20 protein-coding genes (2 of these 20 only partly in view) are annotated in these 57,671 nt (G+C 75.3%); 5 read left to right on the plus strand and 15 right to left on the minus strand.

The features are described from left to right. From ACZ4VF_RS02560 to ACZ4VF_RS02590, 7 genes are all read right to left on the minus strand, one after another. Window positions 1-316, minus strand: partial view of an SDR family NAD(P)-dependent oxidoreductase gene (locus ACZ4VF_RS02560; protein WP_467922670.1) — the 5' end (the start) only. Its footprint begins 15,584 nt before the window's first position; only the first 316 of its 15,900 coding nucleotides appear in the window; it begins with the start codon at window positions 314-316; the stop codon falls past the left edge of the window. A gap of 46 nt (window positions 317-362) precedes the next feature. Beyond that, entirely contained in the window at window positions 363-16,412 is a 16,050-nt protein-coding gene (locus tag ACZ4VF_RS02565; protein ID WP_467922671.1) for a type I polyketide synthase, read from the minus strand. A 34-nt stretch (window positions 16,413-16,446) separates the two neighbouring features. Next, window positions 16,447-33,489, minus strand: a complete 17,043-nt coding sequence (locus ACZ4VF_RS02570; RefSeq protein ID WP_467922672.1) for a type I polyketide synthase — start codon at window positions 33,487-33,489, stop codon at window positions 16,447-16,449. 515 nt (window positions 33,490-34,004) lie between these two features. After that, window positions 34,005-35,198 carry a cytochrome P450 gene (locus ACZ4VF_RS02575; protein WP_467922674.1) on the minus strand — a complete coding sequence of 398 codons (1,194 nt, stop codon included), beginning with the start codon at window positions 35,196-35,198 and terminating at the stop codon, window positions 34,005-34,007. Further along, on the minus strand, window positions 35,195-35,842 hold the full coding sequence (locus ACZ4VF_RS02580) for an FMN-dependent NADH-azoreductase (protein ID WP_467922675.1): 648 nt from the start codon (window positions 35,840-35,842) through the stop codon (window positions 35,195-35,197). The genes ACZ4VF_RS02575 and ACZ4VF_RS02580 overlap by 4 nt, the downstream gene beginning before the upstream one ends. A gap of 224 nt (window positions 35,843-36,066) precedes the next feature. Beyond that, a complete protein-coding gene (locus ACZ4VF_RS02585; RefSeq protein WP_467922676.1) occupies window positions 36,067-37,287 on the minus strand; it encodes a helix-turn-helix transcriptional regulator in 1,221 nt (406 codons plus the stop codon). An 897-nt stretch (window positions 37,288-38,184) separates the two neighbouring features. Beyond that, window positions 38,185-38,994 carry a LytR/AlgR family response regulator transcription factor gene (locus tag ACZ4VF_RS02590; RefSeq protein WP_467922677.1) on the minus strand — a complete coding sequence of 270 codons (810 nt, stop codon included), beginning with the start codon at window positions 38,992-38,994 and terminating at the stop codon, window positions 38,185-38,187. Window positions 38,995-39,138: 144 nt separating this feature from the next. On the opposite strand from ACZ4VF_RS02590, the gene ACZ4VF_RS02595 reads away from it, so the two are divergent. Then, window positions 39,139-40,182 (plus strand): bifunctional class I SAM-dependent methyltransferase/NUDIX hydrolase, encoded by a 1,044-nt coding sequence (locus ACZ4VF_RS02595; RefSeq protein ID WP_467922678.1) that lies wholly within the window; start codon window positions 39,139-39,141, stop codon window positions 40,180-40,182. Between the two features lie 4 nt (window positions 40,183-40,186). On the opposite strand, the gene ACZ4VF_RS02600 is transcribed toward ACZ4VF_RS02595, so the two are convergent. The 4 genes from ACZ4VF_RS02600 to ACZ4VF_RS02615 form a co-directional block, all read right to left on the minus strand. Then, on the minus strand, window positions 40,187-42,556 hold the full coding sequence (locus ACZ4VF_RS02600) for a glycoside hydrolase family 65 protein (protein ID WP_467922680.1): 2,370 nt from the start codon (window positions 42,554-42,556) through the stop codon (window positions 40,187-40,189). 2 nt (window positions 42,557-42,558) lie between these two features. After that, window positions 42,559-44,640 carry a xanthine dehydrogenase family protein molybdopterin-binding subunit gene (locus tag ACZ4VF_RS02605; RefSeq protein WP_467922681.1) on the minus strand — a complete coding sequence of 694 codons (2,082 nt, stop codon included), beginning with the start codon at window positions 44,638-44,640 and terminating at the stop codon, window positions 42,559-42,561. A 73-nt stretch (window positions 44,641-44,713) separates the two neighbouring features. Then, on the minus strand, window positions 44,714-45,709 hold the full coding sequence (locus tag ACZ4VF_RS02610) for an FAD binding domain-containing protein (protein ID WP_467922682.1): 996 nt from the start codon (window positions 45,707-45,709) through the stop codon (window positions 44,714-44,716). Then, window positions 45,710-46,237: a 2Fe-2S iron-sulfur cluster-binding protein gene (locus tag ACZ4VF_RS02615; RefSeq protein WP_467922683.1), complete on the minus strand. Its 528-nt coding sequence runs from the start codon at window positions 46,235-46,237 to the stop codon at window positions 45,710-45,712. Between the two features lie 236 nt (window positions 46,238-46,473). Between ACZ4VF_RS02615 and ACZ4VF_RS02620 the strand changes: the two genes are divergently transcribed. Continuing rightward, entirely contained in the window at window positions 46,474-48,648 is a 2,175-nt protein-coding gene (locus tag ACZ4VF_RS02620; protein WP_467922685.1) for a hypothetical protein, read from the plus strand. 105 nt (window positions 48,649-48,753) lie between these two features. On the opposite strand, the gene ACZ4VF_RS02625 is transcribed toward ACZ4VF_RS02620, so the two are convergent. Beyond that, window positions 48,754-50,646: an ABC transporter ATP-binding protein gene (locus ACZ4VF_RS02625; RefSeq protein ID WP_467923750.1), complete on the minus strand. Its 1,893-nt coding sequence runs from the start codon at window positions 50,644-50,646 to the stop codon at window positions 48,754-48,756. A 186-nt stretch (window positions 50,647-50,832) separates the two neighbouring features. On the opposite strand from ACZ4VF_RS02625, the gene ACZ4VF_RS02630 reads away from it, so the two are divergent. Beyond that, complete coding sequence (locus tag ACZ4VF_RS02630) at window positions 50,833-51,597, plus strand: crotonase/enoyl-CoA hydratase family protein (protein ID WP_467922686.1); 765 nt, start codon at window positions 50,833-50,835, stop codon at window positions 51,595-51,597. 27 nt (window positions 51,598-51,624) lie between these two features. Here ACZ4VF_RS02630 and ACZ4VF_RS02635 read toward each other — a convergent pair whose 3' ends face one another. The 3 genes from ACZ4VF_RS02635 to ACZ4VF_RS02645 are packed head-to-tail and all read right to left on the minus strand — an operon-like array spanning window position 51,625 to window position 55,678. Further along, window positions 51,625-52,851, minus strand: a complete 1,227-nt coding sequence (locus ACZ4VF_RS02635) for an NAD(P)/FAD-dependent oxidoreductase (protein WP_467922687.1) — start codon at window positions 52,849-52,851, stop codon at window positions 51,625-51,627. Continuing rightward, complete coding sequence (locus tag ACZ4VF_RS02640) at window positions 52,848-54,251, minus strand: FAD-dependent oxidoreductase (RefSeq protein WP_467922688.1); 1,404 nt, start codon at window positions 54,249-54,251, stop codon at window positions 52,848-52,850. The genes ACZ4VF_RS02635 and ACZ4VF_RS02640 overlap by 4 nt, the downstream gene beginning before the upstream one ends. After that, entirely contained in the window at window positions 54,248-55,678 is a 1,431-nt protein-coding gene (locus ACZ4VF_RS02645; protein WP_467922689.1) for an FGGY family carbohydrate kinase, read from the minus strand. Before ACZ4VF_RS02645 ends, ACZ4VF_RS02640 begins: the two co-directional genes overlap by 4 nt. 253 nt (window positions 55,679-55,931) lie before the next feature. Here ACZ4VF_RS02645 and ACZ4VF_RS02650 point away from each other — a divergent pair, with 253 nt between their 5' ends. Together ACZ4VF_RS02650 and ACZ4VF_RS02655 are read left to right on the plus strand one after the other, a co-directional pair. Next, window positions 55,932-56,918 (plus strand): hypothetical protein, encoded by a 987-nt coding sequence (locus ACZ4VF_RS02650; protein WP_467922690.1) that lies wholly within the window; start codon window positions 55,932-55,934, stop codon window positions 56,916-56,918. A gap of 93 nt (window positions 56,919-57,011) precedes the next feature. Beyond that, window positions 57,012-57,671, plus strand: the start of a protein-coding gene (locus tag ACZ4VF_RS02655; RefSeq protein ID WP_467922691.1) for an amino acid permease. It continues 873 nt past the right edge of the window; 660 of the gene's 1,533 nt are visible here — the first part of the coding sequence; the start codon lies at window positions 57,012-57,014; its stop codon lies off the right edge, out of view.

Raw genomic sequence — 57,671 nt, forward strand, 5'->3', positions numbered from 1 at the left:
ACTCGGCGTCGAACAGACCGGCGTCCCGCAGGAATCCGCCCTGGCGGGCGTAGGTGGTGCCCGTCTTGTCCGGGTCGTCGTCGAACAGGGCGTCCAGGTCCCAGCCGCGGTCGGCGGGGAAGTCGGACACGGCGTCCCGGCCCTCGGCGACCAGGCGCCACAGCTCCTCCGGCGTCGTCACGCCGCCGGGCAGCCGGCAGGCCATGCCGACGATCGCGACCGGCTCGTCCGCGCTCCGCCGGACCTGGCGGCGCAGGTCGTGCAGTTCGGTCGTGACGCGCTTGAGGTACTTGAGGAGTTCCTGCTCTGTGGCCATCTTCCATTCCTCACCGAGGGTTTGACGGTCCGCGACAACGTGACGGTCAGACGATTCCGAGTTCGTCGTTGATGAAGTCGAGGACTTCATCGGCGGAGGCGGACTCCAGTTGGTCCGCCACGGCGGACCCCCCGGGCTCCTCGACGGCTCCGTTGCACTTCGCGACCAGGCCCTGGAGGCGGAGCACGATGTCGGCCTTCTTGGACTCGTCGGAAAGCAGTCCGGCGATCAGTGACTCGATGTCCTCGATCTTCTCGTGCACCAGGGACAGGGTGTCGCCGGTGGTGCCCAGTTCCGCGTGGAGGTGGCGGGCCAGGGCGAGCGGGTTCGGGTAGTCGAACACGACGGTGGCGGCGAGTTTGAGTCCGGTGGTCTCACGGAGCCGGTTGCGCAGTTCGACGGAGGTGAGCGAGTCGAAGCCGGCGTCCTTGAACGCCGTCTCGGGGCCGACCTGCTCCGCCCCGGCGTGGCCGAGGACGGTCGCGACGTGGCCGCGGACGAGGTCCAGGAGCAGCGCTTCCCGCTCCTGCGGGGCGAGTCCGGCGAGCCGGCGGGTGAGTCCGCCGGTGCTGTCCCCGGCCGTGGCGCGGACCGGCTGGCGGCCGGTGCGGACCAGGCCGCGCAGCAGGGGCTGCACGGCGCGTCCGGCCGTGGCGTCGGCGCGCAGGGCCCGCAGGTCCAGCTTGATGGGGACCAGGAGGGGCTCCGCGGTGTCCAGGGCCGCGTCGAGGAGCGCCATGCCCTCGGCGGGGCCGATCGGTAGGACGCCGCCCCGGCTCATCCTGGCCTGGTCGGCGGCGCCCAGGTGCGCGGTCATGCCGTGGGTCTGCTCCCACAGGCCCCAGGCGAGGGAGGTGGCGGGCAGTCCGGCCGCCCGGCGCTGGTGGGCGATCGCGTCGAGGTAGGCGTTGGCGGCGGCGTAGTTGCCCTGGCCGGCCGAGCCGAACAGGCCCGAGGCGGAGGAGAAGACGGCGAACGCCGTCAGGTCCAGGCCGCGGGTCAGCTCGTCCAGGTGCCGTACCGCGCTCACCTTGGGGGCGAAGACACGGGCGAGGCGTTCGGGGGTGAGGGCGCTGATCACGCCGTCGTCCAGGACACCGGCCGTGTGGATCACACCGGTCAGGGGGTGCTCCGCCGGAACCGAGTCCAGCAGCTCCGCCACCGCCGTACGGTCGGAGACGTCCGCGGCGACCAGGGACACCGACTCGGCACCCGACTCCGCCAGCTCGTCCGCGAGTTCGGCGGCGCCCTCGGCGTCCGGGCCGCGCCGGCTCACCAGCAGCAGGTGGCGTACGCCGTGCCGCTCGACCAGGTGCCGGGCCACCAGCGCGCCCAGCGATCCGGTACCGCCGGTGACGAGGACCGTGCCCCCGGGCCGGAACGCCACCGCCGGTTCGCTTCCGGCCGCCCGCACCAGACGCGGCACCGACAACTCCGCGCCCCGCACCGCCACCTGCGGCTCGCCGGAGGCGAGGACCGGGGCGACGAGGTCGTCGGGGGGTGTGTCGGTGGCCGGGTCCAGGTCGAGCAGGACGATCCGGTCGGGGTTCTCGGCCTGGGCCGCGCGGACCAGGCCCCAGACCGCCGCGCCGGCCGCGTCGGTCACCGCGGCGGCTCCGCCCGCGGGCACCGCGCCCCGGGTCACCACCAGCAGCCGTGCGTCCTCGAACTCCGTGGCGGCGAGCCACGCCTGGAGGACCTCCAGGGCGGCGGTGGCCCGGGTGAGGGCCTCGGTGCCGTCACCGTCGTCGTCACCGGTGCCGGACAGCTCCAGGACGGCGGCCTGGGGCACCTCGTCCTTCAGCGCGGTCACCTCGGCGGCGGTGGTGACCCGCTGCCAGGTGAGCGCCGGCGCCGCGGCGGGTGCGGTCGATTCGGTCCAGGCGACGCCGAACAGGGCGTCGCGGCCCCGGTCCGCCGTCGCGGCGGCGTCGAGCTGTCCGACGTCCACCGGGCGGAAGGTCACCGAGTCGGCGGTGAGGACGAGTCCGGCGTTCTCGTCGGTCGCGGCGAGGGACAGGACGTCGGTGCCGCGCGGTGCGATCCGCACCCGCAGGGCCGAGGCGCCGGCGGCGTGCAGGACCAGGCCGTTCCACGCGAACGGCAGGACGTTGTGTCCGTCGTCGGGCTGGGCGAAGGCGTCGGTGTGCAGGGCGGCGTCCAGCAGGGCGGGGTGGAGGCCGAAGCGGGTCGCCTCGTCGCGCTGCTCGTCCGGCAGGGCGACCTCGGCGAAGATTTCCTCACCGCGCCGCCACACCGCGCGCAGGCCCTGGAACGCGGGGCCGTAGGCGTAGCCGTGGCTCGCCAGGTCGGCGTAGAAGGAGGCGGTGTCCAGGCCGACCGGTTCGGCGCCGGCCGGGGGCCAGACCGTGGTGTCGAAGGCGGGGGTGTCCGCGGCCGAGGGGGTCACGGTGCCGGTGGCGTGGCGGGTCCAGGCGTCGGTGCCGATCTCGCCGGCGGTGTCCTCGCGGGCCGAGTAGACCGCCACCGTCCGCGAACCGTCCTCGTCCGGCCCGCCCACAGCGACCTGCACCCGTACACCACCCTGCTCGGGAACGACCAAAGGCGCCTCGATCACGAGTTCCTCCAGCACCCCGCACCCGGCCTCGTCACCGGCCCGCACCGCCAGCTCGACCAGCCCGGTGCCGGGCACCAGAACCACCCCGCCGACGGCATGGTCCGCCAGCCACGGATGCGTACGCAGCGACAACCGGGACGTGCACAACAGACCCCCGGTCTCGGGCACCTCCACCACCGCACCCAGCAACGGATGATCCGCGGTGCTCTGCCCCAGAGCCACCGCGTCCGTGGCAGGAGCCGTCCGCAGCCAGTAGTGACGGTGCTCGAAGGCATACGTCGGCAGGTCCACCTGCGCTTCGGTCGCACCCTTCGGGAGCACGGCCGCCCAGTCCACCTTGGACCCACGGACGAAGAGATGAGCCACGGCCGACAGGAGGGTCTGCGCCTCGTCACGGTCGTCGCGCAGGGCGGGCACGCTCACCGCGTCCTCACCCGCCGACTCCGCGACGGCACCGCTCAAGGCGCCGCCGGGGCCGAGTTCCAGGAACACCGACCCGCCCGTGGCCCTGATCCCCTCCGCGAACCGGACGGGACGACGGACGTGATCCACCCAGTACCCCGGATCCGACAACTGGCCCGGCTCCGCCAGCCCACCCGTCACGTTCGACACCACCGGGATCGTCGGCTCGTGCCACGTCAGCCCGGACAGGGCCTGGGCGAAGTCCGACAGCATCGGCTCCATCAGCGCCGAGTGGAAGGCGTGCGACACGGTGAGCCGCTTCACCCGACGGCCCTGCTCCCGCAGCTTCTCCGCCACAGCCGTGACGGCTGCCTCCTCACCGGAGAGCACCACCGAACCGGGCGCGTTGACGGCGGCGAGGTCGACACCCGCACCGAGGTAGTCCTCGATCTCCGCCTCGGTCGCGGCCACCGCGACCATCGCACCGCCCGGTGCCAGGGCCTGCATCAGCCGGCCGCGCGCCGCGACCAGCGCCGCCGCGTCCTCCAACGACAGCACCCCGGCCACATGCGCCGCGACGACCTCACCGATGGAGTGCCCGGCCAGCACGTCCGGCCGCACACCCCAGGACTCCACCAGCCGGAACAACGCCGACTCCACCGCGAACAACCCGGCCTGCGTAAAGACCGTCTGGTTCAGCAGACCGCCGCCCGCGTTGCCGACGTCGCCGAAGACCACGTCCTTGACGGAGTGGTCCGCCCAGCCCGCGAGCCGGGCGTCCAGCGCGGCGCAGGCCTCGTCCAGGGCGCGGGCGAAGACCGGGTACCGGTCGTACAGCTCGCGGCCCATGCCGAGACGCTGCGAGCCCTGGCCGGGGAAGACGAACACCGTGCCGCCGGTGCTCTCGGAGCCGGTGACGACGAGCGGTGAGGACGCGCCCGCGGCCAGCGCCGCCAGTCCGGTCGCCGCCTCCTCGCGGGTGCCGGCGACGATCACGGCGCGTTCGGGCAGCACCGCCCGCCGGGCGACGAGCGCTCCGGCGACGGCCGCCGGGGAGGCGTCGGTCCTCTGGACGAACTCGGCGAGCCGTGCGGCCTGTGCGGCGAGGGCGCCGGTGCTCCGTGCGGAGACGAGCAGCGGCACCACGCCGTCGGCCGGGGCCACCGGCTCGGTGGCGGGCTCCTCGGGGGCCTCTTCCAGGATGACGTGGGCGTTGGTGCCGCTGACGCCGAAGGCGGAGACGCCGGCGCGGCGCGGGCGGCCGGTCTCGGGCCAGGCGCGGGCCTCGGTGAGCACCTCCACCGCGCCCGCCGACCAGTCCACCTCGGTCGACGGCTGGTCGACGTGGAGGGTCGGCGGCAGGACCGCGTGCCGCAGTGCCTCGACGGTCTTGATGACACCGGCGACACCGGCGGCGGCCTGGGCGTGTCCGATGTTGGACTTCACGGACCCGATCCAGAGCGGTTCCTCGCGGTCCTGGCCGTAGGTGGCGAGCAGGGCCTGCGCCTCGATCGGGTCGCCGAGGACGGTGCCCGTGCCGTGCGCCTCCACCGCGTCCACGTCCGCCGGGGTCAGCCCGGCGCCGGCCAGTGCCTTGCGGATGACCCGCTGCTGCGAGGGCCCGTTGGGGGCGGTGAGGCCGTTGGAGGCGCCGTCCTGGTTGACGGCGGAGCCACGCAGGACCGCGAGGACCCGGTGGCCCTTGCGGCGGGCCTCGGAGAGGCGTTCCAGGACGATGACGCCCGCGCCCTCGGCCCAGCCGGTGCCGTCGGCGGACGAGGAGAAGGCCTTGCACCGGCCGTCCGGGGAGAGTGCCTGCTGGCGGGAGAACTCCACGAAGGTGTACGGGTTGGCGAGCACGGTGGCGCCGCCGGCCAGGGCCATCGAGCACTCGCCGCCCCGCAGCGCCTGCGCGGCGAGGTGGATGGCGACGAGGGAGGAGGAGCAGGCCGTGTCCACGGTCACCGCGGGGCCCTCCAGGCCGAAGACGTACGACACCCGGCCGGAGGCCACACTGCCCGCGGAGCCGGTGGCGGTGAACCCGGCGAGTTCCGGCGGGAGTTCGCCGCCGAAGCCGTAGCCCTGGGTCATCACGCCGGAGAAGACGCCGACGTCCGTGCCCTTCAGCGACAGGGGATCGATACCGGCCCGCTCCAGCGCCTCCCAGGACGTTTCGAGGAGCAGCCGCTGCTGCGGGTCCATCGCCAGCGCCTCACGCGGCGAGATACCGAAGAAGCCCGCGTCGAACAGGCCCGCGTCGTAGAGGAAGCCGCCCTGGTCGACGTACGACGTCCCGACGCGTGCGGGGTCGGAGTCGAACAGGCCCTCCAGGTCCCAGCCGCGGTCGGAGGGGAAGCCGGACATGGCGTCCCGGCCCTGGGCCACCAGGTCCCAGAGCTCCTCCGGGCCGGTGACACCGCCGGGCAGCCGGCAGGCCATGCCGACGATCGCGATCGGCTCGCCCGGGTCGGCCGGGGCGGCTGCCGGTTCCGGGGCGGCCGGGGCGGCGGTGACCTGGCCGAAGTGGCTGTGCAGGTGGCGGGCGAGGGCGAGCGGGGTCGGATAGTCGAAGACGACGGTCGTCGGCAGGCTGAGCCCGGTGGCCTCGCGGACGCGGTTGCGCAGTTCGACGGAGGTGAGGGAGTCGAACCCGGCGTCCTTGAACGCCTTCTCGGCCCTGACCTGGTCGGCGCCGGAGTGCCCCAGGACGGTGGCGACCTGGCCGCGGACGACGTCGAGGAGCAGCGCCTCCTGCTCCTGCGGGGAGAGTCCGGCGAGCCGGTCGGCGAGGCCTCCGCCGCTGCGGTCCGCGGCGGTCGTCCGGGCGGCCTGCCGGGTGACCCGGACCAGACCGCGCATCAGGGGCTGGACCGTGCCGCCGGCGGCCGCGTCGGCGCGGGCGGCGCGCAGGTCGAGCTTGATCGGGACGACGAGGGCCTGGTCGGCGCCGAGCGCCGTGTCGAAGAGGGCCAGGCCCTCCTCGGGGGTGAGTGCGCGCACCCCGCCCCGGCCCATGCGGGCCTGGTCGGCGGCGCTGAGGTGGGCCGTCAGGCCGGTGTTCTGCTCCCACAGACCCCAGGCCAGCGACACGGCCGGCAGTCCGGCGGCGCGACGGCGGGCCATCAGGCCGTCGAGGTAGGCGTTGGCGGCGGCGTAGTTGCCCTGGCCGGCCGAGCCGAACAGGCCGGCGCCGGAGGAGTAGACGGCGAAGACCGCCAGGCCCAGGCCGCGGGTCAGCTCGTCCAGGTGGGTGGCGGCGTGCGCCTTCGGGGCGAAGACGCCCGCCATCCGCTCGGGGCTGAGGGCGCTGATCACGCCGTCGTCCAGGACACCGGCCGTGTGGATCACACCGGTCAGGGGGTGCTCCGCCGGAACCGAGTCCAGCAGCTCCGCCACCGCCGTACGGTCGGAGACGTCCGCGGCGACCAGGGACATCGACTCGGCACCCGACTCCGCCAGCTCGTCCGCGAGTTCGGCGGCGCCCTCGGCATCCGGGCCGCGCCGGCTCACCAGCACGAGGTGGCGTACGCCGTGCCGCTCGACCAGATGCCGGGCCACCAGCGCGCCCAGCGATCCGGTACCGCCGGTGACGAGAACCGTGCCCCCGGGCCGGAACCCCACCGCCGGCTCGCTCCCGGCCGCCCGCACCAGACGCGGCACCGACAACTCCGCACCCCGCACCGCCACCTGCGGCTCGCCGGAGGCGAGGACCGCGGCGAGCAGCGGTTCCACGGCGGTGCCGTAGGCGATGTCCAGGTCGGTGTCGGTGTCGATCAGGACGATCCGGCCGGGGTTCTCGGCCTGGGCCGCCCGCACCAGGCCCCAGACGGCCGCGCCGGCCGGGTCGGTCACGTCCGCGTCGCCTCCCGCGGGCACGGCGCCCCGGGTGAGGACGACCAGCCGGGACTCCTCCAGGGCGGGCGCGGCGGACCAGGCCTGGAGCACGGCCAGCATCCGGTCGGTCCGGGACAGGGCGGCGTCGGCGGCGCCGTCGGGGGCCGCGGCCTCGACCACGGCGACGAGGGGGCCTGTCGCCGCACCGGCGAGGAGCTCGACCTCGTCCGCGTGGAACAGCGGCACCCACGGTGGCACCTGCGTCTCGGCGGAGCCGGCGGGCAGCTCCGTCCACTCGACGCGGAACAGGGAGTGACCGCCGTCCCCGGTGGCCGCCGTCAACTGGTCGGCAGGGACCGGCAGGAAGCCCAGGGCGTCCAGGGTCACCACGAGACCGCCGGCCTCGTCGGCGGCCTCCAGCGCGAGCCGGCCCGATCCGGACGGGGCGAGCCGTACCCGGAGTGTGGTGGCGCCGGTGGCGTGCAGCGTGACCCCCTGCCAGGCGGCGGGCTGCCACAACCGCTGTCCGGTGCCGTCCGGGTCGGCCGTCGCCGCGTGCCGGAGGCCGGACTGCACGGCGGCGTCGAGCAGTGCCGGGTGGATGCCGAACCGCTCGGCGCCGGTCCGCTGCTCCTCCGGCAGGGCGACCTCGGCGAAGACCTCGTCACCGCGCCGCCACAGCGTCCGTACGCCCCGGAAGGCGGGGCCGAGGGGGTGGCCGAGGCGGAGCAGGTCGTCGTACAGCTCGTCGGCGTCGGCCGGGCGGGCGCCGGTGGGCGGCCACATCCTCAGGTCCGCGCTCGCCTCGGGAGGGGTGAGCGGGGCGGGGGTCAGCCGTCCGGTGGCGTGCCGGGTCCACGCGGCGGGCTCGGCGTCCTCGCCGGAGGCGTAGATGTCGACGGTGCGGGCGCCGGTGTCGTCGGGGCCGCCGACGGCGACCTGGACGCGTAGGGCGCCCTCCTCGGGGAGCACCAGTGGTGTCTCGACGGTCAGTTCGTCCAGCGTGGCGGCGCCGGCCTCGTCACCGGCGCGCAGGGCGAGTTCGACCAGGCCGGTGGCCGGGACGACGGTCGCGCCGCCGACGACGTGATCGGCCAGCCAGGGGTGCGTGCGCAGGGACAGCCGGGAGGTGAGGACCAGCCCGTCCGACTGGGGCAGCGGGACGACCGCGCCGAGCAGGGGGTGGTCGGCGGCGGACTGGCCGAGCGAGGCGGCGTCCGTGGCCGGGGCCGTCTTCAGCCAGTAGTGCCGGTGGTCGAAGGCGTACGTCGGCAGGGGCAGGGGGACGTCACCGGCGCCCTCGGGCAGCACACCGGTCCAGTCGACGGCCACGCCCTGGACGAACACCTCGGCCATCGACGTCAACAGCCTTCGCGGACCGCCCTCTTCACGGCGCAGGGAGCCGGTGGCCACCGCGTCCGCGCGGGTCGCGTCGACGATCTCGCTGACCGGCTGGACGAGGACCGGGTGCGCACTGGATTCGACGAACACGGTGTGACCCTCGGCGAGGAGCGCCTCGACGGCCGGACCGAAGCGGACCTGGTTGCGGAGGTTGCGATACCAGTAGCGGCCGTCGAGGACACCCGCCTCACGCACCCACTCACCGGTCACCGTCGAGAAGAACGGCACCAGCGGGGCCTGGCCGTGAATGTCGGCGAACGCCTCCGCCAGCGCGGTCTCGATCGCCTCGACATGACGGGTGTGCGAGGCGTAGTCCACCGCGACCCGCCGGACCCGGACACCGTCGGCCTCCAACGCGGCCAGCGCCTCGTCCAACGCCTCGGCGTCCCCGGCGATCACCACGGATGTCGGACTGTTGACCGCCGCGACCTCGACGCGCCCTTCCCAGGCGGCGATACGCGCGGTCGCCTCGGCCTCGGACAGCGCCACCGACGCCATCCCGCCCCGGCCCGCCAGCTCACCGGCGATCACCCGACTGCGGACGGCCACGATCCGCGCCGCATCCTCCAGCGACAGAGCACCCGCCACACAAGCCGCGGCGATCTCACCCTGCGAGTGACCCACCACCGCGTCCGGCACCACACCCACCGACGCCCACACCGCCGCCAGCGCCACCATCACGGCGAAACTCGCCGGCTGCACCACATCGACCCGGTCCATCAGGTCGGTGTCACCGCGCAGCACGGCCTTCAGGTCCCAGTCCACCCAAGGCACCAGTGCCCGGGCGCACTCCTCGATCCGCTCGGCGAACACCGGCGAGGACTCCAGCAACTCCCGGCCCATCCCCAGCCACTGCGACCCCTGACCCGGAAACACCAGAACCGTCCGCCCGGACGCTCCCGCACCACCGCGCACCACCGCGGGATGACTGTCACCGCCCGCCAGCGCGGCCAGCCCGGCCACCGCCTCCTCCCGCGACCCGGCGACCACCACCGCCCGTTCGCCGAGCAGGGCCCGCCGCCGCACCAGAGCACCCGCGAGGTCGGCCAGGGGCGCCTCGCTGCCGCCTACGAACGCGGCCAGCCGCTCCGCCTGACCGGACAGCGAACCCTCGGACGCCGCGGACACCACCAGCGGCACCACACCGTCCTGCGGCTCACGGGCGACGGCGGGTTCCTCGGGGGCCTGCTCCAGAATCACGTGCGCGTTCGTGCCGCTGATACCGAAGGAGGACACACCGGCCCGGCGCGGACGCCCCGTCTGCGGCCATTGCCGTTCCTCGGTCAGCAGCTCGACGGCGCCGGACGACCAGTCGACCTGCGGGGTCGGCTCGGTGACGTTCAGGGTGGGCGGGAGGATGCCGTGGCGCAGGGCCTCCACCATCTTGATGACGCCGGCGACACCGGCGGCGGCCTGCGTGTGGCCGATGTTGGACTTCAACGAGCCGAGCCACAGGGGCTGTTCACGGTCACGGCCGTAGGTGGCGAGGAGTGCCTGCGCCTCGATGGGGTCGCCCAGGGCGGTGCCCGTGCCGTGGGCCTCGACGGCGTCGACGTCCGTGGGCGCGAGCCCGGCCGTCGACAGCGCCCGGCGGATCACCCGCTGCTGCGAGGGCCCGTTGGGGGCGGTGAGGCCGTTGGACGCGCCGTCCTGGTTGACCGCGCTGCCACGCAGCACCGCCAGCACCTGGTGGCCGTTGCGGCGCGCCTCGGACAGGCGCTCCAGCACGACGATGCCGACACCCTCGGAGAGGATGGTGCCGTCGGCGCCGTCGGAGAAGGCCTTGACACGGCCGTCGGCGGCGAGGCCGCGCTGGCGGGACATGCCGAGCACACCGATGGGCGAGCCCATCACGGCGACACCGCCGGCCAGCGCGAGGGAGCACTCGCCCTGTCGCAGGGCCTGGGCGGCCAGGTGCATCGCGACCAGGGACGAGGAGCAGGCCGTGTCCACGGTGACCGCGGGGCCCTCGAAGCCGAAGACGTACGACACCCGGCCCGAGGCCACGCTGCCGGCGGTCGCGGTGGTGACGTAGCCCTCCAGCTCGGGGGGCATGTTGCTGAGGGACTCCAGGTAGTCGTGGATGGACACGCCGGAGAAGACACCGATGTTCGCCCCGCGGGTCGAACTGGGGTCGATGCCGGTGTTCTCCAGGGCCTCCCAGGTGGCCTCCAGCAGCAGCCGCTGCTGCGGGTCCATGGCCAGCGCCTCGCGGGGGGAGATGCCGAAGAACTCGGCGTCGAACTTGGCGGCGCCGTGCAGGAATCCGCTCTTGTGGACGTAGGAGGTGCCGGCCTTGTCGGGGTCGGCGTCGAACAGCTCGTCCAGGTTCCATCCGCGGTCGTCGGGGAACTCCGTGATGCCGTCGCGGCGTTCGAGGACGAGCCGCCACAGGCCGGCCGGGTCGGTGACGCCGCCGGGCAGCCGGCAGGCCATGCCGACGATGGCGACGGGCTCGTCCGGGTCGGAGGCGACCACGGTGGGGGCGACGGCGCCGGCCGCGCTCTCGCCGAGCTCCTCGCGCAGGTGGCGGGCGAGGGCCACGGGGGTCGGGTAGTCGAAGATGAGCGTGGCCGGCAGCTTGACGCCGGTGGCGGCGGAGAGCCGGTTGCGCAGTTCGATGGCGGTGAGCGAGTCGAAGCCGATGTCACCGAAGCCGCGGGTGCCCTGGGCGAGTTCGGGTCCACTGAAGCCGAGGACGGCGGTCGCCTCGGCCTGGATGATGCCCAGCAGGACGGCTTCCTGGTCGGCCTCGGGCAGCCCGGCGAGGCGGCGCAGCAGGCCGCTGCCGTCGCCGGCCGCGGCCCGGGCGGAGCGCCGGCCGGCCCGGACCAGGCCGCGCAGCAGGTGCGGCACGGCGGCACCGGACGCGGCGTCGGAGCGCAGGGCGCGCAGGTCCAGCTTGATCGGGACGAGCAGGGCGCGGTCGCTGTGCAGGCCGGTGTCGAGGAGGGCGAGGCCCTCGCCGGGGGTGAGGGCGAGGACGCCGCCGCGGCTCATGCGGGCCTGGTCGGTCTCGCTGAGGTGGGCGGTGAGGCCGGTGTTCTGCTCCCACAGGCCCCAGGCGAGGGAGACGCCGGGCAGGCCGGCCGCGCGGCGGTGGGCCATCGCCGCGTCCAGGTAGGCGTTGGCGGCCGCGTAGTTGCCCTGGCCCGCGGAGCCCAGCAGGGCGGCGGCGGAGGAGAACACCACGAACGAGCGGAGCGCTGGGGCGAGTTCACGGGTGAGCTCGTCCAGGTGCCGTACGGCGGTGGCCTTGGGGGCGAAGACCCCGGCGATCCGCTCCTCGGTGAGGGCGCTGACGACGCCGTCGTCGAGGACGCCGGCGAGGTGCACCAGTCCGGTCAGGGGGTGCTCGGCGGGTATGCCGCGCAGCAGGGCGGCGACCGCGTCCCGGTCGGAGACGTCGCAGGCGACGACGGAGACGGCCGCGCCGAGGCTGGTGAGTTCGGCGGTGAGCTCGGCGGCGCCGTCGGCGTCGGGGCCGCGCCGGCCGGCCAGCAGCAGGTGGCGTACGTCGTGCCGTTCGACCAGGTGGCGGGCGACGAGCGCGCCGAGCGATCCGGTGCCGCCGGTGATCAGGACGGTGCCGTCGGGGTCGAACGCGGCGGGGGGCTCGGGGGTGCCGGCGGGCTCGGTGGCGGACTCCTCGGTACCCACGGGCTCGGTACCCAGGGGCTCGGTGGCGGTGGGCTCCGTGTCGGCGGGCTCGGGGCGGATCAGGCGGGGCGCGGACAGGGTGGTGCCGCGGACGGCGAGCTGGGGTTCGCCGGTGGCGAGGAGCCGGCCGAGTACGGGGCCCGCGCCGGTGGCGGCGGCCGGGTCGAGGTCGGCGAGGACCAGGCGGTCGGGGTTCTCGGCCTGGGCGGCGCGGACGAGGCCCCAGACGGCGGCGCCTGCCGGGTCGGTGACGGAGGCGTCGCCGCCGGCGGCGACCGCGCCCCGGGTGGCCACCACGAGCCGGGCGGCCTCCAGTCCGGGGTCGGCCAGCCAGGCCTGCAGGACGCGCAGCACCCGGGTGGTGAGGGTCTGGGGGTCGGCGCCGCCGCTGTCGGCGTCGAGGATCGCGGCGGCGGGAGCACTCTCGCGGGCGGTGAGCGCGGTGACGTCGTCGGCATCGGTGACGGGCACCCAGGTGGGCGCGGGGGTCGCGCCTTCCGCGGCGGGCAGCTGCACCCAGTCGACGGCGAACAGGGCGTCCTGGTCGGCGCCGGCGGCGGCGCCGAGCTGTTCGGCCGAGACCGGCAGGGACACCAGGGAGTCCATGGTGAGGACGAGGGCGCCGGTCTCGTCGGCGGCCTGGAAGGAGAGGGCGTCGGGACCGGCGGGGGCGACCCGGACGCGCAGGGCGGTGGCGCCCTCGGCGTGCAGGACGAGTCCGTTCCAGGCGAACGGCAGGACGTTGCGGTCGTCGTCGGGGTTGGCGAAGGCGTTGGTGTGCAGGGCGGCGTCGAGGAGGGCCGGGTGGATGGCGAACCTGTCGGCGTTCTCCCGGTGGTCCTGCGGCAGGGCGGCCTCGGCGAAGAGTTCGTCGCCGCGCCGCCACACGCCGCGCAGGCCCTGGAACGCGGGGCCGTAGGAGTAGCCGCGGGCGACGAGGCCGGCGTAGAAGTCGTCGATGCCGACGGGTTCGGCGCCGGGCGGCGGCCAGGCGGCGTAGTCGACGGCGGGCGCGGTGAACGTCGCCGGCGTGCCGGACAGCAGGCCGGTGGCGTGCCGGGTCCACTCGCCGTGGCCGTCGCCGTCGGTGGCGTCCTCGCGCAGCGAGTAGACGTCGACGGTGCGGGAGCCGTTCGGGGTGGCGCCGCCGACGGCGACCTGGACGCGGACGGCGCCCTGTGCGGGCAGGACGAGGGGGGCCTCGATGACGAGTTCCTCGAGGATGCCGCAGCCGAACTCGTCGCCGGCGCGGACGGCGAGGTCGACGTAGACGGTGCCCGGGACGATGACGACGCCCTGCATGGCGTGGTCGGCGAGCCAGGGGTGGGTGCGCAGGGAGAGCCGGGAGGTGAAGACCAGTCCGTCGGACTGGGGCAGCGGGACGACGGCGCCGAGCAGCGGGTGGTCGCTGCCGGTGACGCCGAGGGAGGCGGCGTCGGTGCCGTTCGGGGTGAGCTGGATCCAGTAGTGGCGGTGGTCGAAGGCGTACGTCGGCAGGTCGGCGTGGGCGGTGCGGGCGGCCTCGGGGAGGATGTTGCGCCAGTCGACGGCGGCACCGGCCGCGAAGACCTCGGCCAGGGAGGTCAGCAGCCGGCGCAGGCCCCCGTCGTCGCGGCGCAGGGAGCCGGTGACCACGGCGTCGACGGCGGCGGCGTCGGCGATCTGGGTGAGGGGCTGGACGAGGACGGGGTGGGCGCTGGACTCCACGAACACCGTGTGGCCCTCGGCGAGGAGGGTGGCGGCGGCGGGGCCGAAGCGGACCTGGCGGCGCAGGTTGTGGTACCAGTAGTCGCCGTCGAGGGCGCCGGCCTCGCGGACCCATTCGCCGGTCACGGTGGACAGGAAGGGGATCGTCGGCGCCTGGCCGCGGATGTCCGCGAAGGCCTCGGTGAGGGCCTCCTGGACGGCCTGGACGTGACGGGTGTGGGAGGCGTAGTCCACGGCGATGCGGCGTACCCGCACGCCCTGGTCCTCCAGGGTGTCCAGGGCCTCGTCGAGGGCCTCGGCGTCACCGGCGATCACGACCGAGGCCGGCCCGTTGACGGCGGCGACCTCGACCCGGCCGGCCCAGCGCTCCAGCCGGGCGGTGACGTCGTCCTCGGTGAGCGCGACGGACGCCATGCCGCCGAGCCCGGCGAGCCGGCCGCGGATGACCTGGCTGCGGACGGCGACGATGCGGGCGGCGTCGTCCAGGGTGAGCGCGCCGGCCACGCAGGCGGCGGCGATCTCGCCCTGCGAGTGGCCGATCACCGCGTCCGGTACGACGCCGACGGAGGCCCAGACGGCCGCCAGGCCGACGGCCACGGCGAAGCAGGCGGGCTGGACGACGTCCACGCGGGTCAGCAGCTCGGTGTCGGCCTCGCCGCGCAGGACGGCCTTCAGGTCCCAGTCGACCCAGCGTTCCAGGGCCTGGGCGCACTCCTCGACGCGGGCGGCGAACACCGGGGAGGTGTCGAGGAGTTCGCGGCCCATGCCGATCCACTGGGTGCCCTGTCCGGGGAAGACCAGGACGGTCTTGCCGGCGCCGGCCGCGGTGGCGGCGCCGCGGACGGTGCCGGGTGCCTGTTCGTCGCGGGCGAGGGCGGTGAGTGCGGCGAGGGCCTCGTCGTGGGTCTCCGCGACGACGACCGCGCGCTCGCCGAGGACGGCGCGCCGGGTGGCGAGGGTGCCGGCGACGTCCGTGAGCGGGGTGCCGGGGGCGCTGTCCAGGAAGGCGGCGAGGCGGCCGGCCTGGCCGGTGAGGGAGGCGGCGGAGGCCGCGGACACGACCAGCGGCAGCACACCCTCGTACGGCTCGCGGGGGGTCTCGGGTGCCTGTGGTTCCGCGGTGTCCTCGGGGGCCTGTTCCAGGATCAGGTGGGCGTTGGTGCCGCTGGCGCCGAACGAGGACACGCCGGCACGGCGCGGGCGCCCGCTGTCGGGCCACCGCTGGGCCTCGGTGAGCAGTTCGACGGCGCCGGAGGACCAGTCGACCTGCGGGGTGGGGGCGTCGATGTGCCGGGTGGCGGGCATCGTGCCGTGCCGCAGCGCCTGCACCATGTTGATGACCCCGGCGACGCCGGAGGCGGCCTGGGTGTGGCCGATGACGGACTTGACGGAGCCGAGCCGCAGCGGCTGTCCGGCGGGGCGGTCCTGGCCGTAGGTGGCGAGGATGGCCTGGGCCTCGATGGGGTCGCCGAGGACGGTGCCGGTGCCGTGGCCCTCGACCATGTCGACGTCGGCGGTGGTCAGTCCGGCGCCGGCCAGGGCCTTGCGGATGACCCGCTGCTGTGAGGGGCCGTTGGGGGCGGTGAGGCCGTTGGAGGCGCCGTCCTGGTTGACGGCGGAGCCGCGGATCACGGCGAGGACGCGGTGGCCGCGCTCGCGGGCCTGGGACAGCGTTTCGAGGAGGACGACACCGACGCCCTCGGCCCAGCTGGAGCCGTCGGCCGCGGCGGCGTAGGACTTGATGCGGCCGTCCCTAGCGAGGCCGCGCTGGCGGGCGAAGCCGACGAAGCCGCCGGGCGTCGACATCACGGTGGAGCCGCCGGCGAGCGCCATGGAGCACTCGCCGCGGCGCAGCGCCTGCATGGCGAGGTGGATGGCGACCAGCGACGAGGAGCACATGGTGTCGACGGTGACCGCGGGCCCCTCGAGGCCGAGGGTGTAGGCGACGCGGCCGGAGGCGATACCGCCCGAGGTGCCGAGGGCGCGCTCCAGGCTGAGGAAGCCCTCGTGGCCGCTGAGGTCGGGGGCGTAGTCCTGGTGGACGATGCCGGCGAAGACGCCCGTGTCGCTGCCGCGCAGCGAGTGCGGGTCGATGCCGGCGCGTTCCAGGGTCTCCCAGGACACTTCGAGGAGCTGGCGCTGCTGCGGGTCCATGGCGAGGGCCTCGCGCGGCGAGATGCCGAAGAACGCGGCGTCGAACTCGCCGGCGTCGTGCAGGAAGGCGCCCTCGCGGACGTAGGTGGTGCCGGGGTTGTCCGGGTCGGGGTGGTAGAGGCCTTCCAGGTCCCAGCCGCGGTCCTCCGGGAACGCCGTGTAGACGTCGGTGCCGTCGGTCACCACCTGCCACAGGTCCTCGGGGGTGCGGATGCCCCCCGCGTACCGGCAGGCCATGGAGACGATGGCGATGGGCTCGGCAACGGCCGCCGCGAGCTTGGTGTTCTCCTGCTGCAGGCGCGCGTTCTCCTTGAGGGAGGCGCGCAGCGCGTTGACGATCTGGTCGTCCGGGCCCGACATATCCGTCCTCCGTGGTGCGTCCGCTGTCATGGGGTCAGCTCGTCCTGCCCAGAGCACGCTGCACGAGATCGGCAACGTCCATGGCGTCGATCAGGGTCTCGTCGTCCTCGGCCGGGTCCGCTCCCGCGGGCGTCCCGGACGCCGGGGCGTCCTCGGTGTCCACGAGGCCGAGCAGGGTGTCCAGGACGCCGGCGTCCCTGAACCGGGCGAGGGGGACGGTGGCGAGGGCTCGCCTGAGGTCGTCCTCCCGCCCGTCGAGCCCGTCGTCCGCGTCCCGGATCAGTTCGGAGCGCAGGTAGCCGACGAGGGCGTCCGGCGTGGGGTAGTCGAAGATGAGGGTGGCGGGCAGCCTGAGGCCGGTCGCCACGTGGAGGCTGTTGCGCAGGTTGACGGCGGCGAGCGAGTCGAAGCCGACCTCCTGGAAGGCCTGGAGGGGCCCGATGCTGTCGGCGCCGCTGTGGCCGAGGACCGTGGCGGCCTGTCCGCACACCAGCCGGAGCAGGATGCGGTTCTGCTCGGCCTCGGGGACGTCGCGCAGGGAGTCCACGAGGCCGGCGGTGGTGTCGCCGTTCTCGGTGTCCGGCTGGGTGGCCCGCAGCGCTTCCTGCGCCTCGGGCAGGTCGGCGAAGAGCGGACCGGGCCGGACGGAGGTGAACGCCGGGATGAAGGCGCCCCAGTCCATGTCGACGACCGTGACGGCCTTCTCCTGTGCCTGCACGGCCTGTTCGAAGGCGGTGAGGGCGATCTGCGGGGCCATCGGCAGGACACCGCGCCGGCGCAGCTGGGTGAGGGTGTCCTCGTCCATGCCGACGCCGGTCTCGTCCAGGGCGCCCCAGGCGATCGCGGTGGCCGCGTGGCCGTGGCCGCGCCGCCACTCCACGAGGGCGTCGAGGACGGCGTTGGCGGCGCCGGACGGTCCCTGGCCGCCACCGCCCCAGATACCGGCGATGGAGGAGAACACCACGAACGCGTCGAGGGGGGTGTCGGCGAACCGTTCGGCGAGCCAGCGGGCGGTGTCGACCTTCGCGGTGAACACCTCGGTGAGTTCGGGTGCGCCGGTGTCGTCCACGGTGCTGGTGAGGGCGATGTCGGCGGTGTGCACGACGGCGGTGAGGGGCTGGTCGCCGGGGGTGTCGGCGAGCAGGCGCTCGATGGCGGCGTGGTCGGTGTCGGCGCAGCTCTCGACGGTGGTGCCGGTGCCGAGCGCGGTGATGCCGGCGATGAGCGCGTCGAGCGCGCCGTCGGGTGCGCCGGCCGTGGTGGTGACGAGGAGGCGCCGGGCGCCGGACCGGGCGAGCCACAGGGAGGCGTGCCGTCCGAGGCCCTCGGCGCCGCCGGTCACCAGGACGGTGCCGGCCGGCTGCCAGCCGGGTCCGGCGGCCGGGTCGGGGGCGGCCTTGCGGAGCAGCCTGCGGGTGTGGACTCCGGACCGGCGTACGGCCAGCTGGTCGTCGTCGCCGGGGTGGCCGAGCGCGCCGAGGAGGTGGCGGACGGCGCGGGTGTCGAGGGTGGCGGGCAGGTCGATCAGCCCGCCCCAGCGGTCGCCGCGCTCCAGGGCGGCGGCCCGGCCGATGCCCCAGACGGCCGCCTGGGCCGGGGCCGTGACGGTGTCCTGGATGCCGGTGTTGACCGCGCCCCGGGTCAGGCACCACAGGGGCTGTGTGGCTCCGGTGTCGCCGAGCGCCTGGACCAGGGCGAGGGTGGCCGCGGTCAGCGGGACGGGGTCCTGTGGGCCGTCCGCGCCGCCGGGGTCGAGGGCCAGCAGGGACAGCACGCCGGTCACGCCGTGTTCGGTGAGGACGGCCGGCAGGCGCTCGCCGAGCCGGGCGCGGTCGGTGTCGGCCGTGGTGACCTCCAGCGGGAGCAGGTCGAGGCCCTGTGCGGCGAGTTCCCGCAGCAGCTCGTCCAGCGGCGAGTCCGCGGGCCGCCCGGCCGGTACGACGGCCAGCCAGGTGCCGCCGGGGACGCCGGTGCCCTCCTGGTCGAGGGGCCGCCAGGTGACGTGGTAGCGCAGCTTCTCGGCCGCCGACCGCTCCCGCCGCCGGCCGCGCCAGTCGGCGAGTACGGGGACGACCGTGCGCAGCGCGTCGCGCTGGTCGGCGGCGGCCAGGTCGAGGAGCCGGGCGAGGGAGTCGGCGTCGGCCTGTTCGACGGCGGCCCAGAAGTCGGTCTCGGCGCCCTCGGCGGCCGGGGTGCCGTCCGTCCCGGTGTCCGCCTCCCGCAGCCAGAAGTGCTGCCGGTCGAAGGCGTACGTCGGCAGGTCCAGGTCGGCGTCACGGGCTCCGGCGGGCAGGACGCCCGTCCAGTCGACGGCCACACCCCGGACGAACAGCTCGGCCATCGACGCGAGCAGCCGCCGCAGGCCTCCCTCTTGGCGCCGCAGGGAGCCGCCGGCGACGGCGCGGAGCCGGATCTTGTCGTCTTCGGCCTCGTCGAAGATCTCGTTCACGGGCTGGACGAGGACGGGGTGGGCGCTGGACTCGACGAACACCGTGTGCCCCTCGGCGAGGAGGGAGGCGATGGCCGGGCCGAAACGGACCTGACCGCGAAGGTTGCGGTACCAGTAGCCGCCGTCGAGAACGCCCGCCTCACGCACCCACTCACCGGTCACCGTCGAGAAGAACGGCACCAGCGGGGCCTGGCCGTGAATGTCGGCGAACGCCTCCGCCAGCGCGGTCTCGATCGCCTCGACATGACGCGTGTGCGAGGCGTAGTCCACCGCCACACGACGGACCCGGACACCGTCGGCCTCCAACGCGGCCAGCGCCTCGTCCAACGCCTCCGCATCCCCGGCGATCACCACCGATGTCGGACTGTTGACCGCCGCGACCTCGACGCGCCCCTCCCAGGCGGCGATACGCGCGCTCGCCTCGGCCTCGGACAACGCCACCGACGCCATCCCGCCCCGACCCGCCAACTCACCGGCGATCACCTGACTGCGTACAGCCACGATCCGCGCGGCGTCCTCCAGTGAGAGGGCACCCGCGACACAAGCAGCGGCGATCTCACCCTGCGAGTGACCGACCACCGCGTCCGGCACCACACCCACCGACGCCCACACCGCCGCCAGAGCCACCATCACCGCGAAACTCGCCGGCTGGACGACGTCCACCCGGTCCAGCAGATCGACGTCGCCGCGCAGCACGGCCGTCAAGTCCCAGTCCACCCAAGGCTCCAACGCCCGGGCACACTCACCGACCCGCTCGGCGAACACCGGCGAGGACTCCAGCAGCTCCCGGCCCATCCCCAGCCACTGCGACCCCTGGCCGGGGAAGACGAGGACGGTCCTGCCGGGGCCGCCGGAGCCGGTGACCGTTCCGGTCACGACGAGGGGGCTGCTCTCGCCCCGGGCCAGTGCGCCCAGCCCCGCCAGTGCCTCGTCGCGGGCGCCGGCGACGACCACGGCCCGTTCGGACAGCAGGGCCCGCCGGTCGACGAGGGCCCCGGCGACCTCGGCCGGGGAGGCCTCGGTACCGGTGACGAAGGCCGCCAGGCGTCCGGCCTGGGCGGCGAGGGCGGCCGGGCCGCGGGCCGACACCACCAGCGGGACGACACCGGCGGGCACCGCCGGCCGGGTGACCGGCTCGGTGTCGGGCGCCTCCTCCAGGATGACGTGCGCGTTGGTGCCGCTCGCGCCGAACGAGGAGACGGCGGCCCGGCGCGGCCGGCCGGTACGGGTCCACTCGCGGGCCTCGGTGAGGAGTTCGACCGCGCCCGCGGACCAGTCCACCTGGGGGGTGGGTTCGGCGACGTTCAACGTGGGCGGCAGGACGCCGTGCCGCATGGCCTCCACCATCTTGATCACCCCGGCGACGCCGGCGGCGGCCTGGGTGTGGCCGATGTTCGACTTCACGGAGCCCAGCCACAGGGGCTGTTGGCGGTCCTGGCCGTAGGTGGCGAGCAAGGCCTGCACCTCGATCGGGTCGCCGAGGACGGTGCCGGTGCCGTGGCCCTCCACCGCGTCCACGTCGGCGGGCTCCAGCCCGGCGGACGCCAGGGCGCTGCGGATCACCCGCTGCTGGGAGGGGCCGTTGGGGGCGGTCAGGCCGTTGGAGGCGCCGTCCTGGTTGACGGCGCTGCCGCGCAGCACCGCCAGCACCCGGTGTCCGTTGCGGCGGGCCTCGGACAGCCGCTCCAGCAGGACCACGCCGACGCCCTCGGCCCAGCCGGTGCCGTCGGCGGTGGACGAGTACGCCTTGCAGCGGCCGTCGGCGGACAGTCCGCGCTGCCGGGAGAACTCCAGGAAGGCGTCCGGGGTGGCCATGACGGTGGCGCCGCCGGCGAGCGCGAGGGAGCACTCGCCTCCGCGCAGGGCCTGGGCGGCCAGGTGCATGGCGACCAGGGAGGAGGAGCAGGCGGTGTCCACGGTGACGGCGGGACCCTCGAAGCCGAAGACGTACGACACCCGTCCGGAGGCCACGCTCGCGGCCGTACCGGTCATCGTGTATCCCTGGACGTCCTCGGGGACCTGGCGCAGCCGGGTGACGTAGTCGTGGTGGACGATGCCGGTGAAGACGCCGACGTCCTGGCCGCGGGTGGACAGCGGGTCGATGCCGGCCCGTTCCAGGGCCTCCCAGGAGGTCTCCAGCAGGAGCCGCTGCTGCGGGTCCATGGCGAGGGCCTCGCGCGGCGAGATGCCGAAGAGCTGGGCGTCGAACCGGGCGGCGTCGTGCAGGAAGCCGCCCGCCCGGGTGTAGCTGGTGCCGGGGTGGGCCGGGTCGGGGTGGTAGAGCCGGTCGATGTCCCAGTCACGGTCGGTGGGGAAGCCGGAGATGGCGTCGCGCCGGTCCATGACGAGCTGCCACAGGTCCTCGGGGCTGTGGACCCCGCCGGGCAGCCTGCTGCTCATGGCGATGATGGCGATCGGCTCGTCCGGGTCCGCGGTGGCGCGCCGGACGGGGGCGGGGGTCCGCGGGCGGGTGCCGAGGAGTTCGCCGCGCAGGTGGTCGGCGAGCAGGGCCGGTGTCGGGTGGTCGAAGACCAGGCTGCTGGGCAGGCCGACGCCGGTGAAGTCGTGCAAGCGGTTGCGGAGTTTGACGGCGGTCAGCGAGTCGAAGCCGAGGTTCTTGAACGGCTGCCCCTCGTCGAAGTCGTCCGCGTCCCGGTGGCCGAGGACGACCGCGGTGCTCTCCCGGACCAGGTCCAGCAGGACCCGGCGCTGTTCGGCGTCGGCGAGCCCGGCCAGCCGCGCGGCCAGCTCGTTGCCGTCGGCGTCCGGGGTGCGGCGGATGACGCGGCGGGCGGGTGCGGAGCCGGGCGAGGCCGGGACGGGACCGGTTCCGGGCACGGCGGCTTCCGGTACGACCGCCTCCCCTGCGGCGTCTTCAGGTACGACGGTCTGCCGTGGGGCCGCTTCGGGTGTGTCGGCCTCCGGTACGACCGTTTCGGCGGCCGTCAGCGTCACCGGGCCGAGCAGGGCCACGGGCCGGCCGTCGGGGTCGGCCAGCTCCACCAGGTGGCGGCCGTCGGCGTCCGGGGTGACGCGTGCCCGCAGCTCGGTGGCGCCGACCGCGTACACGGCGAGGGTGGCGCACTCGGTCAGGGTGACGTCGGCGTCCTCGGCCGCGATCCGCAGGGCGGTGTCGAGGAGCACCGGGTGCAGCGTGAACCGCTCTGCCTGGTCGACGAGTTCGTCCGGCAGTGTGATGTCGGCGAGGATCCGGCCGTCTCGCCGCCACAGGCCGCGCACCCCGGCCGGGGCAGCGTCCTCGGCGGGCTCGTCCGGCCAGGCGCGCAGGTCGAAGGCGTGTCCGGGGACCCCGGGCGTGAGGGTGGCACGGGCGTGCCGCAGCCACGGTTCGCCCTCGTGTCCGGCCGGCCGGCTGTGCACGGTGGCCGCGCGCGCCCCGTCGGGTCCGGGCGCGTCCACGAGGACACGGAGCTGGACGTCGCCGTCGGCGGGGACGACGAGGGGGGCGTCGACGGTGATCCGCTCGACGGTGCCGCCTCCGGTCTCGTCGCCGGCCCGGACCAGCAGCTCCAGCAGGACACCGGCCGGTACCACCCCTCCCCCGCCGGCGTGCAGGCCGGGGCTGCGCCGGGAGAGCCGGCCGGTGAGGACGACACCGGTGGCGTCGTGCTCGCCGGGGACCTCCACGACGCCGGCCAGCAGCGGGTGGCCCGCGGACCGGGCGCCGAGCGCCTCGGCGTCGGTGGCGGTGCCGCCCTCGACCCAGTACCGCTGGTGCTGGAAGGCGTAGGTGGGCAGATCGGGGCCGACGGCCGGGTCCGGGCGGCCGAGGACGGCGGTCCAGTCGACCGGCACGCCCCGCACGTGCAGTTCGGCGAGCGCGGTGGAGACGGCGGTGTCCTCGGCGGTGTCCCGGCGCAGGGTGGTGACGCAGCCGCGGGTCTCCGGCCCGAGCGTGCCGAGGACCATGGCGCTGAGCACGCCGCCGGGGCCGAGCTCCAGGTGGGTGACGGCGCCCTGGTCGCGCAGGGCGGTGACGGCGTCGGCGAACCGCACGGCGTGCCGGGCCTGGTCCACCCAGTACTCGGGGGTGGCGAGCAGCCCGTCCTCGGCGAGGGCGCCGGTGAGCGTGGAGACGACGGGCAGGGTGCCCGGCCGGTAGCGGAGGCGGGCGGCCACGGCACGCAGGCCGTCGAGCATCGGCTCCATCAGCGCGGAGTGGAAGGCGTGGCTGACGGTCAGCCGGCGGGTGCGGTGGCCGTCCTGGGCGAGGCGCGCGGCGACGGCGAGCACGGCGTCCTCGGCACCGGACAGAACCAGCGCGCGCGGCCCGTTGACCGCGGCGATCCCGACGGCGCCCGGTGCCCGCGCGAGCAGCGGGGTGACCTCGGCCTCGGTGGCCTCCACGGCGATCATCGCCCCGCCCTCGGGCAGCGCCTGCATCAACCGGCCGCGTGCGGCGACCAGTTCACCGGCGTCCGCCAGGTCCAGGATGCCGGCGGCGTGCGCGGCGGCGATCTCGCCGACCGAGTGACCCGCGACGAGGTCGGGCCGTACGCCCCAGGAGGTGAACAGCCGGAACAGCGCGGTCTCCAGGGCGAACAGGGCGGCCTGGGTGTAGAGGGTCTGGTCGAGCAGGGCGGCCCGTTCGGTGCCGGGTTCCGCGAACACCACGTCCCTCACGGGGTGTTCGAGAACGTCTTGCGCGTGCGCTTCCACGGCGGCGCAGGCGGCGTCGAACGCCTCGCAGAACACGGGGTGGGCGGCGGCGAGTTCGCGGCCCATGCCGGCCCACTGGCTGCCCTGTCCGGTGAACAGGAAGGCGAGCTTGCCGTCGGCCGGCCCGCCGGTGACGGTGTCCGCGTCGGTGGTGCCCTCGGCGAGCGCGCGCAGGGCGTCGGTGAGGCGTGCCCGGTCGGCGGCGAGGACGACCGCGCGATGGTCGAGGTGGGCGCGGGCGGTGCCGAGCGCGTGCGCCGTGGCCGCGAGCGGCGTACCCGCCCGCTCCGCCACCCAGTCCGCGAGCCGGGCGGCCTGACCGCGCAGCCCGGCGGCGGTACGGGCGGAGAGCGGGAACGGAAGGAGGAGACCACCGTCGTCCGGGGCCGGCCCCACCCCGTCGGCGGACTCCTGTCCGGCCGCGCGTGCCGGCCCGGCCACGGACCCCGGCTCGGCCACGAGCGCCTGCCCGGCCACGGACCCCGGCTCGTCCGCTGATGCCCGCTCCGTCCCCGTCGCCGTCGCCGGTGCCTGTTCCAGGACCAGGTGGGCGTTGGTGCCGCCGATGCCGAAGGCGGAGACCCCGGCGCGGCGCGGGCGGCCGGTCTCCGGCCAGGCGCGGGCCTCGGTGAGTACCTCGACCGCGCCCGCCGACCAGTCCACGTGGCGGGACGGCCGGTCCACGTGCAGGGTGCGGGGCAGCCGGCCGTGCCGCATCGCCATGACCATCTTGATGACACCGGCGACACCGGCGGCGGCCTGGGTGTGCCCGAGGTTGGACTTCACGGACCCGATCCACAGCGGCTGTTCACGGTCCTGGCCGTAGGTGGCGAGCAGGGCCTGCGCCTCGATCGGGTCGCCGAGGACGGTGCCCGTGCCGTGCGCCTCCACCGCGTCCACGTCCGCCGTCGTCAGCCCGGCCGCGGCGAGCGCCTTGCGGATGACCCGCTGCTGGGAGGGACCGTTGGGGGCGGTCAGGCCGTTGGACGCGCCGTCCTGGTTGACGGCCGAGCCCCGGATCACGGCGAGCACCTGGTGTCCCCGTCGCTGCGCCTCGGACAGCCGCTCGACCAGCAGCACGCCGACGCCCTCGGACCAGCCGGTGCCGTCCGCGCCGTCCGCGAACGCCTTGCACCGTCCGTCGGGGGCCAGGCCGCGCTGCCGGGAGAACTCGATGAACGTCTCCACGTTGCCCATCACCATCACACCGCCGGCGAGCGCCATGGAGCACTCCCCGTTGCGCAGCGCCTGCGCGGCCAGGTGCAGGGCGACCAGGGAGGAGGAGCAGGCGGTGTCGATCGTGACGGCCGGGCCCTCGAAGCCGAAGTGGTAGGCGACGCGGCCCGACACGACGCTGCCGGAGCCACCGGTGAGCCGGAAGCCCTCGGCGTCGGTCGCGTGGTGCATCCGCACGGTGTAGTCGTGGCTGTTGACGCCGACGAAGACGCCGACGTCCCGGCCGCCCAGCCCGGTGGGGTCGATCGCGGCGCGTTCGAACGCTTCCCAGGACGTCTCCAGCAGCAGCCGCTGCTGGGGGTCCATGGCGAGCGCCTCGTTCGGGGAGATGCCGAAGAAGGCGGCGTCGAAGCCGGGCGCGTCGTCGAGGAACGCGCCGTGCCGCACGTAGGTCGTACCGGGCTTGTCGGGATCGGCGTCGTAGAGCCGGTCGATGTCCCAGCCCCGGTCGGCGGGGAACTCGGTGACGGCGTCGACCCCGTCGGCCACAACCCGCCACAGGTCCTCCGGGCTGTGCACCCCCGCCGGGAAGCGGCAGGCCATCGCGACGATCGCGATCGGCTCGTCGGACGCGGTGACGGGGTTCGCGGGGGCGGGGGTGTCGGGGCGGGTGCCGCCGACGAGCCGGGTGCGCAGGTGCTCGGCGAGCGCGGTCGGCTTGGGGTAGTCGAAGACGACGGCCGAGGGCAGCGTGAGACCGGTGGCGGTCGCCAGCCGGTTGCGCAGCTCCACCGCGGTCAGCGAGTCGAACCCGGCGTCCTTGAAGGCCCGGTCGGCGCGGACGGCGTCGGCGCTGCCGTGGCCGAGCACGTCGGCGGCTTCGCGGCGGACCAGGTCCAGCAGCAGGGCGAGCCGGCCCGCCGGGTCCAGCGCGGTGACCCGGTCCCGCAGACCGCCCCGGTCCGCGCCACCGGCGGCGCGGGCCAGCGAGCGCGGTGCGGGTGCGAGGCCCCGCAGCAGGGGTGCCACGGGTGCCGTACGGGCCGCCGCGCGCAGGGCGGGAAGGTCCAGTTTGGCGGCCACCGGGGCGGCGGGCAGTGCGCTGCCGGGACGCAGGGCGAGATCCAGCAGGGCCATGCCCTCGGCCTCGGACAGCGCGGCCATGCCGAGCCGCCGGTTGCGGTGCAGGTCGGCGGCGCCGAGGTGCCCGGTCATGCCGCTGGCCCGCTCCCAGTAGCCCCAGGCGAGCGAGACACCGGGCAGCCCCTGGTCGCGGCGGCGGCGGGCGAGCGCGTCCAGGGCGGCGTTGGCGGCGGCGTAGTTGGCCTGGCCCGGGTTGCCGAAGACGTTGGCGGCCGAGGAGAACAGGACGAACGCCGCGAGGTCACGGTCCCGGGTCAGCTCGTCCAGCAGCAGGGCGGCGTCCAGCTTGGGCCGCAGGACGGTGTCGACGCGCTCCGGGGTGAGCGCGGTGACCACGCCGTCGTCCAGGACACCGGCGGTGTGCAGGACGGCCGTCAACGGGTGACCGGCGGGTACGGCGTCCAGGACCTCCGCGAGCCGGTCCCGGTCGCCGGTGTCGCAGGCGACGACGGTGACGGTGGCGCCGAGCGCGGTCAGCTCCTCGCACAGCGCGGCCGCGCCGTCCGCCTCGGGGCCGCGCCGGCTCAGCAGGAGCAGGTGGCGGACGCCGTGCTCGGCGACCAGGTGCCGGGCGGTGAGCGCGCCGAGCGTGCCGGTACCACCGGTGATCAGCACGGTCCCGTCCGGATCGAGCGCCCGGCCCGGCCGCGGAACGCCGTCCTCCCCCGCCGGAACGCCGGCCCGGACCAGCCGCGGCACCTCGGCACCGGCGGCGCGCAGACGGATCACCGGTTCACCGGAGGCGAGCAGCCCGGGCAGCGCGGCCCGTACCGCCGCATCACCATCCCGTCCCTCCCCCGGCGCTCCCGGCCCGTCGTACTCCACCAGCACGATCCGGCCGGGATGCTCGGACTGAGCGGACCGCAGCAGCCCCCGGACGGCGGCGGTGGCGAGGTCCGTGCCGTCCGCGCCGGCCGTCACGACCAACCGGGTCCGCTCCAGCGCGGGTTCGGCCAGCCACGCCTGGAGGACGGCGAGCGCGGTGGCGAGGGCCGTACGCGGATCGGTCACCGCCGGGTCGACGCCGTACAGCAGGACGTCCGCGTCCGCCGCACCGGCGTCCACGTCCCGGGCGGTCCGTACGGTGACGACGGCCGGCACCCCGTCCCCCGTCGGCAACGGCAGCTCCGTCCAGTCGACGCGGAACAGCGCGTCGTGGGTGAGTGCCTCGGCGAGTCCGGCGCGCGCCGGATCGAACGGTTCGGACAGCACCGCGTCGACGGTGAGCGCGGGCCGCCCGGCCGGGTCGGTCAGGTCGAGCCGGGTGCCCTCACCGGCCGCCCCCGCCGACCGTACGGTGACGGTGGTCGCCCCGGCCGCCACCAGGCGGACGCCGCGCCAGGTGACCGCGAGGCTCCCGGCGGGCAGTGCCGTCCGTACGGCCGCGTCGAGCAGGGTGGGGTGTACGCCGTACCGCTCGGCGTCCCCGGCGCTCTCACCGAGGGCCACCTCGACGCCGGACCCGCCGGCCGGCCGGTCACCGCGCGCCTCCGCCGGGGCGGCCGGCGCGAGCGTGCCGTGCGCGTGCCGGATCCAGGAGGCTTCCGGCGCGGAGTCGTCCGCGCGCGAGTACACCTCGACGGTACGCCGACCGCTGCCGTCGGCCTCGCCCACCACGCTCTGGACGGCCCGCCCGCCGCGCACCGGCAGGACGACGGGCCGCTCGACGGTCAGCTCCGCGACGAACGGCACGCCGGCCTCGTCCCCGAGCCGGACCGCCAGTTCCACGAGGGCCGCGTTCGGCACCAGCACCGCGTCGTCGCCGACGAGATGCTCACCGAGCCACGGCTGCGAGCGCAGGGACCACCGCGAGGTCGTCATGAACCCCCCGGAGTCCGGCCGCCCGACCACCGCGCCGAGCAGCGGGTGATCGGTACCGGTCTGCCCGAGGGAGGCGGCGTCCGCCGCGGGGGTGGGCTTCAGCCAGTAGTGCCGGTGGTCGAAGGCGTACGTCGGCAGGTCCAGGTCGGCGTCACGGGCTCCGGCGGGCAGGACGCCCGTCCAGTCGACGGCCACGCCCCGGACGAACAGCCCGGCCATCGACGTCAACAACCGCCGCAGACCGCCCTCTTCGCGCCGCAGCGAGCCGGTGACGACGGCGCCGGACTCCCCCGCCGCCTCGTCCACGATCTCGTTCACAGGCTGGACGAGGACCGGGTGCGCGCTGGACTCGACGAACACCGTGTGACCCTCGGCGAGGAGCGCCTCGACGGCCGGACCGAAACGGACCTGACCGCGGAGGTTGCGGTACCAGTAGCCGCCGTCGAGGACACCCGCCTCACGCACCCACTCACCGGTCACCGTCGAGAAGAACGGCACCAACGGCGCCTGACTGCGGACATCGGCGAACGCCTCCGCCAACGACCCCTCGATCGCCTCGACATGACGCGTGTGGGAGGCGTAGTCCACCGCGACGCGCCGGACCCGGACACCGTCGGCCTCCAGCGTGGCCAGCGCCTCGTCCAGCGCTTCGGCGTCCCCGGCGATCACCACGGATGTCGGACTGTTGACCGCCGCGACCTCGACCCGCCCCTCCCAGGCGGCGATACGCGCGGCGGCCTCGGCCTCGGACAACGCCACCGACGCCATCCCGCCCCGGCCCGCCAGCTCACCGGCGATCACCCGACTGCGTACAGCCACGATCCGCGCGGCGTCCTCCAGCGACAGGGCACCCGCCGCACAAGCAGCGGCGATCTCACCCTGCGAGTGACCCACCACCGCGTCCGGCACGACACCCACCGACGCCCACACCGCAGCCAGAGCCACCATCACCGCGAAACTCGCCGGCTGCACCACATCGACCCGGTCCATCAGGTCGGTGTCACCGCGCAGCACGGCCTTCAGGTCCCAGTCCACCCACGGATCCAACGCCCGGGCACACTCACCGACCCGCTCCGCGAACACCGGCGAGGACTCCAACAGCTCCCGGCCCATCCCCAGCCACTGCGACCCCTGGCCCGGAAACACCAGAACCGTACGGCCTGCGGTCCCCGCACCACCGCGCACCACCGCGGGATGGTTCTCGCCGCCCGCCAGCGCGGCCAGCCCGGCCACCGCCTCCTCCCGCGACCCGGCGACCACCACGGCACGCTCCGACAGCACCGCCCGCCGCCGCACCAGAGCACCCGCGAGGTCGGCCAGGGGCGCGTCGCTGCCGCCGGTGAACGCGGCCAGCCGCTCCGCCTGACCGGACAGCGAACCCTCCGACGCCGCCGAGACGACCAGCGGTACCACTCCGTCATGCGGCTCACGGGGAGCGGCGGGCTCCTCCTCGGGGGCCTGCTCCAGAATCACGTGCGCGTTCGTGCCGCTCACGCCGAAGGAGGACACACCGGCCCGGCGCGGACGCCCCGTCTGCGGCCACTCCCGTTCCTCGGTCAGCAGCTCGACGGCACCGGCGGTCCAGTCGACCTGGGAGGAGGGGGTGTCGACGTGGAGCGTTGCGGGGAGGACGCCGTGCCGCATCGCCTGGACCATCTTGATGACGCCGGCGACCCCGGCGGCGGCCTGCGTGTGGCCGATGTTGGACTTCAACGAGCCCAGCCACAGGGGCTCTTCACGGTCACGGCCGTAGGTGGCGAGGAGTGCCTGGGCCTCGATGGGGTCGCCGAGGGTCGTTCCGGTGCCGTGGCCCTCGACCGCGTCGACGTCGGCCGGGGTCAGGCCGGCCTCGGACAGTGCCTTGCGGATGACGCGCTGCTGGGCGGGCCCGCTCGGGGCGGTCAGGCCGTTGGAGGCGCCGTCCTGGTTGATCGCGCTGCCGCGGACGACCGCCAGCACCCGGTGGCCGTTGCGGCGGGCGTCGGACAGGCGCTCCAGGACCAGCATGCCCGCGCCCTCGGCCCAGCCGGTGCCGTCGGCCGCGTCGGCGTACGACTTGCAGCGGCCGTCGGCGGCCAGTGCGCGCTGCCGGGAGAACTCGACGAAGGTGCCGGGGGTGGCCATGACCGTGGCGCCGCCGGCCAGGGCCATGGAGCACTCCCCGCGCCGCAACGCCTGGGCGGCGAGGTGGAGGGCGACGAGGGAGGAGGAGCAGGCGGTGTCGACGGTGACGGCGGGGCCTTCGAGGCCGTAGACGTAGGCGAGCCGGCCGGAGGCCACGCTGGAGGCGGTTCCGGTGGTGACGAAGCCTTCGAGTTCGGCGGGGAGGGCGCCTCCGGAGCCGTAGCCCTGGCCCATGACTCCGGCGAACACGCCGACGTCCGTGCCCTTCAGCGCGTGGGGGTCGATGCCGGCCCGCTCCAGGGCCTCCCAGGACGTTTCGAGGAGGAGCCGCTGCTGCGGGTCCATCGCCAGCGCCTCGCGCGGGGAGATCCCGAAGAAGCCGGCGTCGAACTGCCCGGCGTCCGGCAGGAAGCCGCCCTGGTCGACGTAGGAGGTGCCGGGCCGGTCGGGGTCCGTGGCGAAGAGGCCGTCGAGGTCCCAGCCCCGGTCGGTCGGGAAGTCCGAGACGGCGTCCCGGCCGGCGGACAGCAGCTGCCACAGTTCGTCGGGTGTGTCGGCGCCGCCGGGCAGGCGGCAGGCCATGCCGACGATGGCGACGGGCTCCTGCGGGTCGGCGTCCGCGGCCGGCTGTCCGGCGTGCGCGGGGGTGTCGTCCAGGCCGAGGACGGCGGTGCGCAGGTGGGCCGCCAGTTCCCGGGGGGTCGGGTGGTCGAAGGTGACGGTGGTGGGCAGGCGCAGCCCGGTGTGCTCGGTCAGCCGGTCGCGCAGGGCGACGACGGCGACCGAGGTCAGGCCGAGGTCGCGGAAGGCGCGGTCGGCCGGGAGGGGGGCCGTGTCGGGGCCGTGCAGGACGGTGGCGGCCTGGGCGCGGACCAGGTGTTCGAGGAGGTCCAGTTGGGCGCGCTCGTCCAGGCCGGTCAGACGCGTGCGCAGGGCGGCGGTGACGGCCTCGTCGGGGCGGGACCGGGGGGCGGGCGGCTCGGTCAGGGCGCGGAGGATCGCGGGGGCCGGCCGGGAGGGGCCGGTCGGGGCCGGGCGCGGGGCGAAGAGGGCCGGGGCCCGGCCGGCGAGGAGGACGTCGAACGCGGCCAGGAGGTCGGCGAGGGGGGTCGTGTCGTCGTCCGCCGCCCAGACGAGGTGGCCGGCCGGGCCCCGCGTCCGGCGGGCGTGCGCCACCGCCTCGGTGAGGGCGCCGCGCACCGCCCGGTCCGGGTCACCGGGGGCGCCCAGCGTCGCGGAGGCGTCGGTGACGGTGACGAACCGGGCGGTGGGGGCGATGAGCCGGTCGAGAGCCCAGGCGAGGGCGGGGTCGTCGGCGGTGTGCACCGCCAGGCTCACCCCGGCGTCCAGGGCGGCGCCGAAGGCGGGCGCGTCGGCGGTGATGTCGCGGACGCGGGTACCGGCGGGCCAGGCGTCCGGGTCGGTGCGGTCGGTGGTGCCGGGCGCGTGGACGAGCAGCAGGTCCGTGGCCTGGTGCACATCGGCGAGGTGGTGGGCGAGCGCGGCACCGGCGGGCGTGTCGGTGCCGGTGACGACGACGGTTCCGGGGCCGGTGAGGGCGGCGGGGCGGGGCCGGCCGTCCAGGGGGGTGCGCAGCAGCCGGGGTACCAGCAACATGTCGCCGCGCACGGCGACTTCGGGCTCGCCGGAGGCGATCGCGGCGAACAGCGTCTCGGCGTCGGGGTCGTCGGTGTCGAGGTCGACGACGGTCAGTCCCTGGTGCCCCTCCGCCCGGAGCGACCGCACGGCGGCCCACAGCGCGGCGCCGACCGGGTCGGGAGCGGTGCCGCCGGCGGGTGCGGCTCCCCGGGTGAGGACCACCAGCGACTCTGGGCGGTTTGCGCTGGTCACCTGTGCGGTGAGGAGGCGGGCCTGGGCGTACGGGTCGGCGGAGGGGGGCGGGGGCAGCAGAAGGGCCGGGCCGGGGGTCGTGCCCGCCACGGACGCCGGGCCGGCGTGGAGTTCCACGTGGACGCCGGCCGCGCGCAGCGCCTCGGCCGGCCCGGTGGTGTCCTCGCCGACCACGGCGCACGCGGCCGGACGTGCGCCGCCGGGAGCACCCGTGCCGTCACCGGTGCCGGCCGGAGCGGGAAGCCACGCGGGGGTCAGCAGGGCGTCGTGGTGGCCGTCGGCCGTGTGGCGGGGCCAGTACGGCAGGGCGGCGAGGAGTCGGCGGACGATCTTTCCGGAGGGGGTGCGCGGGATGCCGGTGACCTCGTGGATCCGCTCGGGGATCTTGTACGCGGACAGCCGGGCGCGGCAGTGGTCGAGCAGGGCGGTCACGTCGAGGCCGTCCGGACCGGGGACCAGCCAGGCGACGGGCACCTCGCCCAGGGTGTCGTGGGGGGCTCCGGCGACGCCGGCGTCGGCGACTCCGGGGGCGGTGCGCAGGACCGCCTCGACCTCGTCGGGGTGGATGTTCTCGCCGCCGCGGATGATCAGGTCCTTCAGGCGTCCGCAGACGGTGAAGTAACCGGCCTCGTCGCGGCGGGCCAGGTCGCCGGTGCGGAACCAGCCGTCGCGCAGCGCGGCCTCGGTCGCCTCGGGGCTGTTGTGGTAGCCCACCATGACGTTGGGGCCGCTGACCCAGACCTCGCCCTCCTGCCCGGCGGGGACGTCGGCCCCGGTGTCGGGGTCGACGATGCGGACGTCGACGCCCGGGACCGGCAGCCCGCAGGAGCCCTCGACACGGGCGCCGTCCGGCGGGTTCATGGTGATGGCGCCGCACGTCTCGGTGGAGCCGTAGGCGTCGACCAGCGGGACGCCGAAGGTCTCCTCGAAGGAGCGGCGCAGCTCGGAGCCGGTGACGGCGCCGCCGACGAGTCCGATGCGCAGGTGCGGCAGGGCGAGGCCGGTGCGGCGGGCGGTGGCGACGAGGTGGTGGTAGGTGGTGGGGACGCCGGCGAGGAAGGTGGCCCGCTCCGTGCGGAGGAGGTCCAGGACGTCGTCGGCGGAGCTGCCGTCCGTGAGGCGGGCCGTGGCGCCCACGGAGGTCACGGCAAGCACGCAGGCGATGTGGGACAGGCTGTGGAAGAGCGGCAGCGGCCACAGCACCCGGTCGTCCTGGCGCAGGTCCGGGACGGGGACGTAGCTGGCCGCGACCGACCAGAGGCAGTTGCGCTGGGTGGACAGCACGCCCTTGGGGCGGCCGGTGGTGCCGGATGTGTAGAACATCCACGCCACCTCGTCCAGGGCGAGGTCGTCGGGGGCGGGTGTGCCGGGGTCGGTGGCCGCGAGGTCGTCGTAGGCGTGGGTGCCCGGGGGCACGTCGGCGGTGCCGGCCACGAGGACGGTGGTGCCGGTGGCCGACACCCCCTGCAGACTCTGCAGAAACGTCCCTGCACTGCTCGCCGCGACCAGGGCGAACCCCGCGCCGCTGTCGGCGAGGAGGTACTCCAGCTCGGCGGGGGCGGAGCGCGGGTTCACCGGCACGCCGACGCCGCCGGCGCGCACGACCGCGAGGTAGCCCTCCACCATGGCGACGGAGTTGCCGAGGCAGAGCGCCACCCGGTCGCCGCGGCGCAGCCCCAGGCGGACGAGGTGTCCGGCGAGCCGCCGCGTCCGCGCCTCCAGCTCCGCGTAGGTGACCGCGCGCCGGTCGTCGGCGAAGGCGACCTTCTCCGGGATGCGGAGAGCGTGCTCGTGCAGCGTGACCGCAAGCGGTGTGACCAGGTCGGGACGCACGCCTCGGACTCCTTCCACAGGGCGGCAGCGGGTACCGGGAGCAGCAGGTCGGGGGGCGGTCTCCGGACGCGGCGAGCGGCTGTACGACGGTGGACAGCCGGCCGTCGTCCGGAACGACGGGAGCAGACATCCCTCCGCCGCGGCGGTGCGCGCGGCGGACAGGCGCCCGGAAGGCGGGACCGGCCGGGCACCGCCGGGGCGGGGGCCGTTCCCACCGCTCCGGGACGGCCGGGAGGGCCGGTCCGGAGCGGCGACGGTGGCGACCGGCCCGCACGAGGTCGCGCGGAGGGCCGCCGTACCGCCGGACGTGGTTCGGAAGGACGGACGTACGGACGTACGGAGGTACGGAGGTACGGAGGTACGGAGGTACGGAGGTACGGAGGTACGGACTTGCTAGGGCGTACGGACGGCGTAGGACGGGCGTACGCGAGGGGCGCGCGGGGCGTACCGGAGTCGTACGGAACGTGCTGCGGACGTGCTGCGGTGCCGAGGGACGTGCCGACGTGCCGAGGTGCTCACCAGGCGACCGGGAGGCTCTTCACGCCGAAGACGGAGCCGCGGGTGCGCAGCGGAACCTCCTCGGCGGGGGTGGCCGCCCTCAGGTCGGGGAAGGCCTGCAGCAGGGCGCGCAGACCGGTGCGCAGTTCGAGGCGGGCCAGGTTCTGGCCGACGCACTGGTGGATGCCGTGGCCGAACGCCAGGTGGCCGGCGGTGTCCCGGTCGAGGTCGAGGTGGGCGGGGCAGCCGTACTTCGCCGGGTCGCGGTTGGCGGCCGGCAGGGAGACCGTGACGGTCTCGCCCTTCTTCACCAGTCGGCCGTCCAGCTCGACGTCCTCCAGCGCGGTGCGGAAGATCTCGTACTGGTTGACGGTGACGTAGCGGAGGATCTCCTCCACCGCCGCGTCCACGCGGGACAGGTCGGCGCGCAGGGCGGCGAGTTGCTCGGGGTGGTGCAGCAGCGCCATGACGCCGACGGTGAGAGCGCTCTCGGTGGTCTCGTAACCCGCGAACAGCAGCAGGGCCACGATGTTGCCGAGTTCCTCGTCGGTCAGTTCGCCGGCGGCCAGGAGCCGGCTGATGATGTCGTCGCCGGGCTGCCTGCGCTTGCGTTCGATGGTCTCCCCGATGAGCACGCCGACCTGCTGGAAGACGGCCATGGACTCCTCGGCGTCCCCGTCGGGGTCGTGGGTGATGGCGGGCGCGTCGGCGTACCGCTCGCGCTCCTCGTACGGCAGGCCGACCAGGTCGGACAGGACCCGCAGGACGAGCGGCTTGGCGAAGGTGGTGAGCAGGTCGGCGGGTGCGCCGTGCTCGCGCATCTCCTCGATCTGCCCGGCGGTCACCGACTCGACGTGCGGGGCGAGTTCCGCGATGCGCCGGACGGTGAACTCGCGGGCCAGCATGCGGCGGAACTTCGTGTGGTCCGGCGGGTCCATGTGGATGAACATGCCGGGCATCGCCGGGAACTGCGGTACGGGCGCGCCGTACTTGGTGACGGGGAAGTGCCCGATCTCCAGGCTGTGGCTGAAGCGGGGGTCGCTGAGGACCTCGCGGACGATCCGGTGGCTGCTGGCGAACCAGCCGATGTGGCCGTCCGGGTAGGTCATCCTGGCGAGCGGGCTTTCCTCGCGCAGCTTGTCGAAGATCGCGGGAGGGTCGAAGTGGTGGGTACGCGCCCACACGTCCTCGTAGGACAGCATCTCGGTCATGAGGCTCCTTCGAGGGCCAGCTTGCGCAGGGTCTCGCGGGCGTCGGCCAGGGACTTCTCGCCGAGCGGCTTCAGCTGCGCCATCGCGGGCACGAGGGCCGCGAAGGTGAGTTCGGCGTGCACGAACGTCAGGTTGTCGGCGAGGCCGATGGCGCCGAGCACGGCCTTCAGGTAGGGCTCCTGGTAGTCCCAGCCCTCACGCGGGGTGCCGGGGGCGTAGGAGCCGCCGCGGGCGGTGACGACGACGACGTTCTTGCCGCTCAGCGCGCCGGACTCGGCGCCCGGGGGCAGCATGTGGGCGGGGGTGACCAGCCGGTCGATCCAGGCCTTGATGGACGACGGGATCGTGTAGTTGTACATCGGGATGCCGAACACGATCGTGGTCGCCTCGTGGACCTCGGCGTGCAGGGCCTCGGTGAGCGCCTTGTCCCCGGGGCTGACGCCGTGCAGGTCGCCGGTGGGGTCGAAGAGCCATTCGCGCACCTCGTGCGTGATGTGGGGGATCGGCTCGGCACCGAGGTCGCGGTAGGTGTAGCCGGCGTCCGGGTGGTTCTGCCGCCACTGGGTGACGAACTCGGCGGTGAGCTGCCGCGTCACGGATTCGCCGGAGCGGATGCTCGCGTCGATGTGCAGAAGATGGGTCATGACATGACTCCTGGCCAATCGGTATGGCTGTTCCGGCAACCCGCCCGGTCCCTTCCGGCCGGCGCTCGCCGACGGGACGACACGACACGGTGAGCGGTGGTGCTTCCCTTGGGGAGGCTACGTGGGGGGAGGGCTGCCACGGCATCCCTCAGGTTGGTAGGGCGGTGGTGGTGGGGGCCGCGCGGAGTCGTCACCTGCGCTGACGGTTCCGCGCCGGCCGGTGGCTACCCGGCCTGCCGGGCCATGGAGGGGCGGACGAGGAAGTCGGGTTCGGGCGTGGTGGCGGGCCGGTCGGCGCGTTCCTCCACCAGGATCCGGTTCCAGGAGCGGGCCAGTTCCACCCGGGAGGTCACGTCGAGCTTGCGGAAGATCTTCTTCAGGTGGAACGCCACCGTGTGCGGGGAGATGTAGAGCTGGCTGCCGACCCGACCGTTGGTGAGGCCCTGGCTGACCAGTTCGGCCACGGCGAACTCGGTGTCGGTGAGCCTGCTGACCCGGGTCCGGCCGCGGGCCGGCCGGCCGCCGTGGTCGTCGAGTTCGCGCAGCCGGCTCTGGACCCGTGCGAGGTCCCGGGAGGCTCCCGCACCGAGGTAGGCGTCGGCGGCGCGCCGGAGCAGGCCGACGGCCCGGTCGCGTTCGGGGACGCGTACGGAGCGCACCCGGCTCGCGTCCTCCAGTGCGGAGGCCCGGGCCCAGGGGTCGAGGTGCCGTGCGGAGGCGGCCTCCAGGGCGTCCGCGTCGCGGGCGTACAGCCCGGTGGCGTGCTCGGCCGCGGCCTGGACGCTGCGGAAGCTGCGGTTCGTCAGGGCGAGCCGGTCCATGGTGCGGACGGTGCGTTCGGCGAGGTCGGTGTCGCCGAGGCGCTGTCCGGCCCGGACCAGCCAGGGGGCCGCGGCGGGCTGGGAGAGGAGCAGTTCGCGGGTGAGGACGTCGTCGTGGAGGATACCCTTCAGCAGGTGGGCCACGCTCTCCATGCCGTCGCGCGCCTCCAGGGCCTGTGCCGCGGCCCAGACGCACTGCCCCGGCATGAGGTTCTCCTGTCCGAGCAGGGCCGCGTCCCGGAGCCGGTTGGCGTACAGCAGGCCGGTCGTCAGGTCCAGGGAGCGGACGGAGCACACGGCCATGACCACGTGGCCGCGGGGTGGGAGTCCGCGGTTGCCGGCCTGGGACGCCAGCCGGAGTCCGGCTTCGGCCGCCGTGGTCGCCTCGGTGAGCCTGCCCCCGGCGAGGTGGATCTCCGCCTCGCACAGCAGCCGCGCCGCCAGGACCTCCGGCCGGTGCGGTCCGTGGGTGACGGTCTCCTCGCCGGAGAGGAGACGTTCGGCCGGCCGGAGGCCGCGGACTCGTGTCAGCAGCGTCGCGTACCAGACGCGCGCCTCCAGCGGCGCCTCGCGGGCGGGGCGTTCTCCCGTGGCCGGTTCCGACGCGGCGGCGGCTAACTCCATGCTTTTGCCGAGTCGTCCGTCGAGCCAGAAGAGTGCTGATTGTGCGACAGAACGGCCTGGTTCGGAAGACGATTCCAGAAGAGTTTGCTCGGATATGACTGAATATCGCGGGGGCACTACAACCTCTGACGTGTAATCGGGTGGCGTTCTGAACTAGTGGGGTAGTCGCGCTCTTACCCGTCGACCGTTTCTCCCGGACCGCGCACACGCTGCTCCCGTCGTCCCCGTCGCGCGTGTGGTCCGGCCGCTTCCGGCCGCCGGCGGTGCCCTGTCCCCTGGTACGGCAGTCCAGGGCCGGGCCCGGAATTGCCGAAAGGTGTCTTGCGTCCGCGCGCGTCCGCCGTCCAGCACGATCACGCACCTCACCGCCGGTGCGTCAGCGCCCGGTCGGCCTCGCTCCGGGAACGCACCGTCTGCGGAACCCGGCCCGGCACAACGCCCGTCGCCCGGAACAGTCCGAATTGGTGCAGGACATCAAGTAACCCCCCTGGCCCGTGACCCAGTTGTCCGTGTTGCCTACACGTGTGATGAACGCAGTCGCGCACGAACGTCACAAGGCTGGCGAGAAATAATGCTCCCGCCACCTACTCGTCGATCCTTCGCACAACGATACGTATTCATTCCGTGAAGCACCACGAATCGCTGTGACGCTGCCGTTAACGCTCCTCGACGACTGACACGGAGCACGCCCGGCCACGGTCGGCGTTCACCAATCCCCCACACAAGTCCCACCCCTGTGGGAGCGGCAAGGCGGCTCGCCGACCCGCGTGTTCCGGGGAATAGCCCTGCCCCGGTCGGCGCCGCCGTGAACGTGACCAACGCCACGGAGCCCGCCCGCCGTTCGGCCGGGGGTGGTACGGCGGGGTCCGGCCACCGTGGCCGAAGCGCTGCGCCGGTTCAGCGCACCCGGCCCGCCGCGCGGCCGGCCAGCAGGTCCCGGAGCTCCCGGGCGTTGCGCCGGCTCACGGCCAGGACCCGGTCGCCGACCCGGACGGTCAGGTTGCCGCCGTCCACGCGGAGTTCCTCGATCCGGCCGAGGGCGACGAGCCGGCTGCGGTGGATCCGCACGAAGCCGCGCGGACGCCACTGCTCCTCCAGGGTGGACAGCGGTATCCGCACCAGATGGCTGCCGCGGCCGGTGTGCAGCCGGGCGTAGTCGCCCTGCGCCTCGACGTAGGCGATGTCGGCCAGGGGCACGAACCGGGTCACGCCGCCCAGTTCCACCGGCACCTGGTCGCCGAAGGGCGACGCCGCGGGCGCGGGGTCCGCGGCGACGGCCCGGCGGGGCCCCTGGCCGGCCCGGACCAGCTCGGCGACCCGCCGTACCGCCTCGGCGAAGCGCTCCTCGCGCAGCGGCTTGAGCAGGTAGTCCACGGCTTTGAGGTCGAAGGCGCGCACCGCGAAGTCCTCGTGGGCGGTGACGAAGACGATCAGCGGCGGTGCGGCGAACCCGCCCAGCAGCCGGGCCAGTTCGAGTCCGCCGAGGCCGGGCATGTCGATGTCCAGGAAGACGACGTCGAAGCCCTCCGGGCCGTCCGGGCCGTCCGCCGCGGCCCGGCCCAGCAGGCGCAGCGCCTCGGTGGCCGACGGGGCGGGTACGACGGTGCCGACCCGGGCGTCCTGCCCCAGCAGGTACAGCAGCTCCGCCAGCGCGGGTTCCTCGTCGTCCACGGCCAGGACCCGCAAGGGCACGTCGGTCACCCTCATCTCCGGCAGCTCCTTCCGTCCTCGGCCGCTCCCCCATGGTGGTACCGCGGACGGGCGCCGTCGAGATCACGGACGGTGGTGTGTCCGGGCCGTGACCCGGTCATGATGCCCCTGTCCGCGCATCGACCGGCAGGAGGAGGCCCGGTGGCACGTCCGAAGCCCGAGGAGTGGGACGCCCACTACGCGCGCGGGGGCCGGTTCCGGCCCCTGGGCCCCGCCGAGCGCCGGCTGCTCGCCGCGCACGTCCCGGCGCCGGCGGACGGGCGCTGTCTGGACGTCGGCTGCGGCACCGGCGAACTCGCCCGGCAGCTGGCCCGGGACGGGTACCGGGTGGACGCCGTCGACCGGTCCGCAGCGGCCCTCACCGAGGCCCGGCGCAGCCCCGCGCCGGGGGTGGCGTACCGGAGGCTGGACATCGAGCAGGACGGTCTCGGCGGACTCCGGCAGGGACCGTACGACCTGATCACCGTCCGGCTCGTCTGGGCGTTCGTCCGGGACCGCACCCGGGTGCTGCACCGGCTGCGGGAGCGGCTGCGTCCCGGCGGCGCGCTGTGCGTGATCACACCGGTCGCGGACGCCGTACCGGAACGCGAGCGCGGCGTGGCCCTGGACGAGGAGGAGATCGAACTGCTCGGCACTGGCTGGGAGTCGGCCGAGCGGTACGACGCCGGCGGTCTGGCCCTGCTCGTCCTGCGGGGCCCCGCACCCGCCCCGCCGGTCTGCGCCGGCAAGGGCCGGCCGTCCCCGCACGCCCTGACCGGAGCGGGGGTGGTCGTCACGGATCCGGCGGGGCGGGTGCTGCTGGGCTGGTCGGTGCGGGGCGTGTGGGAACTGCCCGGCGGCAAGAACGAGCCGGGCGAGGACTTCGCCGCGGCGGCCGTGCGGGAACTGGAGGAGGAGACGTCGCTGAGGGCCGACCCGGCCGGGGTGCGGGTGCGGGCCGTTCTGATGGACGCGGTGCACGGCATCCCGCGGGTGACGGCCGCCGTCCGGGTCGGCCGGTTCACCGGCGAACCGGTCGTCACCGAGCCGCGGCTGGTCCGCCGCTGGGAGTGGCACGAGGTCGCCGACCTGCCCGGCCTGGGCCGCCCGCTGTTCACGCCGAGCGCCCACGTCCTGGACACGGTGTGGCCGGGCCTGCTGCCGGGCCTGCCGCCGGTGCACCGGTACCCGGTCGCGGGCGGTTGAGGGCTCAGTCCGGCAGCACCAGCCGCGCGGTCTCCCCCGGCACCACCGGGATCACCCAGTCCCGCAGCCGCACGTCGATGGGCGACTGGCCGGATTCGGGTACGGCGATCTCCAGCAGTCCGCTGCGCAGCCGCAGCCGCACGCCCCAGTGGCCGTGGTAGCGGATGCTGAAGCCGTAGGAGGACAGCTCGGGCAGCGGGACGGGGTCGAGGGAGAGGCCGCCGCCGCGGGTCTCCAGTCCGCTCAGCCCGCGCTGGACGAGGTCGAGGGTGCCGGCCATCGCGCCGAGGTGGATGCCCTCGCCGGTGGTGCCGCCCTGCAGGTCGGCGATGTCACCGCGCAGCGCCTCCTGGACGAAGCTCCAGGCGTCGGCGCGGCGGGCGCGGGCCAGGATCCAGCCGTGGACCAGGCCGCTGAGGGTGGAGCCGTGACTGGTGCGGTGCAGGTAGTGGTCCACGGTGGCCGGCCAGGTGTGCTCGTCCAGGTGGTGGCCCAGCTGCCGGAACAGCGAACGGAGTTCGGGCGGGGAGAAGAGGTAGCCGAGCATCAGGACGTCGGCCTGTTTGGAGGCCTTGTAGCGGTTGACGGTGTCCCCCTCGGCCTCCAGGATCCGGTCCAGGCGCCGGATGTCCCCGTACCGCTCGCGGTAGCCGTCCCAGTCCAGTTCGGCGAGGTCGCCGTAGCCGTCGAACTGGCTGATCACCCCGTCGTGGAAGGGGACGTGCAGGGCGCGGGAGACCTCCGCCCAGCGGGCCGGCTCGTCGTCGGCGAGGCCGGTGTGCGCGAGGAGTTCGCGGCGGCGCGGCTCGGGCAGGCCGTGCAGCAGTTCCAGGGCGCGGCTGAGCACCCACGCGGCGGTGACGTTGGTGTACGCGTTGTCGTCCAGGCCGGGACGCTCCGCGCCGGGATAGGCGTCGTGGTACTCGTCGGGGCCGACGACACCCCGGATGCGGTACCGGCCGAGGTGGCCGTCCCAGACCGCCGACCGCCCCCAGAAGCGGGCGATCTGCAGGAGCATCTCGGCGCCCTCGCCGTGCCGGAAGTCGGTGTCGCCGGTCGCCTCGCAGTACTGCCAGACGTTGTAGGCCACGGCCGAGCCGACGTGGTGCTGGAGCCGGGAGTGGTCCGGCAGCCACCGCCCGGAGCGCGGGTTGAGGTGCACCTGCTGGGTCTCCTCACGGCCGTCGCTGCCGCTCTGCCACGGGTAGAGCGCGCCGCACCGGCCGAGTTCCCGGGCCGCGTGGCAGGCCGCGTCCAGGCGGCGGTGGCGGTAGCGGAGCAGGGCGCGGGAGACCTCCGGCAGGTGGAGGTTGAGGTAGGGCAGGACGAAGAGTTCGTCCCAGAAGACGTGCCCGCGGTAGGCCTCGCCGTGCAGTCCGCGGGCGGGGACGCCGACGTCCAGGTCGGCGGTGTGCGGCGAGAGGGTCTGCAGCACGTGGAACAGGTGCAGGCGCAGGATGCTGCCCGCCTCGCCGGGCACGTCGAGCGCGGTGCGCCGCCACAGCTGCTCCCAGGCCGCGCGGTGCGACTCCCGCAGCGCGTCGAAGCCGGGTGCGGCGGCCGCCCGTTCGACGGCCGCGCGCAGGGGGTCGCTGATCGCCGGGTCGCGGGAGGTGTGCAGGGCGATGGTCTTGTCGACGGTGACGGTCCGGCCGGGCGGCAGCCGCAGCCGCACCCGCTGCACGGCGCGGTGGACCTCGTTGGCGTGGACGACCGGCGCCCGGGCGGTCAGCCGGGCGGCCAGTCCGAAGCCGATGTCGGAGGTGCGGGTACGGCAGCGCAGCCAGACGAGGCCGGGTGCGGCGGTGCCGACCTGGATGTGGCTGAGGTGCCGGCCGTCCAGGTCGCGGTAGCGGGCGACACCGGAGTTGGTGACACTCCCGTCGAGGGCGGCCTCCACCTCCAGTTCGACGGGGCGCCCTTCGGCGGTCAACTCGGTGCGCAGCGCGGCCAGATGGCGGTCGTCCAGATGGACCAGGCGCTCCTGCCGGACGACGAGGCCGGCGTCGGCGCCGAGGGGGTAGCGGGTGCGGCGCTCCAGCAGGCCGGGGTCGAGGTGGAGCATCTGGTGGTGCTCGCCGACGGGGGCGGTGTCCGGGGTGAGCCAGTCGCCGCCGGCCGGCCGGAAGCGCAGCGGCAGCCAGTTGGGCAGGTTGACCATGTCCTCGTTCTCGACCCGGCGTCCGGCGATCTCCGAGGTGAGCCGGTTGTAGCAGCCGGCCGCGTAGGTGCCCGGGTAGTGGACCTGGTCCGCGGTGCACTCCGGCAGGGCGCCGCGGGTGGCGAAGTAGCCGTTGCCGAGGGTGCACAGCGACTCCCGCAGGCGTTCCTCGGCGGGCCGGTACCCCTCGTACTCCCAGCTGGGCCCGTCCACCGTCAGCCCTCGGACAACAGGCCCGCGAGGACGCGGTCGGGGGTGAGGGGGAGTTCGCGGAAGCGGATGCCGGTGGCGTGGTGGACGGCGTTGCCGAGGGCGGCGGCGGTGCCGACGATGCCGATCTCGCCGATGCCCTTGCTGCCCATGGGGTTCAGGTGGGGGTCGTGCTCGTCGATCCAGTCGGCCTCGACGGCCGGGACGTCGGCGTGCACGGGCACGTGGTACGAGGCGAGGTCGGACTCGGGGAAGTCGCCGAACGCCGGGTCCAGGGTGCTGTGCTCGGTGAGGGCCATGCCCAGGCCCATGATCATGGCGCCGGTGAACTGGGAGCGTGCGGTGCGGGCGTTGAGGATCCGTCCGGCGGCGTACATCCCGAGCAGCCGGCGGACCCGGACCTCGCCGGTGACGGTGTCGACGGCGACCTCCGCGAAGTGCGCGCCGAACGCGTGCCGCGCGTAGGGGCTGTCGGCGTCGGCCGTCCCGGTGGTGTCCGCGCGGACCACCGGTCCCTGTTCGGGGTGCGCGGCGAGCCGGGCGCACGCCTCGTGCACGGCCCAGCCCCAGGAGGCGGTGCCCATGGAGCCGCCGGCCAGCGGGGCGGGCGGCAGATCGGTGTGCCCGATCTCGGTGCGCACCCGGTCCAGGGGCACGCCGAGGGCGTCGGCGGCCACCTGGGCGAGGACGGTACGGGCCCCGGTACCGATGTCGGACGCGTTGAGCCGGACGACGTAGGTGCCGTCGGGCCGGGCCTCGGCGGTGGCGGTGGACGGGGCGATCTGTACCGGGTAGGTGGCGGCGGCGACGCCGGTGCCGATCAGCAGCGGGCCCTCGCGGCGGACGCCGGGGCGCGGGTCGCGGCCGGCCCAGCCGAAGCGGCGGGCGCCCTCGCGCAGGCACTCCACGACGTGCCGGCTGCTGAACGGCCTGCCGCTCACCGGCTCCCGCTCGGGCTCGTTGCGGATCCTCAGCTCCACCGGGTCCACGTGGAGCGCGTCGGCGAGTTCGTCCAGGGCGGACTCCAGCGCGTACATGCCGGGTGCCTCGCCGGGGGCCCGCATCCAGGACGGGCTGGGCACGTCCAGCGGCACCACGTGGTGGGTGCTGCGCAGGTTCGGGGTGGCGTACATGACGCGGGAGACGACTCCGGCGTACTCCACGAACTCCCGGACCCGGGAGGTCTGGGTGGTGACCTCGTGCAGTACGGCGGTGAGCCGGCCGTCGGGCCGGGCGCCGAGCCGCAGCCGCTGGACGGTGGGGGCGCGGTGGCCGACGGTGGTGGGCAGGTCCCGGCGGGGGTAGGCCAGGGTGACGGGCCGGCCGGTGTGCCGGGCGGCGAGCACGGCGAGGACGACGTCGGGGCGTGGGGTCCCCTTGGAGCCGAAGCCGCCGCCGACGTGCTCGGCGACGACCGTGATCCGCTCCTCGGGCAGCCGGAAGAGCTGGGCGAGCGTGGACCGCACGGCCGTCCCGCCCTGGCTGGAGGTGTACACGGTGAGCCGGTCGCCTTCCCAGTGGGCCGTGCTCGCGTGCGGCTCCATGGGGTGGTTGTGCAGGGGCGGCACCCGGTAGGTGACGTCGACGCGGACCTCGGCGGAGGCGAAGGCGGCGCCGGGGTCGCCGTACTCGACGCGGCCGGGCTGGCCGCCCGCCTCCTCCGGGTCGTAGCCGCCCGGGTGGCCGTCGACGGGGCCGGTGTCGTGGGGGGCGGCGTCGTAGGTGACCCGGACGGCACGGGCGGCGGCGCGGGCGGTCTCCGGGGTGTCGGCGACGGCCAGGGCGACGCACCAGCCGCGGTGCGGCACGTCCCGGTTCTGCAGCACGGCGAGCGTGCCGTCCTCGGGGTCGGCGAGCCGGGGGGCGTCGAAGGGGGTGAGGACGGCGACGACGCCGGGCAGGGCGAGGGCGGCCGAGGTGTCGACGGCGCGGACCCGGCCGTGGGCGACGGCGGCGGGCACCGGCCAGGCGTGGGCGCGGCCGGGCAGGGTGTACTCGGCGGCGTAACGGGCGGCGCCGGTGACCTTCTGCCGTCCTTCACGGCGCTCGGCGGGGGCGCCCAGGGCGCTGCCGGTCGTGCCGGTCATGGGGTCCTCCTGCTCCTCCTGCGACGGCTCGGGCCGTGCCGGCGCGGGCTGTGACGGCTGGGGCTGTGACGGCTCAGGCCGGTGCGGGGGCCGGGGCGAGACGGTTCAGGACGTCGAGGGCGAGGTTGTGGGCGAGGGACACCTTGTAGGCGTTGTCCCGCAGGGGCTCGGCGTGCGCGAGTTCCAGGTCGACGGCCCCCTCGAAGGCGGCGTGACTGGCGGGCGCGCCCAGCAGGGCCAGCTCGGTGTGCCGGGCCCGCCAGGGCCGGTGCGCGAGCCCGCCGAAGGCGACCCCGACCTGGTCGACGACACCGTCCGCGACCCGCAGCACGACGGCCACGGAGGCGAGCGCGAAGGCGTACGACGCCCGGTCCCGGGCCTTGCGGTAGGCGGAGGGGACACCGGCGGTGGCGGCCGGGAGCAGCACGCCGGTGACGAGTTCACCGGGGCGGATCCAGGTGTCCCGCTCCGGGTGCTCGCCGGGCAGCCGGTGGAAGTCGGCCACCGGCAGCCGCCGGGGGCCGTCGGTGCCGTACAGCTCTACCTGGGCGTCCAGGGCGGCGAGGGCGACCGCCATGTCCGAGGGGTGGGTGGCGATGCACAGCTCGGAGTGGCCGAGGACCGCGTGGTCGCGGTGGACGCCGTCCCGGGCGCCGCAGCCACTGCCCGGCTCCCGCTTGTTGCACGGTTTGCCCAGGTCCTGGAAGTAGGGGCAGCGGGTGCGCTGGAGCAGGTTGCCGCCGGTGGTGGCGGCGTTGCGCAGCTGCGCGGAAGCGCCCGCGAGGAGCGCCTGGGACAGCGCCGGCCAGCGTTCGCGCACCCGTGGATCGGCGGCGAGGTCGCTGTTGCGGACGGTGGCGCCGACCCGCAGGGAGCCGTCGGGCAGCTCCTCGATGCCGTCCAGCGGCAGCCGGCCGACGTCGACGAGGAGGGCGGGCCGCTCCACGCCGAGTTTCAGCAGGTCGACCAGGTTGGTGCCGCCGGCCAGATAGCGGGCGCCGGGGTGGGCGGCGTGGGCCTCGACGGCCTCCTGGACGCTGCCGGGCCTGAGGTATCCGGGGCCGGTCACTCAGATCACGTCCTCGATCGCCTCGACGATGCGGGGGTAGGCGCCGCAGCGGCACAGGTTGCCGCTCATCCGCTCGCGGATCTCGGGCCGGTCCAGCGGCACGGGCTCCCCGGTGGGGACCGCCGGGTCGGTGACGTGGGAGGGGTGCCCGGCGGCGGCCTCGGCGAGCATGCCCACGGCGGAGCACAGCTGGCCGGGGGTGCAGTAGCCGCACTGGAAGGCGTCGCGGTCCAGGAAGGCCCGCTGGAGCGGGTGCGGCTCCTCGCCGTCGCCGCCGAGGCCCTCGACGGTGGTGACGTCGCTGCCGTCGAGGGTCACGGCGAGCAGCAGACAGCTGTTGACGCGGCGCCCGTCGACCAGCACGGTGCAGGCACCGCACTGGCCGTGGTCACAGCCCTTCTTGGAACCGGTGAGGTCCAGGTCCTCACGCAGCAGGTCCAGCAGCACGCGCCGGTGGTCGACGCGCAGGGTGTGGGGTTTGCCGTTGACCCGGAGGGTGACCTCGGAGTGGGGGGATGCGCTGGTCATGACGGGGAATGACCTTCCGGACGGACGGTGGAGCCGTGCACACCGCGTATCCAGGACACGCCGGGCTCACACGTCCGAAGGTCATCCCCTTCGTTCACGGGTGGTCGGTCACGGACGGTCGCTGCCGGTGGAGTGCTGGTCGACGCCGGTCGGTAGGGTCGCGTGAGCAGGGAGTCGGGCGTCGCGGGGGGACCCGGGACCGGGGTCGGGGCCGGAGGCCGAGGGCCGGGGAGGGTGTGGACGCTGTGGACGGCGCGAACGGCACGGGCGCCGTGAACCTGCCGGAGGACCGGGCGGCGGAGGACACGGGTGCGGGCGGGTGGACCGGGCAGACCGGGGGCACCCCGGCGCCCCACGGCACCGCGCAGGGCCCGGACATCCCCGCCACCGCGAGCCCCTTGGAGCGGTTGCGCGGCCTTGGGGCCGTGGACTGGGCCGCGTTGGAGCACAACTACGGGTCCGCCGCGGACGTGCCGGAGCTGTTGCGGCGGTGCGCCGGGCCGGACGCGGGCGACGCCGAGGACGCGTCGTCCGAGCTGCTCAACCTGCTCTTCCACCAGGGCGGCTGGATCTGCTCCGCCGCCCCGGCCGCGCTGCCGTTCCTGCTCCGCCTGGCCGCGAGGCCGGACGTGCCGGCCCGGCGCGGCCTGCTCGAACTGGTGGCCATGCTGGCGTACGAGGCCGGGCGGATCCCCGACCGGTTCCTGGACCCCGGATGGCCCCCGGCCTGGGCGGCGGCACTGCCCGCGGTGCTCGCCCTGCTCGACGATCCCGACCCGTCGGTCCGGTGCGCCGCCGCGGACGTGGTGGGAGTCGGCGCGAGCCCGGGAGAGTCGACGCTGCCCGCGCTGCTGCGGCGCTGGCGGCTGGAGGACGATCCGGTGGCCCGCCTGGACCTGGTCCTCGCCCTCGGCCGGGCCGCCCTGCGCGAGCCGGCCGGGGCGTACGCCGGCGAGGTGCGCCGTCTCCTGCGCGACCTGCTCGACGCCCCCGAGGCCCAGCTCCGGCTGGCCGCGGTGCACGCGCTGGCCCCGGCGGACCCGGGGCTGCCCGCGCGCCGGCTGGACCTGCTGCTGGAAGCGGTACGGGACCCCAGGGTCGCGCTGTGGCAGCGCACCAGCGCCGTGGAGGCCGGTGTCCAGGGTGTCCACCACTGGACCGCCGCACTGCTCGAAGGACCGGCCCCCGGCTTCACCCTCGGCCTGCTCGCCGACCACCCCGACGACGAGCAGCGGACCGGCGCGCTGGCCCAGGCGGGCGCGGTGCTGGCCCGGTGGCGTTCCCCGGCCGCCGTGCTGCTGCCGCGCGTCGCGGCCCGGCTGGACGACCCCGCCGCCGAGGTCCGGTACCGGGCGGCGGAGCTGCTCGCCTGCCTCGGTCCGGCCGCCGCGGCCCACGCGGACGCCGTCGCCGCGCTGCTCGGGGACACCGCCGGGGCGGCCCGCCACCAGGCTTCCGTCGGTGAGGCCGCCGTGTGGGCACTGGCCCGGATGAACGACCCGCGCTGTCTGCCCGCGCTGACCGGCCTGCTGACCGGCGAACAGCCCGGCGAGCAGCCCGGCGCACCGTCCGGGGAACGGTCCGGATTCGCGACGGCCGGTGTGCATCTGCCCGCCGGCGACTGGCACCCCGCGATGCTCCCGGCGCTCGACGAGGTCCTGGTACGTCTTCCGGACCACGCCGGGGCGCTGCTGCCGGCGCTCTGCGCGCGGCTGGACCCGGCCACGGACCCCCTGCTGCTCCGGCGCCTGTGCCGGGTGCTCGCCGAGTGGGGGCCGCGGGCGGACGCGGCGGTCCCCCGGCTGCTCGCCCTCCTCGCCGACGACCGGACCTGGACGTCCGCCGCGACGGCACTGGCCGGCATCGGTGCGGCGGGCGCCGACGCCGCGGAGCCGCTGTCGGCCCGCTCGGCCGGCGCCGGCGCGGACGCGGACCTCGCGGCCTGGGCGTACTGGAAGGTCACCGGGGAGCCCGGCCGGCTCCTGGAGCGGCTCCCCGTCGCCGGAGACCTCCCCCTGAAGACCCTGCGCCGACTGGCCGGCCTCGGCGCGCACGCCGCCCCCTGGGCGGACCGGCTCCGGACGCTGACCGCCGACCGCGAGCCCTGGGCCCGTGTCGAGGCGGCCCACGCCCTGTGGGCCGCGACCGGCGACACCGAGCACACGGTCCCGGCGCTCACCTCGGCCGTCCGGGGCCTTGCCGAGGGCTCGTACCTGCCGGTCATGCTGCCGGCGGTACGCCACCTGGCCCGGATCGGCCCCGCCGCCCGCGCCGCGGCCGGCCTCCTGCGCGCCGTACCGGCCCACGACGGCCGCTACCGCTCCGCCGGCGGCTGGCGGGGCTTCATCCAGGACGAGGAGTTCCGAGGAGCCGTCGGCGCCCTGCTGACCGCCTGCGACGGCCCTGCCTGACCGGCGGCGGCCCCCAACCGCCACCCTCGCTCACACCCCCGTCCCCGGCGCCGGGCCTGCGCTCACACCGCCGGCCCCGGCGCTCCCACCGCCGCCCCGGCCCTCTCACACCAGCGGCACCCCCGCCGCCCCCTCCGTCTCCTCCCGGTCCGCGAACTGGGTGCGGTACAGCTCGGCGTAGCGGCCCCCGCCCGCGAGCAGTTCCTCGTGGGTGCCGCGTTCCACGATGCGGCCGGACTCCACGACGAGGATCTGGTCGGCGGCGCGGACCGTGGACAGGCGGTGGGCGATGACCACGGCGGTGCGGCCCTCCAGGGCCTCGGTGAGCGCCTCCTGGACGGCGGCCTCGGAGGTGTTGTCGAGGTGGGCGGTGGCCTCGTCCAGGATGACCACGCGCTGGCGGGCCAGCAGCAGCCGGGCGATGGTCATGCGCTGGCGTTCGCCGCCGGAGAGCCGGTAGCCGCGCTCGCCGACGACGGTGTCCAGGCCGTCGGGCAGGGACCGTACGACGTCGGCGAGGCGGGCGCGGCCGAGGGCGTCCCACAACTCGTCGTCACTGGCGTCGGGGCGGGCCAGCAGCAGGTTGGCGCGAACGGTGTCGTGGAAGAGGTGGCCGTCCTGGGTGACCATGCCGAGGGTCGCCCGCAGGGAGGCGGAGGTGAGGTCGCGGACGTCGACCCCGCCGATGCGGACCGCGCCGGCGTCGACGTCGTACAGCCGCGGCAGCAGTTGGGCGATGGTCGACTTTCCGGCGCCGGAGGAGCCCACGAGGGCGACGGTCCGGCCGGGTTCGGCGCGGAAGGAGATGCCGTGCAGCACCTCGGAGCCACCGCGTGTGTCGAGCGCGGCGACCTCCTCCAGGGAGGCGAGGGAGACCTGGTCGGCGGCAGGGTAGGAGAAGCGGACGTCGTCGAACTCGACGGCGACCGGGCCGTCGGGCACCTCGCGGGCGTCGGGCTTCTCGGCGATGAGCGGCTCCAGGTCGAGCACCTCGAAGACCCGCTCGAAGCTGACGATCGCGCTCATCACCTCGACCCGGGCCCCGGCGAGCGCGGTCAGCGGGGCGTACAGCCGGGTCAGCAGCAGGGCGAGGGAGACCACCGCGCCGGGCTCCAGGGCGCCGCGCAGCGCGAACCAGCCGCCGAGGCCGTAGACGAGGGCCAGGGCGAGGGCGGAGACGAGGGTGAGGGCGGTGATGAAGAGCGACTGTGCCGTGGCCGTGCGGACACCGATGTCCCGGACCTGGGCGGCCCGCGCCGCGAACTCGGCCGACTCCTCCTCCGGGCGGCCGAACAGCTTGACCAGGGTGGCGCCGGGGGCGGAGAACCGCTCGGTCATCCGGGTGCCCATGGCCGCGTTCAGCGCGGCCGCCTCCCGCTGCATCCGGGCCATCCGGCTGCCCATGCGGCGGGCGGGCAGCACGAACACCGGCAGGAGGACGAGGGCGAGCAGGGTGATCTGCCAGGAGAGGGTGAGCATCACCACGAGGGTGAGCAGCAGGGTGACCAGGTTGCTGACGACACCGGAGAGGGTGTTGGCGAACGCCCGCTGGGCACCGATCACGTCGTTGTTGAGACGGCTGACCAGCGCCCCCGTACGGGTACGTGTGAAGAACGCGACGGGCATGCGCTGCACGTGATCGAACACAGCCGTGCGGAGGTCGAGGATGAGTCCCTCCCCGAGCGTCGCCGACAGCCGGCGGCCGAGGATGCCGAGCCCCGCCTCCGCGAGCGCCACGAGCGCGATGAGCAGGGAGAGCCGGACCACCGTGCCGGAGTCGTGGCCCGCCACGATCGCGTCGACGACGCGGCCGGCGAGCACGGGGGTCGCCACGGCGAGCAGGGCGGTCACCACCCCGAGCAGGACGAAACGGACGATGCCGGCGCGGTGCGGGCGGGCGAAGGCGGCGATGCGGCGCAGCGTGGCGCGGGCGAACGGGCGACGCTCGGACTGCGCGTTCATCACGCTGTGCAGCTGCGTCCAGGCGGTGGTCTCCATGCTCATGGAAGAGACCGTAGAACCTCAAGGTTCGTCGAGGTCAATGCCCCGCGACGGTTCACCCGCCGTCGGGACGTCCCGAAGACCCGGAACATCACCGTACGGCTGCCGCTGGTGCCGGTGCGGCTGAGGGTCGTCTGCGGCACAGTGGGGCCTTCGAGTCCCCTCCGAGAAGGAGCACCCACCGTGCCGGTCCGCACAGAACGCAAGGGGTACGTCACCACGGTCGTCCTGTCCCGGCCGGAGGCCCGGAACGCGGTGGACGGTCCCACGGCCGCCGAACTCGCCGCCGCTTTCCGGGCGTTCGAGGCGGACGACGGTGCCCGGGTGGCGGTGCTGTGGGGCGAGGGCGGCACCTTCTGCGCGGGCGCGGACCTGAAGGCGATCGGCACGGAACGCGGCAACCGGGTCGCGGAGGACGGCGACGGGCCGATGGGGCCGACGCGGATGCGGCTGTCCAAGCCGGTGATCGCGGCGGTGGCCGGGCACGCGGTCGCGGGCGGTCTCGAACTCGCCCTGTGGTGCGATCTGCGGGTCGCGGAGGAGGACGCGGTGTTCGGGGTGTTCTGCCGCCGCTGGGGCGTGCCCCTGATCGACGGCGGCACGGTACGGCTGCCCCGGCTGATCGGGACCGGCCGCGCCCTGGACATGATCCTCACCGGCCGCCCGGTCCCGGCCCGCGAGGCGTACGAGACGGGTCTGGTGAACCGGCTGGTCCCCGCCGGGCGGGCCCGCGGCGAGGCCGAGGCGCTGGCGGCGCGGATCGCCGGCTTCCCGCAGGCCTGCCTGCGCAGTGACCGTGCGTCGGTCCTGGAGCAGGAGGGGCGGGACGAGGAGACGGCGCTGCGCGGCGAACTCCGGTGGGGCACGGGTGTGCTGGCCGGGAGCGCGGAGGGCGCCGCCCGGTTCGCGTCGGGTGCCGGACGGCACGGGTCGTTCACGGACTCGTGAACCGCCGCTCCCGCCGCGGCCCCCGGCTCAGCCCGTGCTCACCCGTACCTCCCCGCCCGCGGGGTCGACGCGGTCGTGCCAGCGGGCGCCGAGGGTCAGGGTGCGGTCGGGCAGGGCGGTGGGACGGCGCTCCCGGTGGAGGAGGCGGCCGTCCTGGTGGACGTACAGGACCGGGCGGGTCAGCGGGATCGCGGTGCGCAGGACGTGAGGGGCCGGCGGGGCGTCCGGGGTGACGCGGTTCGGGGCGATCCAGCGCAGCGGCGCCTCGACGGCCACGGGGACGCCCGGGTCCGGCCAGGGCGCGCCCGCCAGGAAGTCCAGCACCGCGCCGGCCGCCCGGGCGCCCTCGCGGGCCGCGGTGCCGGCGGGCTCGACGGCGTGCAGGACGTTGCCGGCGGCGAAGACACCGGGGCGCGAGGTGTGCAGGGCGGCGCCGACGGCGGGTCCCCGGGTGCCCGGATCGAGGACGAGGCCGCCGCGCCGGGCCAGTTCGTGGTCGGGCACGAAGTCGCCGGTGAACACCACGGTGTCGCAGGGCAGTACGGTCGTACGGCCGTCCCGGTGGCGGACGCGGACGCCCGACAGCCGTCCGTGGCCGAGGAGTTCGGTGACGGTGGTGCCGGTCAGCAGGGGGACGCCGAGGCCCAGCCGGGCCGCCTGGGCGCGGACGCGGCCGGTCTGGGCGCACGGGTGCCGTGTGACGAGGGCGACGACCTCCGCGCCGGCCGTGCGGAGGGTGCCGGCCGCGGCGTAGGAGACGTCCGACGCGCCGACGACGACGGCGCGGGTGCCGATGTGCTGTCCGAAGAGGTGGACGGACTGCTGGAGTTCGCCGGTGGTGTAGACGCCGGCGGGGCGGGTGCCGGGTACCAGGCGGGCGGCGCGGGGGCGTTCGCGGGCGCCGGTGGCGAGGACGACCGCCCGGGCCTCGACCGTCTCCGGGCCGCCGGGTCCGACGGTGTGGAGCACGGGGCCCGCCGCCGCCCAGTCCAGCGCCGTCACCCCGGTCCGCAGGCCGGCGCCCGCGCGCTCGGCGGCCCGGGTGAGCAGGCGGGCGTATCCGGGGCCGGTCAGCGGGTGCGTCCAGGTGCCGAAGCCGCCGTGCGCGCAGTGCCGGGGCACTCCGCCGGGCCGTGCCTCCCGCTCCAGCACCTCCACGCGTCCGGCGCCCGCGGCGGCCAGCCGTGCGGCGGCGGCGAGCCCGGCGGGACCGGCCCCGACGACGAGGACGTCCACGGACCGCGGGGCCGTCACGGCCTCGCCCCCCGTTCGAACAGCTCCCGTACCGCGGCCCCGCAGAAGAAGCCCTGGCAGCGGCCGGCCCGGGCCCGGGTACGGCGGCGCAGGCCCTCCAGGCTGCGCGGCGGGACCGTACTGGCGAGGGCATCGCGGATCTCGCCGCGGGAGACGCGCTCGCAGTGGCAGACGAGGGTGCCGTACTCGGGGTCGGCGGCGACGAGGTCGGGCCTGAGGCAGGGGCGCGGGAAGGCCTCGCCGAGGTTGGGCATGGCCGGCGGCTCCGGCTCGCGGACCGGCCCCGGGTCGAGCCCGTTCTCCGCCAGCAGGCCCGTGACGTGGGCGGCGATGGCCAGGGACGCGGTCAGTCCGGTGGAGCGGATGCCGCCGACGGTGACGTACGCCTGCTCCGGGTGGGCGGTGATGCGGTAGTCCTCGTGTCCGGTGGCCGCGCGCAGCCCGGCGTACACCGCGGTGACCTCCTCCTCCAGCAGGGCAGGCAGGATGCGCCGGCCCTGGTGGAGGAGCGCGGCCGTCCCGTCGGCGGTGGATCCGGTGGCCCGCTTGTCGTCGAGGTCCTCGGCGGTGGGGCCGAGCAGGACGTTGCCGTGGACGGTGGGGGCGACCAGGACGCCCTTGCCGAGAGCGGTCGGTACGGGGAGGAGGATGTGCCGGACGAGGGGACGGGCGAGCTTGTCGTAGACCAGGAGCTGGCCGCGGCGCGGGGTGACGGTGAAGTCCTCGTGGCCGAGCGCGCGGTCCAGGGTGTCGGCGTGCAGCCCGGCCGCGTTGACCAGGTGGCGGGCACGCAGGGTGCCCCGGCTGGTGGTCAGCAGGTGCCCGTCCGCCGAACCGACGTGCCGTACGGCCGTGTTCAGGTGCAGGTGGACTCCGGCGCGGACCGCCTGGGTGGCGTAGGCGAGGGTGGTGGTCCAGGGGCAGATGATGCTCTCGCCGGGGACGTGCAGGGCGCCGAGCGCACCGGGGCCGAGGTGCGGCTCGCGGGCGTACAGCTCCCCGGGGCCCAGCAGGACGGCGTCGGGGTACGCGTTGCGCTCGGCCTTCTCGGCCAGCCGGGGCAGTGTGGCGAGCTGTTCCTCGTCCCAGGCGACCAGCAGGGCCCCGACCCGTTCCACGGGGATGCCGGTCCGCGCCGCGTAGGCGCCGAGCCGCGCGTGTCCCTCGCGGACCAGGCGGGCCTCCAGGGTGCCGGGGGTCGCGTCGAAACCGGTGTGCAGGATCGCGGTGTTGGCCTTGGAGGTGCCCTGGCCGACGTCGTCCTGGGCCTCGACCAGGGCGATGCGCAGACGGGGGTGGCGGGCGAGTTCGCGGGCGATGGCGCAGCCGACGACGCCGGCGCCGACGACCGCCACGTCGTACGGCGCCGAGGGCAGCGGGCCGGCCGCGGTGACCGTCACGAGCCGAGGAGGGCCGCGACGGCGGCACGGAACCGGGCGCGGCGTTCGGCGGCCCGGCCGGCCGGGATGCGGGGCTCGTACACGGCGGCGGGCTCCGCGTCGGGCAGGGCGTCCTCGACGCTCAGTCCGGGCTGTGCGCCGAGGCGGGCGAGGGCGGCGGCGCCGAGCGCGGTGGCGTCGGGCAGCGCGGACACCTCGACGGGGCGCTGCAGCAGGTCGGCCTGGGTCTGCATGAGGAGCGCCGAGCGGGTGAGGCCGCCGTCGACGCGGAGCGCGGTCAGGGGTGCGCCCAGGTCGCCCTCGGCGGCCTCGGCGAGTTCGGCGACCTGGGCGGCGATCCCCTCGCACAGGGCGCGCACCAGGTGCCCGGGGGTGGTGTCGAGGCCGAGGCCGGTGAGGGAGCCGCGTACGTCGCCGCGCCACCAGGGGGCGGCGAGTCCGGCGAGGGCCGGGACGAAGGTGACCCCGCCGCTGTCGGAGGCGGTGCCGCCGACCCGGTCGAGGTCGGCGGCGGAGGAGAGGACGCCGAGGTCGGTGAGCCAGCGGACGGCGGAGGCGGCCGTGTAGACCTGGCCGTCCAGGCAGTAGCTGGTGGTTCCGGCGAGCCGCCAGGCCACGCAGCTGACCAGGCCGGAGCCGCCGCGCCGGGGGCGGTCGCCGGTGTGCGCGAGGAGGAACGCGCCCGTGCCGTAGGTGCACTTGGCGGTGCCCGGGGCGGTGACGCGCTGGGCGAGCAGGGCGGCCTGCTGGTCGACGATCAGTCCGGTGAGCGGGATCTCGGGGCCGAACGCCCGGGTGGTGCCGACCGGTCGGGCCGCGTCGGTCACCTCCGGCAGGTCCTCCCCGGCCAGGCCGTAGAGGTCGAGGGCGCGGGGGGACCACTCGGCGCGGTCCAGGTCCAGCAGCTGGGTGCGGCCGGCGGTGGCGGCGTCGGTGGCGAAGGCGCCGGTGAGGCGGTGCACCAGCCAGGCGTCGGAGGTGGTGACGACGCCCTCGCGGGTGAGGTGGCGGCGGATCCAGGCCATCTTCGGCGCGGCGAAATAGGGGTCGATGGGCAGCCCGGTCAGCTGCCGCAACTCGTCCGCGTGGCCGGCGAGTCCGGCGCAGACGCTCTCGGCCCGCCGGTCCTGCCAGACCAGGGCGTCGGTCAGCGGTCGGCCGGTGGCCGGGTCCCAGGCGAGGACGGTCTCGCCCTGGTTGGCGAGGCCGAGCGCGACGACGTCCTCACCGGCCTCGGCGAGCGCGCGCCGGCCGGCCTCGACCACCGAGTCGTACAGCCGCGCGGGGTCCGCCTCGACCAGGCCGCCGGGCAGATGGCGGGGGCGGACCTCGGCGAACGCGCTGCCGAGGACGCCGCGTTCCGGGCAGACGACGAGGGCCTTGGTGCCGGACGTGCCCTGGTCCACGGCGAGCACCGGCCCGGTCATCGCACGCCCTCCGCTCCCGCCCCGAAGATCACCGCGCCAGCCTGCCGCCGCCCCGGGTCCGGAGTCAAGGTCTCCCCCGGATTGGCCAAGTAGGCGTGTTGATAGTTGACTTGGCAACAATGGCTCGTCGCAACGCGCACCTCTATAGTGACCGCCGACCACACGAGGTATCTCCGTCACCGCCCAGGGGAGGGCTGTTGCAACGTCACCCCGCCACCACGCCCGTGCGCCCGTGGCCGGGGGTCCGCGCCTGATGGCCAGAGACGGAGCCCGCCCCTCCTACGACCCCGCCGGCCCCGACCACGCCCTGCGCGCCGCCCTCCAGGATCTGCGCACCGGCCGCTGGATGGCCATGCGCACCCTGCTCGCCGAGACCACGCAGGGGTGGCAGTGGACCCAGCGCACCCAGGTGCTCGCCGCGGCCGCGGCCGGCACCGACGTGGTGCGGGCCTGGCTCGCCGAGGAGCCGGGCAGCCCCCACGCGGTGGTGATGCACGCCCGGGTCGGCGTGGAGCGGGCCCTGCGCGCCCGGCGGGAAGGGCACCGCCGTACCCACGAGTTGTGGATCGAGGCCTGGGACGCGGCCCAGTCGGCCACCGCGGCCGCCCCGCGCGACCCGGTGCCCTGGGTGTGCCTGCTGGCGCTGGCCCAGCTCGATCCCGAGCAGCGCTGGGAGGAGCACCGGGTCCCCGCTCCGGAGCCGCTGCTGCCGCCGGGCCCCTGGGGGCTGCTGGCCGAGGCCGGCCGGCGTGACCCGTTCAACCGCGAGGCCCACCACCGGATGCTGCAGTTCCTGTACGCGCGCGGTGGTTCGGGCCGGCTCGCCGAGGCCGCCGGGTACGCGCAGTGGGCGGCCGGCCAGGCCCCGCCCGGTTCCGCGCTGCACCTGCTGCCGCTGTACGTCCGGGTCGAGCGGTACCGCCGGGAGAGCGGGCACGACGCGGCGCTGGACCTGCACTGGGTGGCGGAGGAGGCGGCCCGCGAGGCACAGCGCGCACTGCACTCCTGGTTCGAGCGGACGGAGCCCGCCGAGCGCGCGCTGCCGGACCTCAACCATCTGGCCCACGCCCTGTGGGGTTCGCTCCAATTCCGGGAGGCGGCGCGGGTGTTCGAGGCGATCGGCCCCTGGTTCACGCCCCCGCCCTGGATGTACCGCACCCCGGACCGGGAGCGTGCGGTGGAGGTCTTCGTCCAGGCCCGGGCCCGCTGCCGGGCCGCCGCGGAGGATCCCCGCCCGTGAACTCCCGGCCGGCTCCGGCACCCGCTTCCCGCCGGCGCACGGCCGGTTGAGCACTCCCCGTTTCGCAAGCCTGTCGATTCCGGAGGTTTCCGCATGTCCCGCACCCCCGACCCAGCGCCGTCCCCCGGTCTGCCGCAGCAGGACGAGGAGCAGCGGCTGCGCGAACTCGGCTACCGGCCGGTGCTGGCCCGCCGCATGGGCGGCTTCGGCAACTTCGCGATCAGCTTCTCGGTGATCTCGATCCTGTCCGGCTGCATGACCCTGTACGGCTTCGGCCTGAACACCGGCGGCCCCGCCGTGATGCTGTGGGGCTGGGCCGGCGTCGGCCTGTTCGTGCTGTGCGTCGGCCTCGCGCTCGCCGAGGTCACCAGCGCCTACCCGACCTCCGGCGCCCTCTACTACATGGCGGACCGGCTCGGCGGCCGGCGCTGGGGCTGGTACACCGGCTGGCTGAACCTGCTCGGCCTGCTCGGTGCGATCGCCGGCATCGACTACGGCGCCGCCCTGTTCACCGGCGCGTTCGCCAACCTCCAGTGGGGCTTCGAGCCGACGCCCGGCAGAACCATGCTGATCTTCTGCGCCATCCTGCTGCTGCACGCGGTGCTGAACCTGTTCGGCGTCCGCCTGGTCAGCGTGCTCAACTCGGTCAGCGTGTGGTGGCACCTGGCGGGCGTCGCCCTGATCGTCGGCGCGCTGGCGGTCTTCCCCGACCACCACCAGTCGCCGTCCTTCGTGTTCACGAAGTTCGTCAAC

It is taken from the genome of Streptomyces sp. NPDC029151 (assembly GCF_055564315.1).

Coding starts and splice junctions, on each gene's coding strand:
- ACZ4VF_RS02565 (WP_467922671.1), bottom strand. CDS start 16,412: ATGTCGGGCCCGGACGACCAGATCGTCAACGCGCTGCGCGCCTCCCTC.
- ACZ4VF_RS02575 (WP_467922674.1), bottom strand. CDS start 35,198: ATGACCGAGATGCTGTCCTACGAGGACGTGTGGGCGCGTACCCACCAC.
- ACZ4VF_RS02580 (WP_467922675.1), bottom strand. CDS start 35,842: ATGACCCATCTTCTGCACATCGACGCGAGCATCCGCTCCGGCGAATCC.
- ACZ4VF_RS02585 (WP_467922676.1), bottom strand. CDS start 37,287: ATGGAGTTAGCCGCCGCCGCGTCGGAACCGGCCACGGGAGAACGCCCC.
- ACZ4VF_RS02590 (WP_467922677.1), bottom strand. CDS start 38,994: ATGAGGGTGACCGACGTGCCCTTGCGGGTCCTGGCCGTGGACGACGAG.
- ACZ4VF_RS02605 (WP_467922681.1), bottom strand. CDS start 44,640: ATGACCGGCACGACCGGCAGCGCCCTGGGCGCCCCCGCCGAGCGCCGT.
- ACZ4VF_RS02615 (WP_467922683.1), bottom strand. CDS start 46,237: ATGACCAGCGCATCCCCCCACTCCGAGGTCACCCTCCGGGTCAACGGC.
- ACZ4VF_RS02625 (WP_467923750.1), bottom strand. CDS start 50,646: ATGGAGACCACCGCCTGGACGCAGCTGCACAGCGTGATGAACGCGCAG.
- ACZ4VF_RS02645 (WP_467922689.1), bottom strand. CDS start 55,678: ATGACCGGGCCGGTGCTCGCCGTGGACCAGGGCACGTCCGGCACCAAG.
- ACZ4VF_RS02650 (WP_467922690.1), top strand. CDS start 55,932: ATGGCCAGAGACGGAGCCCGCCCCTCCTACGACCCCGCCGGCCCCGAC.